Annotated in this window: 63 protein-coding genes and 1 tRNA gene (1 of these 64 running past the window's edge); 7 read left to right on the top strand and 57 right to left on the bottom strand. The window is 36.0% G+C overall.

The window, feature by feature from the left end; translation table 11 throughout:
• The 53 genes from ACEN33_RS00760 to comGA all read right to left on the bottom strand — a co-directional run.
• Positions 1 to 63, bottom strand: a tRNA-Arg gene (locus ACEN33_RS00760) (it extends 11 nt beyond the left edge of the window).
• A 334-nt stretch (positions 64 to 397) separates the two neighbouring features.
• A complete protein-coding gene (locus ACEN33_RS00755; RefSeq protein WP_407094368.1) occupies positions 398 to 556 on the bottom strand; it encodes a hypothetical protein in 159 nt (52 codons plus the stop codon).
• Positions 556 to 984 (bottom strand): holin family protein, encoded by a 429-nt coding sequence (locus ACEN33_RS00750; protein WP_407094367.1) that lies wholly within the window; start codon positions 982 to 984, stop codon positions 556 to 558. The genes ACEN33_RS00755 and ACEN33_RS00750 overlap by 1 nt, the downstream gene beginning before the upstream one ends.
• A 25-nt stretch (positions 985 to 1,009) precedes the next feature.
• The gene (locus ACEN33_RS00745) at positions 1,010 to 2,806 is read right to left on the bottom strand and encodes a hypothetical protein (protein WP_407094366.1); all 1,797 of its coding nucleotides are present in this window, start codon (positions 2,804 to 2,806) and stop codon (positions 1,010 to 1,012) included.
• A 61-nt stretch (positions 2,807 to 2,867) separates the two neighbouring features.
• Positions 2,868 to 7,394, bottom strand: coding sequence for a glucosaminidase domain-containing protein (locus ACEN33_RS00740; RefSeq protein ID WP_407094365.1), 4,527 nt, complete (start codon positions 7,392 to 7,394; stop codon positions 2,868 to 2,870).
• Between the two features lie 63 nt (positions 7,395 to 7,457).
• Positions 7,458 to 9,692: a phage tail spike protein gene (locus ACEN33_RS00735; protein ID WP_407094375.1), complete on the bottom strand. Its 2,235-nt coding sequence runs from the start codon at positions 9,690 to 9,692 to the stop codon at positions 7,458 to 7,460.
• A gap of 22 nt (positions 9,693 to 9,714) precedes the next feature.
• Entirely contained in the window at positions 9,715 to 11,439 is a 1,725-nt protein-coding gene (locus ACEN33_RS00730) for a distal tail protein Dit (protein WP_407094364.1), read from the bottom strand.
• A 1-nt stretch (position 11,440) separates the two neighbouring features.
• A complete protein-coding gene (locus ACEN33_RS00725) occupies positions 11,441 to 13,336 on the bottom strand; it encodes a hypothetical protein (RefSeq protein ID WP_407094363.1) in 1,896 nt (631 codons plus the stop codon).
• Positions 13,337 to 13,586: 250 nt separating this feature from the next.
• Positions 13,587 to 13,997 carry a hypothetical protein gene (locus tag ACEN33_RS00720; RefSeq protein ID WP_407094362.1) on the bottom strand — a complete coding sequence of 137 codons (411 nt, stop codon included), beginning with the start codon at positions 13,995 to 13,997 and terminating at the stop codon, positions 13,587 to 13,589.
• A 132-nt stretch (positions 13,998 to 14,129) separates the two neighbouring features.
• Positions 14,130 to 14,738: a hypothetical protein gene (locus tag ACEN33_RS00715; RefSeq protein ID WP_407094361.1), complete on the bottom strand. Its 609-nt coding sequence runs from the start codon at positions 14,736 to 14,738 to the stop codon at positions 14,130 to 14,132.
• Positions 14,738 to 15,124 (bottom strand): hypothetical protein, encoded by a 387-nt coding sequence (locus ACEN33_RS00710; protein ID WP_407094360.1) that lies wholly within the window; start codon positions 15,122 to 15,124, stop codon positions 14,738 to 14,740. Before ACEN33_RS00710 ends, ACEN33_RS00715 begins: the two co-directional genes overlap by 1 nt.
• Complete coding sequence (locus tag ACEN33_RS00705) at positions 15,125 to 15,541, bottom strand: HK97-gp10 family putative phage morphogenesis protein (protein WP_407094359.1); 417 nt, start codon at positions 15,539 to 15,541, stop codon at positions 15,125 to 15,127.
• Positions 15,542 to 15,549: 8 nt separating this feature from the next.
• The gene (locus tag ACEN33_RS00700; RefSeq protein ID WP_407094357.1) at positions 15,550 to 16,032 is read right to left on the bottom strand and encodes a hypothetical protein; all 483 of its coding nucleotides are present in this window, start codon (positions 16,030 to 16,032) and stop codon (positions 15,550 to 15,552) included.
• A 1-nt stretch (position 16,033) separates the two neighbouring features.
• The gene (locus tag ACEN33_RS00695) at positions 16,034 to 17,263 is read right to left on the bottom strand and encodes a hypothetical protein (protein WP_407094356.1); all 1,230 of its coding nucleotides are present in this window, start codon (positions 17,261 to 17,263) and stop codon (positions 16,034 to 16,036) included.
• 4 nt (positions 17,264 to 17,267) lie between these two features.
• Positions 17,268 to 17,789 (bottom strand): hypothetical protein, encoded by a 522-nt coding sequence (locus ACEN33_RS00690; RefSeq protein ID WP_407094355.1) that lies wholly within the window; start codon positions 17,787 to 17,789, stop codon positions 17,268 to 17,270.
• An 89-nt stretch (positions 17,790 to 17,878) separates the two neighbouring features.
• On the bottom strand, positions 17,879 to 18,718 hold the full coding sequence (locus ACEN33_RS00685) for a P22 coat protein - protein 5 domain protein (protein WP_407094354.1): 840 nt from the start codon (positions 18,716 to 18,718) through the stop codon (positions 17,879 to 17,881).
• A gap of 64 nt (positions 18,719 to 18,782) precedes the next feature.
• Positions 18,783 to 19,493, bottom strand: coding sequence for a GIY-YIG nuclease family protein (locus ACEN33_RS00680; protein WP_407094353.1), 711 nt, complete (start codon positions 19,491 to 19,493; stop codon positions 18,783 to 18,785).
• 13 nt (positions 19,494 to 19,506) lie between these two features.
• Positions 19,507 to 20,088 (bottom strand): hypothetical protein, encoded by a 582-nt coding sequence (locus ACEN33_RS00675; protein ID WP_407094352.1) that lies wholly within the window; start codon positions 20,086 to 20,088, stop codon positions 19,507 to 19,509.
• Positions 20,089 to 20,210: 122 nt separating this feature from the next.
• Positions 20,211 to 21,155 (bottom strand): phage minor head protein, encoded by a 945-nt coding sequence (locus tag ACEN33_RS00670; RefSeq protein WP_407094351.1) that lies wholly within the window; start codon positions 21,153 to 21,155, stop codon positions 20,211 to 20,213.
• Position 21,156: 1 nt separating this feature from the next.
• Entirely contained in the window at positions 21,157 to 22,584 is a 1,428-nt protein-coding gene (locus tag ACEN33_RS00665) for a phage portal protein (RefSeq protein ID WP_407094350.1), read from the bottom strand.
• A gap of 28 nt (positions 22,585 to 22,612) precedes the next feature.
• Positions 22,613 to 23,998, bottom strand: a complete 1,386-nt coding sequence (gene terL, locus ACEN33_RS00660; RefSeq protein ID WP_407094349.1) for a phage terminase large subunit — start codon at positions 23,996 to 23,998, stop codon at positions 22,613 to 22,615.
• Complete coding sequence (locus tag ACEN33_RS00655; protein ID WP_407094348.1) at positions 23,985 to 24,386, bottom strand: helix-turn-helix domain-containing protein; 402 nt, start codon at positions 24,384 to 24,386, stop codon at positions 23,985 to 23,987. Before ACEN33_RS00655 ends, terL begins: the two co-directional genes overlap by 14 nt.
• Before the next feature lie 73 nt (positions 24,387 to 24,459).
• Positions 24,460 to 24,645 (bottom strand): hypothetical protein, encoded by a 186-nt coding sequence (locus tag ACEN33_RS00650; protein ID WP_407094347.1) that lies wholly within the window; start codon positions 24,643 to 24,645, stop codon positions 24,460 to 24,462.
• Positions 24,646 to 24,670: 25 nt separating this feature from the next.
• Positions 24,671 to 24,841 carry a hypothetical protein gene (locus ACEN33_RS00645; RefSeq protein ID WP_407094346.1) on the bottom strand — a complete coding sequence of 57 codons (171 nt, stop codon included), beginning with the start codon at positions 24,839 to 24,841 and terminating at the stop codon, positions 24,671 to 24,673.
• 29 nt (positions 24,842 to 24,870) lie between these two features.
• The gene (locus ACEN33_RS00640; RefSeq protein ID WP_407094345.1) at positions 24,871 to 25,632 is read right to left on the bottom strand and encodes a hypothetical protein; all 762 of its coding nucleotides are present in this window, start codon (positions 25,630 to 25,632) and stop codon (positions 24,871 to 24,873) included.
• 377 nt (positions 25,633 to 26,009) lie between these two features.
• The gene (locus tag ACEN33_RS00635; protein ID WP_407094344.1) at positions 26,010 to 26,897 is read right to left on the bottom strand and encodes a hypothetical protein; all 888 of its coding nucleotides are present in this window, start codon (positions 26,895 to 26,897) and stop codon (positions 26,010 to 26,012) included.
• A gap of 50 nt (positions 26,898 to 26,947) precedes the next feature.
• Positions 26,948 to 28,237 carry a hypothetical protein gene (locus tag ACEN33_RS00630; RefSeq protein WP_407094343.1) on the bottom strand — a complete coding sequence of 430 codons (1,290 nt, stop codon included), beginning with the start codon at positions 28,235 to 28,237 and terminating at the stop codon, positions 26,948 to 26,950.
• A 281-nt stretch (positions 28,238 to 28,518) separates the two neighbouring features.
• Entirely contained in the window at positions 28,519 to 28,704 is a 186-nt protein-coding gene (locus ACEN33_RS00625; protein ID WP_407094342.1) for a hypothetical protein, read from the bottom strand.
• Between the two features lie 82 nt (positions 28,705 to 28,786).
• On the bottom strand, positions 28,787 to 28,978 hold the full coding sequence (locus ACEN33_RS00620) for a hypothetical protein (protein ID WP_407094341.1): 192 nt from the start codon (positions 28,976 to 28,978) through the stop codon (positions 28,787 to 28,789).
• 56 nt (positions 28,979 to 29,034) lie between these two features.
• Positions 29,035 to 29,220, bottom strand: coding sequence for a hypothetical protein (locus ACEN33_RS00615; protein WP_407094340.1), 186 nt, complete (start codon positions 29,218 to 29,220; stop codon positions 29,035 to 29,037).
• Between the two features lie 29 nt (positions 29,221 to 29,249).
• Positions 29,250 to 29,492: a hypothetical protein gene (locus tag ACEN33_RS00610; RefSeq protein WP_407094339.1), complete on the bottom strand. Its 243-nt coding sequence runs from the start codon at positions 29,490 to 29,492 to the stop codon at positions 29,250 to 29,252.
• A gap of 269 nt (positions 29,493 to 29,761) precedes the next feature.
• Positions 29,762 to 30,838: a hypothetical protein gene (locus ACEN33_RS00605; RefSeq protein WP_407094338.1), complete on the bottom strand. Its 1,077-nt coding sequence runs from the start codon at positions 30,836 to 30,838 to the stop codon at positions 29,762 to 29,764.
• 111 nt (positions 30,839 to 30,949) lie between these two features.
• Positions 30,950 to 31,885: a tyrosine-type recombinase/integrase gene (locus ACEN33_RS00600; protein ID WP_407094337.1), complete on the bottom strand. Its 936-nt coding sequence runs from the start codon at positions 31,883 to 31,885 to the stop codon at positions 30,950 to 30,952.
• A gap of 258 nt (positions 31,886 to 32,143) precedes the next feature.
• Positions 32,144 to 32,710 (bottom strand): peptide deformylase, encoded by a 567-nt coding sequence (gene def / locus ACEN33_RS00595; protein WP_407089199.1) that lies wholly within the window; start codon positions 32,708 to 32,710, stop codon positions 32,144 to 32,146.
• 1 nt (position 32,711) lies between these two features.
• A complete protein-coding gene (hflX, locus tag ACEN33_RS00590) occupies positions 32,712 to 33,956 on the bottom strand; it encodes a GTPase HflX (protein ID WP_407089200.1) in 1,245 nt (414 codons plus the stop codon).
• Between the two features lie 17 nt (positions 33,957 to 33,973).
• Positions 33,974 to 34,921 (bottom strand): tRNA (adenosine(37)-N6)-dimethylallyltransferase MiaA, encoded by a 948-nt coding sequence (gene miaA, locus ACEN33_RS00585; RefSeq protein ID WP_407089201.1) that lies wholly within the window; start codon positions 34,919 to 34,921, stop codon positions 33,974 to 33,976.
• 18 nt (positions 34,922 to 34,939) lie between these two features.
• A complete protein-coding gene (gene recN, locus ACEN33_RS00580; RefSeq protein ID WP_407089202.1) occupies positions 34,940 to 36,673 on the bottom strand; it encodes a DNA repair protein RecN in 1,734 nt (577 codons plus the stop codon).
• A 19-nt stretch (positions 36,674 to 36,692) separates the two neighbouring features.
• A complete protein-coding gene (locus ACEN33_RS00575) occupies positions 36,693 to 37,505 on the bottom strand; it encodes a TlyA family RNA methyltransferase (protein WP_407089203.1) in 813 nt (270 codons plus the stop codon).
• A gap of 8 nt (positions 37,506 to 37,513) precedes the next feature.
• Positions 37,514 to 38,398, bottom strand: a complete 885-nt coding sequence (locus ACEN33_RS00570; protein ID WP_407089204.1) for a polyprenyl synthetase family protein — start codon at positions 38,396 to 38,398, stop codon at positions 37,514 to 37,516.
• Positions 38,391 to 38,627, bottom strand: coding sequence for an exodeoxyribonuclease VII small subunit (locus ACEN33_RS00565; RefSeq protein ID WP_138404076.1), 237 nt, complete (start codon positions 38,625 to 38,627; stop codon positions 38,391 to 38,393). The genes ACEN33_RS00570 and ACEN33_RS00565 overlap by 8 nt, the downstream gene beginning before the upstream one ends.
• Before the next feature lie 3 nt (positions 38,628 to 38,630).
• Positions 38,631 to 40,013 carry an exodeoxyribonuclease VII large subunit gene (xseA, locus tag ACEN33_RS00560; protein WP_407089205.1) on the bottom strand — a complete coding sequence of 461 codons (1,383 nt, stop codon included), beginning with the start codon at positions 40,011 to 40,013 and terminating at the stop codon, positions 38,631 to 38,633.
• Positions 40,010 to 40,900, bottom strand: a complete 891-nt coding sequence (locus ACEN33_RS00555) for a bifunctional 5,10-methylenetetrahydrofolate dehydrogenase/5,10-methenyltetrahydrofolate cyclohydrolase (RefSeq protein WP_407089206.1) — start codon at positions 40,898 to 40,900, stop codon at positions 40,010 to 40,012. The genes xseA and ACEN33_RS00555 overlap by 4 nt, the downstream gene beginning before the upstream one ends.
• 283 nt (positions 40,901 to 41,183) lie before the next feature.
• Positions 41,184 to 42,932, bottom strand: coding sequence for a DUF1002 domain-containing protein (locus ACEN33_RS00550; RefSeq protein ID WP_407094336.1), 1,749 nt, complete (start codon positions 42,930 to 42,932; stop codon positions 41,184 to 41,186).
• Between the two features lie 172 nt (positions 42,933 to 43,104).
• Positions 43,105 to 43,566: a transcription antitermination factor NusB gene (nusB, locus tag ACEN33_RS00545; protein WP_235888761.1), complete on the bottom strand. Its 462-nt coding sequence runs from the start codon at positions 43,564 to 43,566 to the stop codon at positions 43,105 to 43,107.
• Positions 43,559 to 43,996 (bottom strand): Asp23/Gls24 family envelope stress response protein, encoded by a 438-nt coding sequence (locus tag ACEN33_RS00540; protein ID WP_407089208.1) that lies wholly within the window; start codon positions 43,994 to 43,996, stop codon positions 43,559 to 43,561. The genes nusB and ACEN33_RS00540 overlap by 8 nt, the downstream gene beginning before the upstream one ends.
• Positions 43,997 to 44,070: 74 nt before the next feature.
• A complete protein-coding gene (locus tag ACEN33_RS00535; protein WP_407089209.1) occupies positions 44,071 to 45,135 on the bottom strand; it encodes a M24 family metallopeptidase in 1,065 nt (354 codons plus the stop codon).
• A gap of 94 nt (positions 45,136 to 45,229) precedes the next feature.
• A complete protein-coding gene (locus ACEN33_RS00530; RefSeq protein ID WP_407094335.1) occupies positions 45,230 to 45,988 on the bottom strand; it encodes a hypothetical protein in 759 nt (252 codons plus the stop codon).
• 16 nt (positions 45,989 to 46,004) lie between these two features.
• Positions 46,005 to 46,442, bottom strand: coding sequence for a competence type IV pilus minor pilin ComGF (locus ACEN33_RS00525; protein WP_407093951.1), 438 nt, complete (start codon positions 46,440 to 46,442; stop codon positions 46,005 to 46,007).
• Positions 46,414 to 46,767 (bottom strand): hypothetical protein, encoded by a 354-nt coding sequence (locus tag ACEN33_RS00520; protein ID WP_407089211.1) that lies wholly within the window; start codon positions 46,765 to 46,767, stop codon positions 46,414 to 46,416. The genes ACEN33_RS00525 and ACEN33_RS00520 overlap by 29 nt, the downstream gene beginning before the upstream one ends.
• Entirely contained in the window at positions 46,751 to 47,182 is a 432-nt protein-coding gene (gene comGD, locus ACEN33_RS00515) for a competence type IV pilus minor pilin ComGD (RefSeq protein ID WP_138404086.1), read from the bottom strand. The genes ACEN33_RS00520 and comGD overlap by 17 nt, the downstream gene beginning before the upstream one ends.
• A 5-nt stretch (positions 47,183 to 47,187) precedes the next feature.
• On the bottom strand, positions 47,188 to 47,487 hold the full coding sequence (gene comGC, locus ACEN33_RS00510) for a competence type IV pilus major pilin ComGC (RefSeq protein ID WP_407089212.1): 300 nt from the start codon (positions 47,485 to 47,487) through the stop codon (positions 47,188 to 47,190).
• Positions 47,488 to 47,503: 16 nt separating this feature from the next.
• Entirely contained in the window at positions 47,504 to 48,559 is a 1,056-nt protein-coding gene (gene comGB, locus ACEN33_RS00505) for a competence type IV pilus assembly protein ComGB (RefSeq protein WP_407089213.1), read from the bottom strand.
• Positions 48,525 to 49,538 carry a competence type IV pilus ATPase ComGA gene (comGA, locus tag ACEN33_RS00500; RefSeq protein WP_407093952.1) on the bottom strand — a complete coding sequence of 338 codons (1,014 nt, stop codon included), beginning with the start codon at positions 49,536 to 49,538 and terminating at the stop codon, positions 48,525 to 48,527. Before comGA ends, comGB begins: the two co-directional genes overlap by 35 nt.
• Before the next feature lie 294 nt (positions 49,539 to 49,832).
• On the opposite strand from comGA, the gene ACEN33_RS00495 reads away from it, so the two are divergent.
• The 5 genes from ACEN33_RS00495 to ACEN33_RS00475 all read left to right on the top strand — a co-directional run bounded on the left by ACEN33_RS00495 (position 49,833) and on the right by ACEN33_RS00475 (position 52,519).
• Positions 49,833 to 50,048 carry an RNA polymerase epsilon subunit gene (locus ACEN33_RS00495; RefSeq protein ID WP_407089215.1) on the top strand — a complete coding sequence of 72 codons (216 nt, stop codon included), beginning with the start codon at positions 49,833 to 49,835 and terminating at the stop codon, positions 50,046 to 50,048.
• Positions 50,049 to 51,758 carry a ribonuclease J1 gene (gene rnjA / locus ACEN33_RS00490; RefSeq protein ID WP_407094334.1) on the top strand — a complete coding sequence of 570 codons (1,710 nt, stop codon included), beginning with the start codon at positions 50,049 to 50,051 and terminating at the stop codon, positions 51,756 to 51,758.
• A 110-nt stretch (positions 51,759 to 51,868) separates the two neighbouring features.
• A complete protein-coding gene (locus ACEN33_RS00485) occupies positions 51,869 to 52,063 on the top strand; it encodes a 2-keto-3-deoxygluconate permease (protein WP_407089217.1) in 195 nt (64 codons plus the stop codon).
• Positions 52,044 to 52,337, top strand: coding sequence for a 2-keto-3-deoxygluconate permease (locus ACEN33_RS00480; RefSeq protein ID WP_407089218.1), 294 nt, complete (start codon positions 52,044 to 52,046; stop codon positions 52,335 to 52,337). The genes ACEN33_RS00485 and ACEN33_RS00480 overlap by 20 nt, the downstream gene beginning before the upstream one ends.
• A gap of 26 nt (positions 52,338 to 52,363) precedes the next feature.
• Positions 52,364 to 52,519, top strand: a complete 156-nt coding sequence (locus ACEN33_RS00475) for a 2-keto-3-deoxygluconate permease (RefSeq protein ID WP_407094333.1) — start codon at positions 52,364 to 52,366, stop codon at positions 52,517 to 52,519.
• A gap of 68 nt (positions 52,520 to 52,587) precedes the next feature.
• Here the strand turns inward: ACEN33_RS00475 and smpB are convergent, their stop codons facing one another.
• The 4 genes from smpB to secG form a co-directional block, all read right to left on the bottom strand.
• A complete protein-coding gene (gene smpB, locus ACEN33_RS00470; RefSeq protein ID WP_407089220.1) occupies positions 52,588 to 53,046 on the bottom strand; it encodes an SsrA-binding protein SmpB in 459 nt (152 codons plus the stop codon).
• A 25-nt stretch (positions 53,047 to 53,071) separates the two neighbouring features.
• Complete coding sequence (gene rnr, locus ACEN33_RS00465) at positions 53,072 to 55,420, bottom strand: ribonuclease R (protein WP_407094331.1); 2,349 nt, start codon at positions 55,418 to 55,420, stop codon at positions 53,072 to 53,074.
• 34 nt (positions 55,421 to 55,454) lie between these two features.
• Complete coding sequence (locus tag ACEN33_RS00460) at positions 55,455 to 56,204, bottom strand: alpha/beta hydrolase (protein WP_407089222.1); 750 nt, start codon at positions 56,202 to 56,204, stop codon at positions 55,455 to 55,457.
• Positions 56,205 to 56,353: 149 nt separating this feature from the next.
• Positions 56,354 to 56,584 (bottom strand): preprotein translocase subunit SecG, encoded by a 231-nt coding sequence (gene secG, locus ACEN33_RS00455; RefSeq protein ID WP_407089223.1) that lies wholly within the window; start codon positions 56,582 to 56,584, stop codon positions 56,354 to 56,356.
• A gap of 214 nt (positions 56,585 to 56,798) precedes the next feature.
• Between secG and ACEN33_RS00450 the strand changes: the two genes are divergently transcribed.
• Together ACEN33_RS00450 and ACEN33_RS00445 are read left to right on the top strand one after the other, a co-directional pair.
• A complete protein-coding gene (locus ACEN33_RS00450; RefSeq protein WP_197104493.1) occupies positions 56,799 to 57,089 on the top strand; it encodes a helix-turn-helix transcriptional regulator in 291 nt (96 codons plus the stop codon).
• Between the two features lie 29 nt (positions 57,090 to 57,118).
• Positions 57,119 to 57,577 (top strand): NUDIX hydrolase, encoded by a 459-nt coding sequence (locus ACEN33_RS00445; RefSeq protein WP_407094330.1) that lies wholly within the window; start codon positions 57,119 to 57,121, stop codon positions 57,575 to 57,577.
• Positions 57,578 to 57,671 lie beyond the last annotated feature (94 nt).

Raw genomic sequence — 57,671 nt, 5'->3', positions numbered from 1 at the left:
GGATTCGAACCTGCGACCGTTCGCTTAGAAGGCGAATGCTCTATCCAGCTGAGCTACTAGACCAAATCAATACTGACAACTCTTATAGTATAGCCCATGATTGACTGAATTGTCAATAACAATATTAAAAGAGTTGTCGTACAAGGCTTTATAGCACTATTTTAAAATAGTACAATCATATCTTACTGCATAATATACGTAACTTTTATAGAAAATTACTAGTATGCTTTTTCTTCAGGCGAACTAACTTTTCACCGAACCAGACCGATTGTATCATTTTTAAGCTATTTTGTCTATATGTATTAGTATATTAACTTTAAACATCTTTCTATAGTTTTAACGCAAAAAAAATACCTAGCTACCATTTGGTAACTAGGCGAAGTTTGTTTTACCCTTTTTACTTATCCTCATCATCTTTTCCGTATTTCAGTATACTTTCAATCACGTACATTAATAACAATATTATAACTGAGAACTCCCATTCTCCACTGAATAATGTTATCAGTGCACCTACAAACCCAGTTAGCCAGTAAACTATGTGTTTAACATCATCCACTATCTCACCTCTTCATCTTCTAACTTATCTTCCTCTATCTCAACTCTTTCCTGAACCTGTGTTAAGCGCCTCTTTAATTCATCAGGTACTAATACATCCATCGCACCAGCATTCTCAACAATAGACAGTCCTTCATTTGCTATGTAAGCAATCAATACAATAAGCATGATAGAATTAGTACCTTCAAATAGAATCATATCTACTATATGAGCAACTACTACAATGAGCCATTGAACTCCTTTTCTAGATATTCCTCGCCTCATCTTTCTACTGGATAATTCCTTGAAGTAGAAGGCTTTAGAGATTCCCATTAATACATCAATGATTTGCATCATTGCTAACATTCCCATTAAAGGATGATACCCACCAGTGGTGAATACAATAAAGCTGTTCAAGTACCCAGTCGCTACCTCTACATTTGCTCCCACTTTTCCCCTCCTTAAAATAATTCTCTTATGCTCTTCTTCCTATAGCTATATAGTTAATCTCATGAGATGTACTAACCGCTTGTCCATTCGCACCATTTACAGAACTAGCTGTAAAACCAGTAGCTGTTACCGTAGTCACAGATGGAACAACAAACTCCCATCGACCACTTACAGCAGTTGCAATAACAATAGGAGTACCAGTAAAACTACCTCCATAACTGTTGAATGTAACAGTAAATTCAGACCCAGACACTGTCGCTCTACCATACTTAGTAAGTACATCAGCACCACCAGTATTCACATTATCTACAACTGCTCTTCCATAGTCTGCCCATGCTCCTGCTTCTAAAATTGGATTTGGAATATTAGAGACATCAGGCAACTCATCAACTCTAGCCAACCTTTTATATGACCCAGCACTATCTTCAGCATAAGCATTACCTGAAACAAATAGGTCATCATTCATAATAAAGCCATTTGAAGAAGTAGTATTTAGATGAGTCGAACCAGATGTAACATTTAAGTTAAAAGTTTTACCGCTACCCTTAACATTTAACCGACCATCTGAATCAATTCCTCCACTACCAACTTGTAGACTGGCTGAATTGGAATTATCAAACATAGCCCCTATTCCTGAACCATGCTTACCAAATGAGATTGGAACAGCCTCTGTACCAACTACAGAGTTACCTGTGGCGCTTGTTGATGTACCACTGACTACTAACCTTAAATCATATGCTGATGTTGCTGTAAAGCCACTTGTTTGAGTAACAGCGATAGAGTATCTACCACTTGAGACTGTTACGTTTCCAGTAGCAACTGAAGACCATGTATTCGCACCTCTGATACTTTTAGTGATAGTGAACTTAGGTGTACCATCTATCTGAGACATATACTGACCATTAGCTGTTATCTTGATACCAGTCGTTCCGTTCCTAATAGCTTTGAATGAATCAATACTTATCTTTTGAGCTTCCTTGAAAGTAACTGATGTTTCAAATATGGTTGACCTGTTTCTTGAATCTGTTACGGTAACTCTGACAGGTACTGAGCCTACTGAACCAATAACAGGTGAAGTATAACTATAAACTGTAGTAGTAGTTGAGTGAGAACCAATTTGAAACCTTCTACTTTTTATCGTTGCATTATCTTTTAAAGAAATAATACTTGTTGGTGCTGATACTTTTACACTAGATATGTCCTTATATGCTGACCCACCTATCGCACCGACAATTGTAACTGTTGGGTTCGTTGTAAATTTTGGACCATTACTTGCAGGAATCACCACAGTTATACTAGATGTACTTGTTCTAATAGTTTTCCCATTATGAGTGGATACAACGCTAATATTCATTACACCTGTGTTATTATTCCCTAAAGCTCTATAGATTAAGTTTTTTATAGTTGATGTTAAAGTAAATGTTTTGGCAGTATTAGGGTATGTTAAAGTTGTCTCTGTCTCGTGTATCACTGTTGTTCCAATTTTAGCTGTGTACTTATAAGCAATTCCTTTAGTACCCTGTAAGCCCACCTTGTAACTGGAATCATTCGTGCTAATTTGAGATGGTACATCATAGAGCCTAACTCCTTGAATGTTGTCATCATCTCGAATCCAACCAATCGCATAGCTGTTTGTGATGTCATTAATTGCATATAAATCTACATTATTAGTACCTACAACATGATTAATTATTTTATAGCTACCAGCTTCATTAACCCATCCACTTTGTAATGTATTTCTAGCATTAGCTCTGTCTGAATCATAATACAATCGCATTGGTACATTAACTATTTCATACATTGTTCCTACTGCTTGCGCCATGTTTTCCTCCTTAATAAAGTAAATAGAAAGGGCGACCACCGCCCCTCCTTCTACTCTTTATTTATCCTGTGAATCTAACAACTGTTATATCTCCCTCAGTTTCCATAGTGTGTTTAGGAAGATTAAACTTGTCTTGTATTTGAATATTTTGAGATACCATTGTGTTACCTGTGATGTATGTTCCTTTTGTGTCACCATCAAGGAATTGAATCTCATCATTAGTCATTCTTAACTTTGTCTGAGCATTTGACTTACCAATCGTAAACGCTTCATCGAACTGGAAGAATGTATCAATATTCTCCTTAGTTTCTTCAACACTAACAACTCTCTTATCTAATCCATCTACAGATGATTCAGTTGTTGTAATCTTATTAACATACTCATCAGTATGAGTGATTAAGAAATTATTCTTAGTGACATCTACATCTGTTCTAAGACCTGCTATCTTTTCAGATTCTTCTGTAACGGTCTGAATAGTGCTACTTAAATCTGAATCGTTCGCTTTATTATCTATCTTAGATTGAACATCTTCTGGAGCTGGTGTCCAGTCAGTAGCTGTGTTACCACGTTCAACTTTTAGTTTACTAATCTTAAAGAAGTCATCTGTGCCATACCCAGAATAAAACTCCAATGTGTTGTAACTATACCTAGGAGTGTCTCTCACTTCTGCATGAGTTGTAAACGAAATTCTTTTATTTATAGTGTCTCCTACATTTCCTTGTAGTTGATTACCTATTGACACAGAAGGTATTCCTACGGGACCAGGTACATTTGAGTTGTACACTTGTAGTGAAGGGTTTTTTGTTGCTATCTTCATCTCTATATCAAATGAGATAGTTATTACTTCACCGTCTTTTAAGTCCATGTAACTTTGTCCTGTTTTTATTGTTCGATACTCAGCACGTGACCCACTTGTAGCCCCTAGACCTGAAGCCTCAAGTGCGGAACTATTTAATACTAAATTCCTTCCACCTATCTCAATATTCTGTGGCATTAAGCTCCATTGGTAGGCACTATAACTATTACTTTCAGTCTGAGTAGTTTTATTGAAAGCTAACCCAATATATTTCTTACCATCTGGATATTGATTCATACCACTTGTTGGAGTGTCCGCATATCTTACCCAAGTATAGGTAGTCTTTCCATTGTCACCTGTATCGCCTTTGACACCTTGTGGACCTCTAGGACCAGTAGAACCATTTTCCCCAATATACTTACTCCAAGTAAATCCTGTGTAAGATGGGGCGCTCGATGAGTTAGTTACCGCAATACCAACATACTTAGTTGTACTTGATGGTTTAGTATCCATTCCTGAACCATTAGAATTGGCAGAGTATCTGATATGTACCCATTGAGATTGACCATTAGAGCCAGATGGTCCTTGTATACCTCTAGGACCTTGAGGACCTGGGTCTCCTTTTTCACCTTTAGCACCTTTAACTAAAGTCCAACTATATTTAGATGGGTCTTCTGAGTCATCTGACTCAAAATCAGTATAAGTACCGATATATAGTTTATTAGCACTATCATTGATACTAAATCCAGATGTCCCTGTTGAATTATTAGCCCAAGCTGTATGGAAGTATGGTGTACGACCATCTTTACCTTCTGGTCCTCTTAAACCTTGACTACCATCTTTACCTTTTATTAAGGTCCATTCATAGTCAGCTGGACTATCTGAGCTGTCACTTTCATTATTTACATACATACCGATATATGTTGCATCATCGAATGTATCATGAGAGAAATTAGCTCCAGTCTTAGAGGTTGAATATGCAATGTGTGTATATGTTGATACACCATCTTTACCTTCTGGACCTTGAATACCTTGCTTACCTTCAGGACCTTCTAATCCTTGCAATCCTCTAGGACCTTGTTCGCCAGGTTCTCCTTTTTCACCTTTAACTTTCATCCACTTGTAATCTAAGTAGTCCTCAGAGTCTTCTTCAACCTCATTTACATATGTACCCATATACTCTTTGTCTGTTGAGTCTGAGGTAGAGAATCCATCTCCCATAGGACTATCTGCCCATGCTACGTGAATATAGGTAGATTGACCATCTTCCCCAGGTTCTCCTGGAGTACCATTCGTTCCATCTGAACCTCTTAATGAGGCTACCCAATCATCTAATGTTCCTTCAAACCCTGCTTCAACAGCTAATTGATAAGCTGATTTACCTGCTATATTCACTTTAACTACTGCTGATGAGCTTACTAGTAACTCTTGGAACTCATCATCGAATAAACGAACGACAAAAGTTGACTCATTGTTAGATATGTCATTTGCGTAAACTGTTATATGATTTAACTGAATAAACTTATTCTTATCATTCCAACCTTCATCATCTCTGAAATCTTCTGAAACTCGTACCCAAGAGAAATTCTTAAAGCGCTCTGTAACTTCATGATTGCCTTGATAGACCCTAGCTATTAACTGAGTTGAATCAATTGTTGCTCTACTTGCTTCCTTTTCTGTAAATGAAATACGCTCAAACTCCATATCTTTTTCAGCGTAGATTCTAATTTTTCTGATATTCTTATCAAAATCAACAATAGGGAAGTTGAACTCTGCATCAGCATATAGCGGTATCATGTCAGTTAAAACAACTTGACCTAAAGCATCTAAAAATTCTACTTTGAACTCATGTATATCTAGCTCATGAACATCTTTAGGCTCTAATGGATAAGGAGTATCTTCACCTTGTGGATTTAATAAGTCATCCTCTGGAATGATAACTTCATCTGCTGTAATAGGTTCTCCAATAATTAACTCATCAATCGTATCAATGATATTATTAGCTACCTTACCAGAGAATCTGAATTCATTATCAGTCTTCTGTGCACCGTAAAGCTCAATGACATGCTCTCCTGCTTGAACAGGTAAATTTGTCGTTGGTCCAACTACTAATTCAGTCTCAAATTGATTGATATCACCAGATAACAGTAACCCATTTGACCCTTCCAATTGAATAGTTAAAGGTTCTCCTTTATGATACTCTTCCAGTATGTCTACTCGTGTATCCTGTAATTGCTTCTGTAAAGCCAAAATATCATCTTTAGATTGTGGATATAGCTCTTTAACATTACCAATAGTGATTGTGTCATTGCTTGGATTCGTTTCAGATGTGGTGATGTTTAGTACTCTAGCTTCAATAGCTAAAGGTGGGTTAAATTCATGGTCAACAAAAATACCAACATCACCTATAGATACGGTATCAGGTAGTTCTTTAAGTTTAACCGTATATTGAGTTGCTGGCTGAGCATGTTTTCTCATGAAATCTAAACCTTCTTTCAACATGTCCTGTTCATCATCTGTGTTAACTGTTAAGATTCGTTCAATCCATAACACCTGACCACCTTTAGGTCTGAAACCGAATTGGTCATTTAAAGTCTTGTTATAGATGACTGATTCACCATTCGGACTGACAAAGATGTCATCTGTATAGCTAATTGTTTTAATGTCTTTAGTATCAGTAGAAGTTCCAGTTGATGGTGTCACAGAAGGTTTAGACCAGTCTGAATTTGCTACTTCATAGATTGCCTGTGTTATAAACTCTGCATGAGCTTGATAACCTGCTGAAGTCATGTGGATGTTGTCTGAACCATAATAACTAGCTTGAGCATAATGAGACCAGTTCACGTAAAAAACATTCGAATATGTCTCTGAAGCTAACATATAGGCACTAGCAACTGAAGCCTTGTGATTCACTGCTGAGTCAGTATCAACTAAGAGTAACTTTCTACTTGAGCCAATCATGTTAACAGCTCTTTGAATCTCGGATGAATTAACACCTCTGTTTGTACCTAATATCATGACTACATAATCATTTAACTGATTCGAGCTAATGATATCTTGTAATTGCTCAAGCGCATCATAAACTTTTGTCGCATGTGTCCACTGTCTTGAACCATAGTTATTGTAGTTAGCTGACTGCCAAGTGAAGTCTTTTAGATGTGGCTCTGTACCTACACCTAGAGAGTCACCAATAACTGTAATAGAACGCTTAGATGTATCATTTCTAGCCTCTGTAGTGATTGAACCACCGACAACTCTAGGCTCAGACGTGCTATTAGATGATGATGGATTAGTCTCACCACCATTTCCACCTGCAAACGCTATTTGGTCCCATTCCTGTAAGTTGTATTGTTCAATGATTCTGATTAGCTTAGAAGGGTAAGCTGGGTCGGTTGCATACCCAGCGTTCTTTAATTCCTGTGATGCTTTCTTATAATCCTTCTCACCAACTACTTTCTTATAGTTGTTTCGTCTCCATTCAGTATTGGTGAAGAATGCACCATGCTCTTCTACTGATTCATTCCAACTATCGTATACTCTAAAGTCTGCATAAACATAGTAGTATCCTTTAGAAGCACTCCATTCTTGGGTTCTGTAGTTAACAGTAGGACCATTCCAGTCTTCCGAATCCTTAATTCCAAATAGATTAAAATTTGGACTTTTAGCAAGGTCTGACCCTCCCCAACCAGATTCTAAAGCTGATTGAGCTCCTGTTATAGATGGTAATATCTTATGTTTCTGCCATCCATTTATTGCACCTTCTTTTATCTGATTTAAAAAAGATTGACTCATTGTAGTTATCTCCTCCTTTTCAATTTATCGTGATATAAAAAGAGACTACTCAATGTAGCCCCTTTAAACGTCCATCACTCTGTAATAACCATTTACATTTGTGATAGATTTCTGTGTGATAATTCCTAATTCTGGTGTAGCACTATGTACAATTCCAGCTCCACTGTTTGGAGTTCCAAGTAATATTGCTACGTGCCCACCACCATGTTGAACTACTAAGTCACCCCTTCTTGCCTCAGATGCTGATATCTTCTTAAATGGTGATTTCTGTTGTGCAATGGTATATGTAGTACATCTATGATTAATTCTGAAGCCAGCGTATCTATAGGCTTCATAAATTAAACCTGAGCAATCGTTCGCTTTAAATGCAACTCCACCCCACACGTATCTACCACCGACTTGTGATAATGCTCTTTTAACAGCCCCTTCAACCTTTGAACTAGTAGGCATATTACTAATATGTCCACCAATCTTTACTTGTGGGTTCTTATTTACTAGTCTGAATACGTAAAGGGGACTACCAGCTCTTCCTTCAACTGGTGTACGTGTAATCCCATTATCCCTAAAGTTACAGTGGATAATCTGATTATTACTTAAGAATACTCCTGTGTGTCCACTTGCACCAGCAGATGCACTACCTTTTGCTCCTGAAAGGAATATATCTCCTCTTCTAGCCTCCGAACGTTTAATCTCGTACATTAACTTGTTCGTCCCAATATCGTTCCATAAACTCACTGTAGAGCCTAGGTAGTTGATATTAGGTTTAAATCCAGCATAGAATAAAGCTGAGTATAATGCTGATGAACAATCATAACTTGAAGGTCCACTTCTAGCGCTCATAGAATAAGTTACTTTACCTTCCCTATCAGCAAACCACTTAATCATCTTATCCATCATCTCATCATGTGCTGATTTACTTGGTGCCGTTGAAACATTAGATGAAGCAGATGTGTTTGATACTTTAAGTGTTAAAGGATTATCAGATGAACTTGAATAGTTTTTCTTAGTTGTATTGTCAGACGTGTTATAGCCAAATGACTTAATAACTGACCACATTAAGTTCTTAAATGTAGCATGATTATTCTCAAAAGTAGGACTATATTTATTCAGAAAAGCCTCATAATTAGCTTGTCCTGTTTCCACGTAATTATATCTTACTAGATGGAACCAATCCGCAATCCCTGCTTCTTTTGTTGAGTATTTTCTCCACTGTGAACCTGCATAGGTTACAGACTGATAACCACTTGTCCATCTGATACACCCATAGTTATAATCCACTTTACCTGGATGTGCTCGTCCAAATGTAGTCTCTTTCGCCCAAACACCTAATACTGCACCTACAGCAATCCCATAATAATCAGCATAGTCTTTAATCTTCTGACCTTGACCCACTAAAGGTGAATCTGGATAGAAGTTTCGTAGGAATGTATCAATGTAAGCACCTGTTACATGAGGTGGGTCTGCTTGATTCATATTAAACTTATTAACTTCTGCTAAGTTCCAGCCTGATGTACTAAGTCTAGTAGCGCCTGTCGCTTTAGAAGCATCGAACTGCTTAGCAACTGGTTGCTCATACTTCTTAGTAGTGACTGTTGTCTGTTTATTTGTCGTAGTTGAACCTGCTGATTGAGACGTTGTTTCTTTACCTTCTATAATTAGTTTAGTCACAACATTATCTATATTGACTTTTCGCTCAATACCTTCGATAAAATCATCAGAACTTAATCTGAATCCATTATCTCCCTCTAGACGTTGTTTAACTATATGAATGTAAAACTGCGGTGCACCTGGTGTGTCAATTAATGTCTCAAAATAGAACTCGACACTGAAGTCAGATGCAATCTTTCTTATTCTAGCTAATAATGTCTCACTATTAGTGTATTCGAGTTGTAAACTTGTATTTGACTCATTATCTCCAACTTCCCAACCAGTCTCTTTCAAAACATTATTTAGATAGAATGATATCGGTTGAGCTGTGGCTGGTAGTTCTTGTTTTGTAACTATCTTATTAATCAAGTTTAATGATGTGTCTTCCATATAGACTTTCTTATACCGTCCAACATCATGAATAGTCATAATTGTCCCTAAAACTCTGACACCCTGCCTATTCAGGAAGGTTATATAATGACCTTCCTTGAGATGTACTGCTTGAGGGCTATCTTTAGGTGAGCTAAACTCTAATGTATAGATACCACCATCAATGCTTGTCGATAGCTTATCTTGAGTAAAATGTAATCCATTTTCTGTATTATTGTCCATCCAACATAGTCTGTTGAATTCTCTATCAAGTATTTCCACATTTTTCAAAAACTAACACCTCCTATCTAAAACGTTCTTGAAATTCTGCCGTTACCGTTGGTAAGGCTGACCAGTCACTAGTGACTATTTGTAATTCATTAGGTCCGTAGTCTATATCAAAGAACTTCGAATCTACATCATGTAATCCTTGGAACGTGATACCGTTGTGAATAATCTCGCCAGTTGAGTTATCTATAACTAGTCTATCTCCTTTAGTGAATGTGTTCGCTACCTTAGCAAACCTATCACCTTCATTTAACCTATGAACGGTCATTGAATTGATTGAAGCACGGCTAAATGGATTCGTATTATCCCATGTACCACCGATGACTAACACTTTTGATGCTGTTAGGGTAGATAGATGATTACTACGTGTTGAATAGCTAACCGTTCTTTGTCCATTTGATGATTGCGTTTTCGTTTTCCCAACACCTGACTTGTTAGCTGTTACATCTTCTTCATTCATCCAATATATCTGTACACCTGAGTAAGTGATAAGATATTGCTTCTTACCTTTCCAATTTCTGGTTGCTTGCACTCTGTTTGCTCTACCTCTAGTAAAACCTTGTATCGAATGACCTACACCATCGTATCCATAACCATACCTGGCACTTGTTTTGATATATACAGTTGAACCAACACTAAACTTCTCTACAACTGAACTAGATGAATTTACGTTCTGATTCTTACCTGAGTCCCAAATCCATGTAAATCTATCTCCTTCTTTAGTCATCTGAACGTTTCCATTGAAACCATTAGGGAATTTAGCTGTCTTAACTATCTTAGACTTATAATTACCTTGTCCACTGAAATCGTTTACCTTAGCTGTCATAGTCACTTCGTTTGAGTTATTCAGAACATTGTATATTGAAGTAGTCATAATCGGTTTATTGTCCTTATCCATCAACACAATTAAGAACATACCTGTGTTAGATAAGTTGTTAGACTGGTCTTCAAATGTGATTCGAGATTGTAATCTAAAGTTAGTTAGTCTATGTATTTCATCTTGAATTGTATTGAAGTTTCTATAGTAGCCAAATGAGTTCCAATAATAACCTGATTTAGGTGCTGTTGATTTAGTAGGTTTAATACCCCAATCATCAAAACTAGGTTGTCCTGTTCCTAAACTCAACTTATTATAATCAGGAACCCATAAACCACCTGAATGATTATCTGAAGCTAATCGAGTCCAATCACTCATGTCTGACTCATGCATTTCTTCATTCATAGCAAGTTGTTGCATAGGTAATTCAATAGTTGTCTTTTGTTGCTTATCTCCTAGTGCAATAAATCCATTAGGTGCTACAATACTTAAAAAGCCTGAGTCAGATGGGAAAGTTATATCAAATTTAGGAACTGTTGGTGCTGTACCGTTGTTGTTAATTAAGATTACTCCTAGCCCATCTGAATCAACTACCTTAGCACCTTGTGATGAATACCAATAGCTATCTTGTGATTTGAATGAGATAGTTGCATCTCCTCCACTGAATCGAGATGTTAACTCAATTCCTCCATCAAGTTCAGCCATTAGATATCTGTCCTCTACACTACTTATGATTAAAGGTTTAGGTTCACGTGTGAATAGTATCTGGTTTAACTTATCAAGATTGTATTGAATATCATTCTTAATAGTAATATTTACATCTACCTTTAGTCCTTCACCTCTTGGTGCAACATAAGGTAATACGCTACGTACCATGCAATAGTCTGTTATCTTATAACTGTCATAATAAACGTCTAATATCATCCTATAATGCACCTCCTTGAATTCTAATATTTCTGTTATCGTACAATTCGTTTAACTCATTAATGTCATCCAATATCTCTTCTGACAATGAACGTCCATTTATTTTTACATCAGTATCTTTATCTAATAATCGTCTCATTAAATAAGTCATCTCTTCTAATAAACTTCTATTATTCGTTTGTGCTTGTGTTGGTTGTGGTGCTTGTGCAAATGTATATGTACTAGCTACAGCCACATCTGGTACTGAGAACGATGTATCTTTAACATCTTTAGCAATTGAGTTCAATGCTTTATCAACAAACTTAGCACCTTTATCAACACCGACTGCCACACCTTCTGGCAATGCTGAACCAATTGGAATCATAACCTTTGCTGGTGAATTAATCTGGAATACACCTTTTAATGTATCTGTAATACCAGAAGCTTTATTACTTACCCAGCTAACCATTTCATCCCATTTGCCTGCTATACCATCCCATAATCCTTCGACTATACTTGTACCTATACTGAATAGATTGATACCTTCTAAGAAACCTGTGACTTCATTCCACTTCTCTTTAATCTTTCCAGGTATCTTTCCAAACCAATCAACTACTGAGTTATACATATCAGTTACTTTTTGTGTAATGGAATTCTTCATATCAGTAAACCATTGAACCACTGAGTTATAAGCTTCCTGTGTTTTAGTTGATACACTAGATACTATTTGACTGAACCAGTTAGTAATAGAAGTCCACATGTTTGATACAATTCCAACAACTGCTGTACTTACGTTGTTCCAGATATTAGACAACATTGGTCCAATTGTTTCCCAGTTCTGCCACAACGTATAAACTATAGCGATAAGTGCTGTAATAGCTACTATAGTTAAGGTTATCGGACTGGTTAGGACTGCCATAACAGTAGCAAATGCTGTAGTAGCAAAGGTTGCTATTGTCGTTGCTAATGTGTAAGCTCCTATAGCTGTTGCAACAATACCTAAGCCTATTATCAATCCTTCTAGTAATGATGATAAGATTGGATGCTGTTCTGACCATAGTTTGTACCGTTCAATCACTGAATCAATCACTTCTGGTATTTCTACGATTGCTGATGTGACACCTTGTATTATTGGTATCACTGCTTCCAATATCGGAGCTCCAACAATAGCTAAGAAGTCTTGCCATGCTTGTTTAAGGTTACCCATGACATTCTCCAGACCATCTGCCTCTCTTGCTGACTGTCCCATAGCACCTGATTGCTCTTGCATATTTGTAACATATTCAGTTCTCGTTGCCATCTTAGTTGCTTCATCTAACTTCTGCCATTCTGCTGTAGAAGATACTACTCCTTGTTCAATTGCAAACTGTGCTAATTGAGCATCTGTTGCGAATACACCTACAGACTCTCCTGCCTCATAGTTACCTTTTACAAAGCTGGTTATTGATGCTTGTGCGCTCTCCATACTTACATCATAAAAAGCAGCCGCATCTGCTGAAGCTATGGTAGCCTTTTCAGCTACACCCATCGCATCCTCTGCTTCCATCCCAACTCCTTTGAACATTGATGTGAGTTGTGTAAAGCCAGGTTTAACACGGTTAGGAAGCATACCAAACTCATCAGCCATGTCACCAATCATGCCTGTTGCTTCATCTTGCATGTCTCCAAACACTTGCCCAAATTGAGCTTCTAATGCTTGTGCATTGGCTGAAGCTTCTACTGCTAACTTCCCAAAGTCAACCATTTTATCTACTGCAAACACTGTACCAATAGCCACTGAAGCCTTCTTAAAGAACCCTACCATCTTATTCGTTTCTTTCTCAGCTTTGCTTGTTACCTTTTCAATACTCTTTGTTGCATCATCTACCTTAACCTGTATTTCACCAGCGAATTCGAATAAATTATTCAGTTTTCTCACCTCTCTTCTTCGATAGTTATGCTGAGAATATCTTCAGCTTGTTTCATAATTTCATCTTCTTCTTCTTTTGATAATGACTTAACTTTAGCTTTAGACTTCTTCGTAGACTTTCTTTTAAAGTCATCAAATGAGTCTTCAACATCTTTATGTATCCAGACATCCCAAATCTTTTCTTCATACGTTTCTTCAATGAGATAGAGTACGAAGTCTCTGTAGTCATCATCTAACTCGAATGTAGATAGTAGTTCATTTACATTGCTGTATCGTTTGTAGAGGAGGTCTTTGAACTTGTGCTCCCCAAATCTGATAATGAGGATAGCTGTTTGGTAAAATTTACAAGCTCTTCCTTCTTGAAGAACGCAACAATTAATCCGATATAGTCTTCAAAGTCTAAATCCATAATTGTCGCAACATCTGTTTCAGTTAAATCTGCTAAGAAAGCATTTAATTCATCTTGAACTTCTGGTAACTTCTCTGTCAAAGCTTCAACCAATACTGCAATTAAGTTACTCCCTTTTTTCCTAACATCTTCCATTGCTTCTTCTGGTGTTGAGCTATTAGCAAATACCTCTGATACTAAATCTTTAACACCTAATTTTGATAATAGTCGCAATATCGTGAACGTATCTTGACCTTTTAGTTTTCTCATATCTAATGTCATATGTTATCTACTCCTTAAATTTAATATAAAAAACATCGATTCTAAGAACAGTTAGCATATGAATGGTCACATGCCAATCTGAATTGAGCTTAGAATCGATATTTTTAGGCATATTTTACTTGATTATGTTGATTATTCACTTCTAAGTGCTGGGAAAATCACACGTAATGGTAATGCTCTATCTGCCACTTGACCTGCATCAGCATGACCTCTTAATGTCATAGTTACAATCGCTTCATTGTTGTCTTCTACTGAAAACTCTAATCCGCCATCAGATAATACGTTGTCTAAAATAACAATGATAGGGTCATCTGAACCACTGTAGCGACCAACTAAACCAATATTAGTGATATAGTCAGAATTCTCTAATGTACCTTTACCTGTTACAATCGTTGCACCTTCTGGAGTTGTTTCACCATCTCCAGTTGAGACAGTACCATTGATTCCCATTTTGATTGTCTCAGCTGTTACTTCCTTAATATTTACTGACATTGATGCTGAAGCTGATTGTAACATCTTAGTCCCCACTGCATCTGTAAATACACCATCAATTTCTACTGTTCTATATTCTTGCTCTACTGATACAGATGACCCACCTGATGTTGCTCCGATAGGTTCACCTTTGAATTTACCTTCCATCGCATCAAATTCTAGGTTCTTATATAGAGCTCCTGCGTCCACAATGAAGTGTTTTGGCGTTTCAGCTGAATAACCTGTTGTTCTTACATTTTCTAATACCATTAAATATCATCTCCTTTAATTTTCCAATCTACCTTTACAATCAACTGCAATTCTCGTCTTTGTATTGAGTCGTTCTGTGTTGGTATATCTAAACTTCTACCAGTTCTTATATAGACAAACGCTTTGTCTAACTCTTGATAATTCTTATTTAATCCATTAATTAACCTGTTTTCTAACTCAAGTATATTCTTACTTGAAATACCGTAATCGAATATATTGATTGTCACACTAAACTCATCTCGAATATCATCTATGGGTGTGGATTCATAGTTATAAGTTAGGTATGGATACTCGACTGTCTTACTATGGTTCCACTTGTAATGTGATTCTTTATGTATTTCTTTTAATTGTTTATTTAGGAATGATGTAAACCAGACTAAATCCATTTAATCACCTACCTTTTTTAGTTCATCTTTGATTGCTTTTTCGATATTGTTTACATTGTCTTTGAATGCTGGTTCAAGAAAAGGCTGAGGTTTCTGTCCTGTTGTAGTCACCCATTCACCATTTGGCTTCTGATATGTCCAGGGAGTTTTACGTCCTAAACCATTCGTTGCGAACTCACCAGTACCTTTTTCAACAAAGATAGCGTATTCAGTGTTTGTTCCAATATATCCAGTGATAGTATTCGTTCTAGCCCCTTCAACATAGTTATTAATAGACTGACCTAATTTCCCTGTATCCACTGGAGCATTAAGTTTAGCTTGAGTCTCAACTGTCTCTGAAGCCTTAGTAACTCCTTTATAAACCGCATCCTGTAATTCTCTGATAATTTTGTCTGAATTGTCTTTAAAATTTGTCATAACATCACTTACTTAAAGATTATCTCTAAAGTAACTGGTGAGGCTTCTGTAATAGTTATGGTATAGATAAATCCAGCTACCTCTTTTGTCTGGTATGAGGAGTTGTCAAAATATCTTTTTGCTCTGATGTATTCTCTATCAATAGCAGTATTGTTTCCAAAAAATTTCGACCCTCCCCTTAAGTAATCTGTACCATTAAAGAAATATCCAATTGACCCTACTTCAAACCCATCAATAAACATGTTTTGAATCTCTTCAGGTCCACCTCTGTCTTTAATCATCTGAATTAGCTCAGGAGATTTAATCTCAGGTAAGTATGTAGTTACATTGCCCACCTCACTACCCATATAACCAATATTACCTACATATTCATAAATAATATCTTTGGTAGGTTCAACATACTCAAATAGCTTTTGCTGTCCTAAGTAGACCGCATTAATAAAATTGTCTCCAAAATAAATTATATTGTGTTTATTAAAATTAATATTCATATCAATCCACCACCAGATAGAGAGTATTTAGGTCCTTAACTTCCAAACTGTCATAATCGGCTTGGGATATTGCTTGATACCTTAATGAGTCTCCTTTCGGACCAGTTTCACCCTGTAAGCCTTGTTCTCCTTGTGGACCTTGTAGACCACGTTCACCTTGCTCACCTTGTTCTCCTTGTGGACCTTGTAGACCAGTCTCTCCTCTTATTCCTTGCTCACCTTGAATACCTTGAGGTCCTTTGGGACCTTGCACTCCTTGAGCACCAGATAAGTCAGAGATATACTTAAATTCCTCACCGCTCCATAAATACAACCTTGCATTATCAGGGTCATTAACATTATCTGTACTAATCATGACAAAATCATTCTCTGATAATTCCTCACCATTCAACTTATCAACAGAACTAAATGTTTTAGCAATAGTGAATCCCTTACCATCGACACCTTGTTCACCTTGAATCCCCTGGTCTCCCTGTGGTCCTTGAGGTCCTTGAGGTCCTTGAGGACCAGTATCACCTTTAGCACCACGCTCTCCTGTATCGCCTTTTGGTCCTTTTAAAGCATTGAAAAAATCATGTATTGTACCAGCATTGCCACTGTCTAACCAAATCTCATAAGCTGATTTACCATCATTTCCATTTAATCCTTGTAAGCCTCGTTCACCTTTTGGACCTATATCACCTTTCTCACCCTTTGGACCCATTGGACCCATTGGACCTCTAGTGGGTTCTAAAGCCCTTAACTCTACTCTAGTCACATAATCAGATAAGTCTATGTTTTTAATATCTATTACTAAGTCTGCTAAATCATCATGGGTTACAAAATATGTGGAGTCCACATCGTTAAATACATATTCAGTAATCATATCCTTAAAATAATCTTCGAGATAATCATCAATGACTTCTCGTTCACTTATCTGTCGTTCAAATTTCAGATAAATCTCCAGATGGTCATCATATCCTGTTGGATTATCAACAAACGTAATCCTGTATCTCATGTCATCAAAATCTACTACCATTTGTTCTCTAATTACATCTTTATAATCTGCAAACCACTCTGTAATAAGAATGTGAGTTGACTGTTCAACTGATGCATTTTGTACGTTGTTCTCATTCGTACCTGTCATCAAATCCAAGAATCCACTTGAGATTAATACCGTCTGATAATCTTCTTCATATCCACCAATTCCATCTTCCACTTGTATGAGCTGTTTAACTACAAACTTGTCCATCCTATCACCACCTAATCTTTCTATATTTTCTAATAAACGACCAATATGATGATGGGATTCCTTCAACATTATCAGATGAGTTCACATCATGATAGGTTACTGATGTTCTACTAACACGTTCTGTCTTCACACCAGTCTTATTAGCCATCTTAGCCTGATATCTGATGATTTCCTTCAAACTATTTGCTATGTCAACTGGATAGTCTATTTTAACTACGAACGCACCTCTATCAGTAGAGTCAATGAATTCAGAATCAACTGTTAAGATGTTTTTACTTACAGATATGATGTTATATAACCCATCATTAAATTTGGTCCCAACAATCTCAACTCTGTCTCCAACTTTAAATCCAATGATTTCATCAGCTGTAATTATTCCATTATCGAAGAAAGACAAATTACGATTCTTGATATGTTTATGGTGGAATTTATTATTAGTTAGTGTTCTTACTTTTTGCTCCAAAGCATCGATATCATCTTGCGTGATTGATTTATCTATCTTCTTTGCATCTAAAAGTTTTAGCATTTTACCACCTCTTTATATTTATTCTAAAAAAAATGGGACGACTACCAACTGCTTGATAATCGTCCCTAGTGTTATTTAATTGTTAACTATTATCCTGCTGGAGCTTCAGCTGGTTTTAGCTTGATGTAAACAACTGCTAATTCATCAGCTGATACTACTTTTCGTCCGTAAACGTTTAATCCTCGAACAATATCACCGAATGAGTCAGTAGCTCTATTTGATTCTGATTTAACTACTTGATTAGCGAACGATGTAGCTTTAGAGTTACCTCCAACTGCGGCTGTATAGTTAGTTGTAGCTTTTAAGTTGTTAGACTCAATAATATCAAATCCTCCAACACGACCTACAACTCCTGAAGCTAATACAGTTTCATTTTTAGTAAAACGTGAATCCTTAGCTAATAATCCGATTGCAAATGGTGGTAATACTAAACGGCGGTTAGCTTTTGAAACATTCTTCTCGTTTAGTGTAACACCTAAGTCAACAATTGTGTCATAGATATTATCTTTATCCACTTCAATTGGTGTACTTGCTGAACCAACCTTGATTCCTGCTCCAGTTGCCATTACTTCATACAAGTCTTTATCAAGTTGCTCAGCCATTGCTACACCAGCACGTTCAGTGGCATTATCAACAATAGAGATATTAGATTGTGCTTCTTCAATATCATCAACAATGAAGTTATAAGATTTAGCTGTGTCGATAACTAATGTTTGTTGAGTAGAAGTTAGCGTTTCTGGTGTACCTAATGTACCGTTGTAATCTGAAACTGTTACATTTCCAAATTGGTTGATTTTTACGGTATCACCCATGTTAGCAATTTCACCTTGGTAGTCTGTGTTTACCATTGCTAAAGCTGATAAGTTTGCGTCCAAGTGATTAGCTAAACGTGCGCTCCAAATAGTTGGAATAAAATTCTTCATAGTCATAATTTAATCATTCTCCTGTTTTAAGTCTTATTGACTGTATTTTTTTGTAAATAAATAAGCCTTCTTATGAGGCTTTTGTTTCTTCTTGTTCTTTTAAATAATCTTCATAGTACTGCCAATGGTAACCGCCAGAGGTTTTGCTTTTACCTTTACAACAATTTGATATTGCTGGAGGGACGACTCCACAGAACTGTGAAGCTTCTAAAAGAGTGTCAAATACCTCTTCAGTATCTAAATTAATTACTTTCGTTGCTGTAGGAGATAGCTTTCCAGATTTCCCATACATAGAATTATTCTTACCTGAAGCTTTCATGCTCATTAGTTTTTTAGTTTCCTCTGTATGTTTCATCCCTGTTCTACCAGTTAAAACACCATTCTCCCAATTTCTTTTACTAGCTTTTCCAATCTTAACCTTAGTCTCTTTTGTATGCTTCTTACCTCTTCTAGAATTTCCCATTTTTATTCTAGTCTCTTCTGAAGCTATACAACCTAATCCTCCACCGTCTAAATTCAACCCATTAGGCGATAAAGTTTCTAGTTTAGATATCCAATATATTTCTTTTTCATTTAACTCGTCTTCATTACTCGCAAAATCAATCTCTTCAACAGTAAAATTATCTTTACCATATTTATTAATTGAGTGAGTTAATAAAGAGAAATATTGTCTATTGTTACAATGCTGTCTAAACCTTGTCTCTATTGGTTGTATTGTTTGCCCTACATACTGCTTACCATTAATCTGATTGGTGATTAAATAAATAACTCCATAAGTCATCTAACCACCTTTCCTATTGGTTAGATAAGCTTTCACTAATCAGAGACCAATTGCTATTTATCTCTTCTGTAGATAGATTGCTCAGTTCATCAAATGAGTAAGTCTTATTACTATCACCTTTCTCAAGTGGTTTACTGATAATCTCTACATCTTCTTTCTTGTCTTCTTTCACTTCTGTTTGAGTACCAAAATGACTTGGCAACTCTTCTTTGAGCTTATCTACCAACTCATCAACCTTCTCAACATCTTCAACTTCACCAAGTTTAAACATTAAATATTCAGTATCTTGCCCACCTTTAGCTGTCAGCGCTTCTTTTACTTTTTGAGTTTTTCGCTCGCTATCAAGTGTTGCTTGTGCCTCTTCATATTTAGTCTTGTAATCCTCTAGTTCAGATTGAATTTGTTCTAAACCTTCTTTAGACTCACTAGCTTTAGAAATAGTCTCATTAGCTTCATCTAGCTTAGTCTGCAATGCCTCTACAGCTTCTTCATGTTTTTGTTTTTCTGCGTTCAATGCTTGACCATGCTCAGCAAAAATCTTATCAACCACTTCTTTACTTAGTTCCAATTCGTTTAATAGATAATCTCTTTTCATTTTTTTATTCTCCTTCATAATGTTTTACTTGGTATGACCAAGAGTTGGATTAGTCATTTATCGCATGACTGCGAACAGTTAGTTTAATGACATAACTAGGTCAATACAAATTAAGCCTCAAGCTAGTGTTTAGCTTCAGACCACTCTTCATATGTCTTATAATTTACCAATTCTGTACCTGTCTTATTGCCTTCTTCATCATATACACTTACACGTCTCGTTATAGGCTTATTGTCTTCAATTAAAGTTACAACCTTGCAACGACAATGGATGTCTTCTTCAGCCACTCCAAAACCACCTGGGGCTTTAGCTGTTGAACCATTCACTTCGAACTCTTCATCTATCCCAACAACCTGACCATCTAGGTGTTGATGTGAGCCACGTGTGCGATTATCTAAAGATGATACCCACATCTTCTTAGCCTCTATACCAAGTGATTCAGCATGTTCCATACTGTTTTGTTTAGCTGTACCACTAACACGTGTACTCTCAGTCCTAACTATTCGAATAGCTTTGTTGTATTCAGTGTTAAGTTCCTTCTGTAACACGTCTTTGATATCAGGCATAAGCTCCTTAGCAATCTTCTGAGATGATACACCAGTTAGCAAAGTATTGTCTAACCTATTCACGACACGTCCAGCTAATTGTTCTGTGTTAGAGTACAAGTTCTCACTCAATCTCTCAGCTAGTTCATCTTCACTAAAGTTAGCTAATGAATAAGCTTGATTCAAATCAACTCGATTGAAGTCTATATTTAGATGTTGTGTCGCATCATAAAACACTTCATCCCAGCCTAATTGTTGCTTCAATTGTAAATATGATAAGCTCTCATTCATTATCTCTTCATAGTTCTCATACAAAACACTATTCACTTGACTCTGCATGTCTTGTAATGTTGATGCTCTAAACAACTGCCAAAACTTAATCTTATCTTGACTGAGCAAATCTTCCATCTCAAACTCTAGTGTCTTCAATGTCTTCTCAAATATACTTTTCAACCGCTTCTCAGTCGCTTTATCAGCCTTACCAGTGATTCTAGCTAACTCTTTCTGCCACTTATTCAGCATCTTACTCACCTACGTTTAAAGGTTCAATGTAATCCTCACTCTTAATCAGCTTAATGACTTCATCTGATTCTAGTCCTAACTCTTTAGCCAATAATTCAGCTAATAATTGTGAATCTAATATCAATGATGTATTCATAACTGCATTGATTCGAGTTAGCAATGCTTGTGCTTGTAAGTTCTCTTGCTCTGCAAGCTCCTTTTCATTTGTCAAAGCTGAACGATTGAATACAACTTCTATCTCTGACACATCAAATGATTGGTTAGTTAGCTCTTTGATGTTCTCTAGAATCAACTCTAACATCTGATTTAGCACCTTTCTCAATCTCGTTTCTGTCTTATTAGCTTTGATGTCTAACAATGAATATCTACTCTTAATTCCAATGTTAGTTAAAGCTCTATCACCATTTGAATTACCTGAACTATCAAAGCTCATTGAGAATCTATAGATAGCTTCCTTATCAATATCTAGCTTAGCTTTTCGTGCTTCATATTTAACATCTAACTGATGTACGTCTAATCCACCATCCTGTGATACTCCAATGGTCTTTCTAGTTTGTAAGTTGTTAACTAGATTATCTAAGCTATCACCTTCAAAGCCTCTTACAGCGTAGATAGGATAGTCAAACTCTTGTAGATTGTTAGATAAACTTGAAGCATTTAAGTCGTAGTTATCGATTAAGTCTTTGATACCATTTAAATCTGTCGTTTGCTGTTTGTTGTTCTCCATTAATAGAATAGGGAGATTCTGAGCCACATTTGGCTTATACAGTGTGTCACCTTTCTTCAGCATTCGATAAGGCTGTGGGTTCATAGTCTTTGTCTTATCAATAGCATATGAGTTATTATTCTTCACAAAGTAATATACACCTTCTGCTGTAAACACTTCAGCCTTTTGAATCGTTTTCTGCTTACCATTTTTATCAGCTTTCACTGTATAATGTCGAATCACTTGAGATAGTTCACCGTATTCATCATTCAAGAATATTAGATTGTATGAATCAGCAATCTCGAATCTTATCATCCCTTTGCTGTCATAATAATAGTGAACTCCTTCTCTCCCTTTTAATGATGCTCCTTCGACTAAATCATTTAAAAGTTGATGGAAATTGGGGTCTATATAATTCTTTAACAGTGACTCCAGTTGCTCATTATTAGTCTTGAACTCTATCTGTTGACCTAATAGATAATTAACTTTTTGGTCTATGATTTCAGTATAAAATGGATACGGAATCTTAATATTGCTACGATTTTTCTCTTCTTTGGTTACACCATCTGAGTCAACGTAGAATAAACGATAATCTAAAATATCATGCTCCTTTTCATAGTAGCGTTTAGAGACTTTCATATCTTTCTTTTCAGTTGAAATCAAGTCTTGATTGATTATTTTAGTTAGCTCTGCACTTGCACTATATTTTGTTAAATCTATCAATTGAACACCTCCTTTGTTGTTGTAATGACTATACTAGCCAATTACTTGCTTGTCCTTCCATCTTGTCATATATACCTGTCAATGCATCAGGTGCATCATCATGTTTATTCTTGCCTTCTCGCTGATAACTCATTAAGTCCTCATACAGGTCTCTCCAGCTCGTCTCCCATCCATCTGGGAAATAAACGTTCTGTTGTACCCATGATGAAGCTGTGAGTATCCTTGCAACTTTGTTCTTACTTTGATGGAACCATCTGATTACTGTTCTATTAGAGTCATACTTTTCTTTCATAATCCTCTCAACATTTCTAGCAAATCCTCTACCACCATTGTTACTTTCTATGTGTGCTAAGTTGACTCCATTTTCTATTAGTTTCTTAGCCACTAGAGGTTCTGTTATCTCCATAGAGTCTTTAGTATTTATATAGTCAATCACATAAGCTTGTTTATCTTTGATACCGTAGATTAACCCTGTGAGCTTATCACTACCAGTGTCCGCTGTATCAATGTAAGCCTCAATCCTCTCAAACTCAGGTAATGTCTCATAAGTCTTAAATTCCTTGTAAAGTCTCCCCTTAACATCAATAGGTTCTTGCTGATAGTTGGATGAAGCAATTTCAGGACTCATTGTTCTGCTCTTTCTCTCATACTCTTCCAGTGATAAGATATCATCACATAGCATTGTTCCATCATCTTGTTTAGCCTTTAAGTTGATATGCTTAACCTTATAGCCAATCTCAGGTAAGTCACTCAATGCTTTACCAGCTAAGTCCTTACTGTTCCAACGTGTCATGATGAGAATAATTTTACCACCTGACTCTAGTCGAGACAGCATAGTATCTGTAAACCAAGTCCAATGGTCTTCTAATACTCTAGCATTGTTAGCTTCCTCAGCGTTCTTTATCAAGTCATCAATTAATATTAGATTAGCTCCCATCCCAGTAGCTGTACCAGTTGGTGAGGTAGCAAGGTAGTTTGTCTGCTCTGAACCCTCTAATGCCCACTGACTAGCCGATGCTTCACCATACTTAACCTTTGTATCAGCAAATATATCATTGTAGACTAGATTTTTATCTAACTTCTCAGTCGCAATAGTGTTCCTAACACCCTTAGCAAAAGTAGTAGATAGTCGCTCATTATATGAAGCTGTCATAATCTTTGTCTTATAATCTTTACCTAATACCCACGTTGCTAACATCTGTGCACTCAATGACTTACCATGTCGAGGTGGAACGTTTATAATTAATATATCATCCTCAGACTCTAAAAACTCTTGCATTGAGTTTGTGAGTAGAGCTAAATAGCTTCTATTCTTCTTGTAAAAATTAGGCATCATCAATTGACAATACATATAAAAGTCTCTTCTCGCTAACTCTTTCTTAGCTTCTAAAACTAGCTCTTTACTTATCTTCATCTTCATCATCTGCTTTAGCGATAAACGCAACTAATTCCTCTGCTGACAACTCAGTCATTGGATTATTTACTACATTCACTTCAGATTTAGCGGTTACTTCAGATATATCAACAGCTTTATGACCACTTCTATCTAAAATATCTCTCACGGCATAAAAACGTACTGTGTCTGAATCTGAGTCAAGCAACTCATTTAATGTTCTAAATGCTTTACTTGTCATGTTCTTCAACACTTCTCTTTCCATCTTAAACTTCAGCTCTTGAAAGCGTTCATCTTTTTTCCAGTTGATTATCGTTTGTTCTGATACCTTTAACTTGCCAGCGATTTGCTTTTGATTTAACTCACCGCTTAACATCAACTCAATACATTTTCTCCATTTCGTATTCATAGCCCACAAATCACCTCCAAGTTAAAATTTGTACAATAAAAAAAAGACATCAAGCTAATGATGTCTCAGCTTCTCACAGCTTGTTTTCCTCTACTATCTTGTTTACTCTCTCTATTTCCTCTTCCAGTTTATTAACTGAAATATCATATGCTTTTTGGTAAATTCTGTATTTTTTGTATAAACTAATGAAATAATCAATTGTTGTAAAAGTTGCAAAAAACATTGCAAAAAACATTAAAATCATTAAGATATTCATCATTAATAATCATCTCCATTTTAATAATTTATTCTGGTTTTGTATCATCATTAAAATTGCTAAACTTAGTTCTAACCTTTTTAACTCTAGCTCTTCTTTTAGCTTTTCGTTTAGCTTTGATTTTCTCAGCATTCACTACACCATTTATAGCTCCTGCTACACCTGCTATAATAAACACCCATAAAACTATCTGTCCCATATTAATCACTCCTTTTATCATTATTTTAATTAAATTATCTTGTTACGCTTTAAAAATCTATAATACTCTTCTATCTCACTCTCACCCAGAACATCATACTCATTGCCACTGAACAGTTTGTCAAAGTATTCTCTTAAATACTCATCCCTAAATAATACTAATCCATTCACTGTCTCAGTCTGATTAGCGCTCCTGGCATTGTATAATAATGAATGGTGTCCAGTATGTCTTTTATTCCATTTTCTAGTCCAGTAAAATTTCTTTCCATTTATCGGTATGTATGATTTCCTATCACCCTTCTTTGCTAAATGCTCCCTACTATATTTACTATCTCTCGCTACATGTATATAGTAAAATCTATCCTCTAACAGAATGGTAATATCTGAACCAAAGTTGTAATCCAAGTAGAACTCTTTATCACTTCTTGGCATCTTAACATCATAATTATCTATAACATACTCTTCTACCTGAGCCTCAATCACGTAACTATTATAAGTTCTATCTAATCTACTTTTAACAGCTCTGATTAAATCCTCATCCCATGTAAAAGTATGATTACCTAATGAGTATCCACACCATTGATTTGGGTTATCGGCAAAGAATTCTTCGGCTCGCATCAGCCCTCTCTCTATGTATTCTTTTTGACTTGGAATTCGTCCAAATTCTTTTTTTAAGGCATCGAATAAATCGACAACCCCATACCCATGAACCTTTTCAAAATATTCATTCGTGAAACGCTCAATATTCACTCTCTCAAATTCTTTAGTTGTTAATAATTCTTTTATTTTCATTAATAATTCTCCTTGATTAGAAGAACTATCAATTTACTCTCACACCCTCTCTCACAAAATTGATGTTCGTATTTTATTTTATTTCTATTCTTTATTTTTAGTGTATATCTCTGAATATCTAGTCAAAATATCAGATAAGTTATCATCCATTTCGTACAGCCAGAATCTATTTTGAGTTCTCTCATTTATATCTGAGCTTAATACCTCTACTCCGTGACTTTGAATGAACTTCATTTGCCTGTATGAATAGCACTTGTAGTATAATTGCTCCCCTCTATCAATCATTTAAATCAACTCCTCTATAATCTCTTTCATCTCTATAATGTCAGTGCACATTACCATAACAAAATATGATTATATTGATTTCAATTTATTGATTATACAGTATACATCTGAACTTCTTCTGCTTTAAAAATATTTTCATCTTCATAAACAATTGGATGACCTAAGGTATTTATGATTTCTGCATACTTTACACCCTCATCTAACTCAATTAATTTACTACGTAATCTCGGCTTATTATTAAACCTCAAATTCAGCTCAGGATAATCTTCTTTAAACGCTTTGATAAGTCTGTCAGCAATCCGTTGCAACTTACTATCTATATTACTCCTGTATGTCTGAGTTATGCGCTCAACCTCTTCATTCGTATCATCCTCTAACAGCAGATGATTAGCCTCCTCTAAGGCATCCAAGAACTCTATCTGAGACTCTGTTAAGATGTCTTCTTTCCTTTCTCTGAACCAAGCTTGTATAAAGCTCTCTTTGTAAGCGCTTTCATTTCCCTGCTCAATCATCAAATCAATGGGTACCGCTTCCCCATCATCATTAACTAAGTCAGAGAAGTTTGAAGGATTAAGGAATACCTTTGCATGTTTATCCCCATTCCTTACACGTCTGGAAAACTTAGCATCATGCTCCTTTAACACATCCCACTTAGCTCTGCTGTATATGTACTTAGAAAGCTCCTCAGCCTTGCCCTGTGGCTGTCCAGGGCTCTGACTAACCTCTTCTATAATCTGCTTCCACTCCCTCTCAGAAGCCTCAAAAGTGAGCATAACCTCATAGCAGTGATAGATGTAGTTGCTCTGAAAAGCATGGTAATTGTAGTTGAATCTTCTCTCTTTGTATGCCTGTCCACACTGGACATTTAAGAACTCATTGTTGATTTCGTAACGTAAGTCTAAATTCTTATTTTGGATAGCCTTTAACTCAAACCACATTCCAAACACTTCATCAATATATTCCTTAATATTTTCATTCATTTATCATCCTCTCCATAATTTATTTTGTTTTAATTAGATACTTCTGCGCCTTATACTATTTTTAACCATGGGTTTTCATCTTCATTAAAGCTATACTCATCATCATTATCTGCTACAGCATCCGTATATGCATCAGGTTGAGAGAACAAATCTGAACAGTGTAAATCATCATCTTCACTCTCAGAACTCTCTGTAGTGTCTATACAGCTCTCAGACTCAGCTTGAATCTCATTTGCTCGCCTCACAACCTCATCCTCAATTGAGCCCCAAATCTCTGGTTTAGCTTCTTTAAATTGTTGGATTTTATCTCTGTTGTTCAGATAGATATCGACAAACTTAACAATAATTGGTTCATCAGTGATTTTCATTACTTTTTTAGGTTTGAAATCAATCTCTTTGTAGGCATGTTTTATATCAACTAATCGTTCATTATCAATTTCAGATGATGTTTCCGCCATAGCGGTAAAGAAGCTCTTCATTAAGAATCTTTGTTCATACTTAGCATAGAAATGCTTCCATTGATTTTCAACATGTTGAGGCTGTTGGGCTTTTACAACAAACAATAAATTCATCTCTGACAGCTTCTTGATTCGTTTCCCAAGTGTGTTTTCTGAAAATCCAATTCTTTGAGCCATCACTTTCTGACTCACAAATGGGAATGCCTCCCTTAAAGTTCTGATAGTTTTAATATTGTTATTACTAAAATAATCATCTAAATCATCAACTCTATTCACACCTGTAATGACAGTAGTATATGATGCGATAAGTTTTATTTTCTCAGTATCAGTCTCATCTAATTTAGTTAGCTTAATAAGAGCATCAACAGAGCAAGTAAAATATGAACGTCCTTTAGTTTTATCCTCGCTTAAAACAGTAATCTCTTGCTTGAAAATGTATTTGATATTATGTTCGTTCAAATCAACCTTATCTGTATATACTGGTTCCACTGAGATAATGCCTTTGCTTATCAGTAGTTCAATTGAAGCCTGAATCCTCTTTCTATTCTTAAATGTATTCTTTGCCTTAAAGTTAAAAACATCATGTATATCTGATACACTAATCGGTCTAGTAGCCCAAGCACTTTGCATGTTTGCCTTCTTGTATCCACTATCCCATAATGTATAGCTTGCTATTGATAAATGTGTCGCTACTAGCCAAGTCGAATCCACGGCATCATCTGCACTTACTCTATAATTACTTCCATCTTTAGCAAATCCAATCTGTGATATTGGAAATTCATACGTAACTGAATCAACAAACTCATTATATGATTGACTATCCTCTTCAAATATTGCATACACCTTTTCAACCAGTTGGTCCTTTTTATTATTTTTACTCATAAGTTTTTACACTCCTTTATTTTTTAAAAGTTTTATAAATTGTGATAAACTGTAAGCGCCCCGCGCGCACAGTAATATTAGTTCTTTAATACAATCGGTTCTTTAATATATAGGTTCTTTAATAAGCGCAGTTTGGAAGTGTCTAAAAACAAGGGCTATCTCTCGTACTAGTCTAGGTTCTTACCCTGTTTTTACAGAATTCCAATCGTTCCAAACACGACTTTAGCGTGGAACAAAAGTGTTCCAAATGGAAAAATGTGATGGAACAAAAGTGTTCCAACTCAACTTACCCTCAATTCATTATATTCTTCAACTGACTCTATTAATTCACGGCTACTTTCAAACATCCAAAATTGTTTGCCTGTACTCACGGCATAGGCTGTTGTGATAAATTTAAAGTTCTTATCCATTAAGTAATTTCTCATTGGCTTGCTGTAGCAATAAAAGTATTTATTGTAATTTGTCATGGTTAAACATCTCCTTGTTAATTTTATAGATTTCATACTTTCTAAAAATGTCCGTATATGACATTTTTGGCAGAAGGCTTTTTTAAGCCACTACATCTTTCCAGCCATCAACAAAATTCTTCACTATCTTATCTGCTACCTCATTCTTCTCGAACAGCCAGAACTTATCAAAGCTTGTTAAAGCATGTGCGACACATATATACTCCTCATTAGCATCCATCAGCTGATTTCTTAAAGCTTTGTTATACACAAAATGGTAGTTATTTCTCTTCATATCATTCCTCTCCTTGTTATATGTCTAATTGACATTGTCTAACTTTGACCATCATCTTAGTTAAAGTCGCTTTCATTTATTTCGTAGTAATCATCATTATAAATCCAAGTAACTGGTTCTGAATAAACAAACTCACCACGTTCCTCATCAAACCAATCATAAGTTATACTGTAAACTTCCTCTAATTTTTCCACCACCTCAAAATCATCTAATCTGTAATCATCTCTTGTTATTTTTTTCATTATCATTCCTCTCCTTGTTAATTTTATATTTATTTTTTACCGTAATATTTCTTCATTCTATCTTCTCTTAGTTTACTTGCATTGGCTTTATAATACTGTTTATTATATTCTAATACCTCATCCTTATTTTCTTCGTATCGTTTCTTTCTTCTTTCTTTTACACACTCTTTACATTCATTCTTATAACCATTTTTCATCCTCTTATCTTTATAATATTCTGTTAATGATTTTTCAATCTCACACGTTATACATACCTGAGTTTCTTCCAACATATCTCTTTTCCCCCTTCTATTCTAGAAACTTTAACATTTACTTTAAAAAAAATATTTCTCTCTCACTTCTAATTACAGTATACCATACTTCCAACCGAAAGTCAAGCTTTTTATTGAAATATTTTTATATCAATTTAATTATATTCACTATATTTTCTGTTCTATATTATGAATAAGATGATTATTACATTTGTGTTACAAAGTTGATTTTAAATTGACTCCATAAAAAAAAGAGGGCCTATAGCCCCCTGGTGAATAGGTGTATATTTTTAGTAATCAATACCTTTGATAAGTATCTCATCAATAAAAATAACTGGTGTTGTGTTTTCGCTACCTCTTACTGTCTCATACCCCTGTAACCCAGTCAATATTCCATAAACATCTACATCATCGCCTTCTACTAGTCTATTTTCTGGTAATGAAGTAAAGTACGCTTGATATATCATATCAGAATCGCCATTTCTCATTAGCATAGCCATGGCATTATCACCATCTTCAAAGTACTGAAGGACTTCAGCATAGAATGTGTGTTTAGTTCCAAGTTTACCACTTCGGTCTCGCATAATATCTTCATAAGCGATGATTTCATATGAATCTGGATTGAATGCTTCTTCTTCAGGTTCAGGTTCAACGGGAGTAACTTCTTGTTGCTCTTCTAAAAATTTTTCCCTAATTGAATCAGGTAATCTATCACTGTCTATACTACTTAAATCTTTAATTTCAGAATTATCCAGTTTAGAAGTTAGATTCATACGAACTCCTGTTCCAGGACCCATCAAGTCCTTAAAGTCTTCTCCATAAAAAACTTCAACTTCCGAAGTATCAGAAGTATTAAATGAACCACTTTCACTTTTGTCTTCTGGTATTCGTTTAAAATCATCTTCATTTGCATCTTTATCTAATATTAGTGCTAGGTTATATAAAAGGTCATGATTACCATTAAGTTTCTCATATAATAATATCTCGATAAATTCCTCTCCTGTATCTTCTTTTTCAGAAAATCTTACATAGAAATCATAGCCAGGACCAAAATCCTCCGCATATTTAATGTTAGGGTCATCAAATTTAATTCCTACACCTTCCTCTTTTGAGTCTTTACTTATATATCTAGTTTCAATCTCTTTAGTTTGATATTTATTTTTTATCTCATTAACAATACGATTTATCCAGCCATTCCTAACATATACATCATAGTCTTCAGGATAATCCTCAGAAAAAATGTCGTTATAAGAATATTCTTCCTCCGCATATACACTGTTAACAGAACCTTCATTGACACTTGGAATAAGACTAGTACCGACTAATAAACATGAAGAAGCAAGCAACATTTTAGCTATTTTTTTCATTGTACACCTCATTAATATTTTATAAATAAATATTATCAAATACAGCCATCTTATGCTAGTACTATTTTGATATATAAAAAAGAGCCCCTTATTATGTGGGACTCATCTAGACTATCTATTCAATTTTCTTAACTCATCAATGACTTCATCGTTGCTATAATGTAAGTATTTTGTCGTTGTTGCGATTGAACTATGACTCAATGCTTTACTCACAACAGCTATATTTATTCCAGTTTCAAGCATCCTCTTTGCAAAGCCACGTCTTAAGTCATGTGCTCGGATATTCTTTACACCAAATCTTTTTTGATATTGTTGAGTTCGTTTACTGTATAATTTCGCAAAGTCTGTTTTCTCAAATAGATGTGGCTTTGAGGATATAAACAGCTTTTCACCTGTGTAGCCAATTTCTTTGTTCCAGGCATCAAGTCTCTTTATCAGCATTGCTAAGTCGTCTGAAAATGGTAATTTAAGCCCTTTGTGATTTTTCATGATACTTGGTGGGAAGTTAACAAGATTGTTTTCGAAATCAAATATATTCATTTCAATATTCTGTAATGTATTCATTCTGATGCCTGTTTCCCAGATAAACAGTATTGCGGTAAAATCTCTGAATTCGATATAATCATCAAAATCTAACATATTGAACAACACCATGATTTCTTCTTCAGTTGTTCCCTCTTTGACTTCTTCATCTACTCTGATGTTGATATCTTTCCAGAATGCGTATTCTATCATTCCTCTATCTAGGAACTTTGTCAGTACAGCTCTTACAGCTTTTAGTCTTGTACGTCTTGTTGAAGGCTTAGCATTCTCGTTTAATTGAATGTAGTTCATTAAGCATTGTCTATCTAACTCATCTAAGTAGTGTACTTCATTGATTTCACACATCTTCATCATATGTATATTATAATCTGTCAATGTTCGTTCTCGATATCCCAGTAATTTATGCTCTTTAATCAAATCATCTACTGCATCTTCTACTAAAATTCTACCTCTATTGCTTGAAAAATTCTTACTAAAGCTCATCTGTTTCTTAAATTTTTGCATAAAAAAGAACCTTCTCTCCATCGAATTTTTTAGTCCGATTTATGAAAAGGTTCGTTCGCTTTGATTATATAAAGTCAATGAAAACATGCTTACATTGACACTTTCAGTCTATATTTCACCTGCGACCGTTCGCTTAGAAGGCGAATGCTCTATCCAGCTGAGCTACTAGACCAAATCAATACTGACAACTCTTATAGTATAGCCCATGATTGACTGAATTGTCAATAACAATATTAAAAGAGTTGTCGATATTTTTCACTAAATCAATGTTGTATCTTCATCTGGTTCCCAAGGTGTTTTTTCGTCAATATGATCGTAGAATAAGATTCCTTTTATGTGATCAATTTCGTGCTGTACAACCACCGCTTCATAATCTCTTAAACGAATTTTCTTTTCGTTACCTTCTAAATCATTATATTTAACCGTTACACGTTTAGGTCTTGGAACGATTCCTGGTACTTCGCGAGGAACTGAGAGACAGCCTTCGCCCTCTTTCAACGCTACTTTTTGAACCGCATGGCTTATGATTTTTGGATTAACAAAGATTTCATCAATCAGAGGTTCAGTTTCATTTCCCTCTTCATCATAATCCATTAGATATACAGCAAATATTTGTTGGTCGATACCAATTTGTGGTGCTGCTACTCCTACGCCTGGACGCAAGTTATATTTTTCAGCCGTTTCTGAATCTTGGCTGTTTATTAAGAATTGTCTCATAGCCACAGCTGTCTCTTTCAATTCTTCATTGATTGGAAACTCTACTGGCTTAGCTTTTTCTCTTAAGATTGGTTCTTTTTCAGGAACAAAATCTTTCATTGTTATCATATTATTCCTCATTTCTTATATCAGTTAGACGTCGTCGATATCCCGATAGTATATAATACTGATATTCTTCATTAAATTCAATGTCTTTTATTAAAGTTTTTTGTCGGTATAGCGCTAATAATTCTGCTTCTTCAGGTTGAATTTCTACTTGGAATTCTTCTGCATTCGATATACAGATATCCCAAATCGCTTGTTTTAAAGTTTCAATACCTTTTTTGTCCAGTGCAGAGATAGTTACGTTTGGTTGCAATGTCGGTTCGAAACCTGAATCTGCTTTATCTATCTTGTTGTAGACAGTTAAGACTGGGATATGATACATATCTAACTCTTTTAACAACTCTACGACGGTATCTTCATGCATATTGCTTGCTGGATGAGAGGCATCTACGACGTGGATTAATAAATCCACAAAGCGAATCTCTTCCAATGTTGAATTAAATGCATGAATTAATTCTGTAGGTAGTTCATCAATAAAACCTACCGTATCTGTAATAGTGAAGGCATCATGACCGTTAATTTCTAACTTACGCGTTAAAGGGTCTAAGGTTGCGAATAATTGGTCTTGAACATACGTCTCACTTTCAGTTAATTCGCGTAACAAGGTTGATTTCCCTGCGTTTGTATAACCTGCTAGACCAATATTAAATTCTCGCCCTGACTGTCTTCTAATACGCGTTCTTTCACGGTGTTCTTCCAATTGTTTCAAGTCTTTCTCAATCGTATGAATGCGACCTCGAATGACACGACGATCTTGTTCTAGTTTAGTCTCACCGGGTCCTCTAGTTCCAATCCCACCGGCTAGTCGAGATAATGATGTCCCTTGTCCGATGACTCTTGGAAGTAAATATTGGTATTGAGCTAGTTCAACTTGAAGTTTCCCTGCTTGGCTTCGCGCTCTTTGAGCAAATATATCAAGAATCAATTGTACACGGTCAATGACTTTTACGTCAAGTTGTTCTTCTAAATACATATTTGTGTTTGGTGATAATCTATTTAAAAAGATAACTAAATCAATATCAGAGTTAATGACAAAATCACGAACATCCATTAGTTTTCCACTACCTACGACGGATTTCTGATCGATGCGTCTTAATTTTTGAGTGATTTCTCCAACCGGTAGACCATTAGCTGTCTCAGTTAGTGCCTTCATTTCTTTCATGATCGTTTCAAATTTTAAATCTGAAATGTTTTCTGTTTGTACTCCGACTATAAGTACCCTCTCGGGGTGATTTTCAGTCTCTATCATATTTTTTTATCAACCTTTCAATTATTCTCTATATGTTCTTTCACTATACGTGAAGCTTCGTTTATTGCGCGTTCTTCATTCGTCATATCGATCCATTGTGGGTGCTTCATACGGTTTCTAAACCACGTTAATTGTCGTTTGGCATAACGTCTGGAGTTTTGTTGAATTGTTTCAATGACTTCTTCTTTATCCATTTGATTATTGAAGTAAGGCCACCATTCTTTATAGCCGATACCTTTCACACTTTGCCAATCGGCACCTTCTGCCTGATCATATAACCATTTTGCCTCGTTTTCTAAGCCGGCTTTGACCATTTCATGCACTCTTAAATTTATTCTATCATATAATGCTTCTCGTTCGCGATTTAATACTAATAAGCATTCATTAAATACCGATTCTTTTGTGTCGTGTCCTGTTTGACTGGAAAAAGACCTTCCCGTTACTTGAATAACCTCAAGCGCGCGAATGGTTCTACGAACGTTTTGGTATGGGATTTTCCTGGCTGCTTCTGGATCGAGTTCGTTCAATCGGTTCCACATGGCTAAATCACCTAATTCTGACGCTTGTTCTTCTAACTCTTTTCGAACTACCTCATCTTGGCTATCGTCTCTCCCAAATTCTAAGTCGTATAACAAGCCTTCTAAATAGAGTCCTGTTCCACCGACAATTATTGGTAGTTTCCCTCTTTGATGAATTTCTTTGATTAATTTTGTAGCTTCATGTTTAAATTCACTTGCGTTATAAGGTTCTGAAACTTCAAGAATATCAAGCATATGATGGGGAACGCTGTCCATTTCAGAAGGCGTAATTTTTCCTGTTCCGATATCTAAGTGCTTATACACTTGCAGACTATCGCCATTGATAATCTCACCATTAAATTCTTTCGCTAAATTAATACTCAGTTGCGTCTTTCCTACACCTGTAGGTCCTGCTATGACGAGTATCGATATTGATTTTAAATCCATGTACATTATCCTTTATACTTACTTTTTCATTGGGTGATATTCTTTTAATAATTCTTTAGCCATACGAAGTGATGTTTGAGTCATATCTCTTCCTGAGAGCATGAGTGCTATGGCTTCAATGCGTTCATTCGGTGATAATTGCTTCACATTTGTGACTGTCTTTTGATCTTCGACTTGCTTAAAGATATACAATTGTTTATTCGAAATCGCTGCTACTTGTGGGAGATGTGTAATACAAAATACTTGATGGTATTGGGATACTTCGCGAATCTTTTCAGCGATGGCTTGTCCAACTCGGCCAGAGACTCCAGTATCTATCTCATCGAATACCATCACTTTGGGTGATGTTTCGCGACTAAATACGGTCTTCAATGCCAACATAAAACGCGATAACTCTCCCCCACTAGCGACTTGAACTAATGGTTTTTGATCTTCTCCCAGGTTAGTTGCGACATAAAACTCCACACTATTAAATCCAGCTGGTGTTAATCTCACATTTTCATCGATGTTAACCATGCTTAAAGCAGTATCAATACTAGGTTCACTAAATCGAACTGTAAAGCGGCTATTCTCCATATACAAGTCTTTTAATTCTGCTTCAATAGCTGAAATTAAATCTTGGGCAATGGATTGTCTTTTGTCATTAAGTTGTTTAGCTTTATCTAACGCACTTTGATAAGCTTCACTCAATTGAGCTTCAAGTTCAGCAAGATAACTTTCCCGATGAATAATTTGATAAACTTCTTCAGATATTTGGTTGAAATAATCTAATATCTCACTTAATTCCATCCCATACTTTCGCTTTAAGCGACTTAATTCGCCTAATCGGTCTTCAACTTGATCAATGGTTTGATTTTCTTCATCGAAGTCATTATCAAGTGCGGCCAATTGATGACTGTATTCTTCTAAATCATATTTAGATGACGAGAGTCTGTCATGGATGTTTGAGAGTTGGGGTTGATAATCTTTAATCTCTTCTAATAGTAACAAGATTTGATCTAATTGCGTGATGACACTTTGATCTGATTCGCTAAGTAAACTATTAATAGTGCTCATATTTTGATTAATTTGTTGAGCGTGTTGCAATTGTTTACTCATCTCTTCGAGTTCCTCATCTTCACCAATAACTATTTGCGCTTCTTCGATCTCATTAATTTGAAATTCAAGGAAGTTTACTCGTTGGCGGTCATTCGTATCAGATTGCTGAGCATCTAGCCACTCTTTACGAAGTTGGCTATAAGTCATATAAGCTTTCTGATAGTTCTCCAACTCTTTTTTAATTCTTTTATTGCCATAATTATCCAATAAAGATAAATGCTTTGTACGGTCTAACAATTCTTGATGTTCATTTTGTCCATGAATATCTACGAGATAGTTCCCTATTTCTTTGAGTAAGGTGACGTTAGCTAATTGACCATTAATTCGAATGGTATTTTTCCCTGATTTATTAATTTCTCGTCGAATAATCAAACCATCCATGGCTATATTAACCTCTAATCCAAATTCGACTAGGACATCTTCTAAGTCTTCAGGTATTTGCTCAAAAGTAAATAAGCCTTCAATTAATAATTTATCGTCTCCGTGTCGAATATAACCACTTGACCCACGACCACCACAAAGAATACCTAGGGCATCAATAATAATTGATTTCCCGGCTCCTGTCTCACCTGAAAGAACCGTCATCCCTTCGGTAAAATCAATATTCACTGCTTCAATAATCGCAAAATTCTCAATTGTTAAACTTTGTAGCATAACTTCACCCCATTGGTTTTTATAAATTATCGTGTGCTGTTTGCACTATCTCTTCAATATTTATGTTTGCTTTACTATCATTGTTCAATTCTTTTGAGTTTTTAATATGGGCGAGAAATTCAATGTTTCCTTCGCCACCAGTAATTGGTGAATAAGTTAAATTCTCGATGGTATAGCCGATACGGCACATCATATCGATGACTTCATGTAAGACATCTTTATGAACAGTCATATCCTTAATAATCCCTTTTTTACCGACACGCTCTGGTCCTGCTTCAAATTGTGGTTTAATAAGCACTAATACCGATCCGTCTTGTTCTAAGATTGGAATAAGTGGTGGTAAAATTAATCCGAGTGAAATAAACGAGACATCAATACTCGCGATTGTTGGCGTTCCTTCCGTGAAATCCTCAGGCACTGAATGACGGAAGTTTTGACGCTCCATCACTACCACTCGTTCATCTTGACGTAATTTATAAGCTAATTGATTATAGCCTACATCCAAGGCATAACTTAACTTTGCACCGTTTTGTAAGGCTGCATCCGTAAAACCACCGGTAGAAGAACCTATATCAAGTAAGATATGATCAGTCATATCGATACCAAAATGTTTAATCGCTTTTTCTAATTTTAAGCCTCCGCGACTCACATATGGGATGGTCTTTCCTTTAATATGCAACTCTTTTGTAATATCAATCTTCTCACCTGGTTTATCATAGCGCTGGTTATTCGCATCATAAATTTGCCCTGCCATAATCAAGCGTTTCGCTTGCTCACGTGTGTCTGTTAGTCCAGATTGAACCACTAATTTATCTAATCGTTCTTTTTTCATATGACTCCTTAGTCTATATCTGTAAATGAGAGAAATTTATTTAAAATACTGTAATCCGTTCCACTCAACTTAGTAATTTTTTCAATAATTTTTTCAGCTTTTTCGCGTTCTTGACCTAAAACTTCTTTTGATTCTTCTAAACCAAGTAAGTTTGGATAGGTTGATTTCTTGTTAAATTCATCACTTGAATGTCCTTTTCCAGATAACGTACTGTCATCAATCACGTCAAGTAAATCATTGTGAATTTGGTATAAAACGCCAAAAGTTTCACCAAAGTTTACTAATAACTCTTCAACTTCAGGACTGAATTCTCCAATAATGGCTGCGGCTTGTGTCGCAAAGGTAAATAATTTCCCCGTTTTAAATTCATGAATTTGATTTAATTCTTCTAACGTAATTTCTTTATTCTCCGCTTGCATGTCCCCTAGTTGACCTGCGACCATCCCGTGTGAACCTGCGGAAGAACTCAGTAAAGAAATAATTTTTACTTTTTGCTTGCTCTTTAATTTTGAATCGTCGCTAATTAAACTGAATGCATCCGTTAATAATGCATCCCCTGCTAGGATAGCTGTCGCTTCATCAAATTTAATATGAGCGGTTGGTTGACCCCGTCTCAAGTCATCATTGTCCATCGCTGGTAAATCATCATGAATTAAAGAATACGTATGAATAAATTCTAAAGCAACCGCTGTAGTTGCTCCTTTTTTCATATGTTTCTCTGATTCTGCGTTTAAGATAGCCAGTAATAGTAACGGACGTAGTCGTTTGCCGCCACCTTTTAATGAATAAATCATTGGTTTTAACATTTCAATCGGAGTTTGAAGAAGGCGAATATGTTTGTCTAATTCAGTTTCAAATACATTTCTTAAATCGTTTAAATCTTGCTTAATCATTCATAACCTCTCTATCTAATTCAACATCGCCTTTGTCTGTCATCATCTTAGCGACTGTGCTTTCTGCATCAGTTAAAGATTTTTGGCAATATTGGCTTAATTCTACACCGCGTTGGAAAGATTCTAACGCTTTTTCTAAAGGTAAATCGCCTTTTTCAAGTTGAGATACAATTTGTTCTAATTCTTGTAATGCTTCTTCGAAATTTTCTGGTTGTTTTGTTTTTGCCATTGTTTACTCCTTCTCTGTATCAGAAAGCTGTTGAAATATATTGTCTGTGGATGTTTTTGTTACTTGCGCTTCGATTTGTCCATCACTTAAATTCACCTTAATCATATCATCTTTTTCAACTTCAGTGATATGTTTTACAATGTTATCTTTTGATGTCACGACAGCATAACCCCTTTGAACGCTCTTTAATGGGCTATATGCATCAAGCAATTGCATGAGATTGCCAAAGACAACTTTCTTATTGTATTGAAATTGTTCCATATTACGATTTAATTGTTTCGTAAAAGCCGTTAAATCTTTTTGATATTGATTAATAAGCCCTTGCGGTTGTTGTAAGGACAGTCGTTGTTTCAACACATTTACTTGATTTTTTTGCTCTGTAAAGTAAATATCTTTGTTATTATTCAATCTTTCGACCGCTAAGTCTAGCTGTTGCATGTATGGTTGATATAATCTCTCAGGTTGAGTCATAACATAAGATTGGGCAAAGCGCTCATAATACTTTCGCAAATATTGAATGCGTTGATTCATTGAATAAAATACGCGCTCATCTATCTGAGTTAAGTAAGTTAATACTTCTTGTAAGACTGGTACAGCAATTTCAGCCGCAGCAGTTGGGGTTGCAACTCGAATGTCAGCCACAAGATCAGACAAGGTTGTATCTGTTTCGTGACCAATTGAAGATATTACTGGAATCGGGCAATTTAGAATAGCCATCGCGACTTGCTCGTCATTAAAGCACCAAAGGTCCTCAATAGAACCTCCACCACGTGCAACAATGACTGTGTCAAATTCGTCTTGTCTATCTTTCACTTTATTGAAGGCTGTCACGATTTCTCCAGCGGCTTCTTTCCCTTGTACTCTGGTTGGAATGACAGTGATTTCAACGATGGGATAGCGACGATTGATGGTCGTAATAATGTCTCTAATTACTGCTCCACTTGGACTCGTTATAACTGCAATTTTCTTAGGAAAGCGTGGAATTGGTAATTTAGATCGATCAAATAGACCGGCTTTGTTGAATTTTTCTTTTAATTGTTCAAGTTGTTGATATAAAGCACCAATACCATCTGGTTGAATACTATCAATCACGATTTGATATGCGCCAGAGGGTTCATATAAAGTAATCTTTCCGGTAACGAATACTTTCATTCCTTCTTCAATATTAAACTTGACGCGTTGAAAAGCCGAACGATACATCACTGCACTAATTCTTGCTCCTTCATCTTTCAAGCTAAAATATTGATGAGAATTGGGTCTCAAGCGAAAATTTGAAACCTCTCCTACAACAAACACTCGTTGTAAATGTGGATCGACATCAAATTTTCTTTTAATATATTTGGTTAACGCCTGTACTGTTAAGTACTCTTGGTTTTTTTCACTCATAAACTAACTCCGTCTATATAGTCCTCGCTATTTAATCCATGTTGAATGCAGGCACATAGAATCGTTTGTTCCATTAACATCGCTACCGTCATTGGACCAACGCCACCAGGTACTGGAGTAATGGCACTCACTTTATCAAATACCCCTTCATATTCAACATCCCCGACGAGTTTCCCATCATCTAAACGATTAATCCCAACGTCAATGACAATCGCGCCCTCTTTTAAATCCTCTTCTTTCACCAGATGCGGTGAACCGGCAGCGACCATGACAACATCGGCATGAATTAAATGTTGATGCAATTCTCGCGTTAAGAGATGTGTAATTGTGACAGTACTGCCTTTATTAGCTAATAAAATCGACAATGGTTTTCCAACAATTTGGCTGTAACCTACAACAGTAACGTCTTTCCCTTTAATATCGATATTGTAACGGTCAAGTAAACGTAAAATTCCTCTTGGTGTACAAGGATATAAATCGCCAGTGCCTTCGACAATTTTCCCCATATTATAAGGATGAAAGCCATCAACGTCTTTATCTGGTCGAATAACTTCTGTGACTGCCACTTGACTTAAATGTTTTGGTAGTGGGAATTGAACAATCATCCCAGTGACTGTTGGGTCATCATTTAACCCTTCAATCGTTTCATGTAATTCAGCTTGAGTAATCGAATCTTCTAAAGTGAGCCACTCAAAATCAAAGCCAATATATTGAGCCGTTTTTTCTTTTTGCCCAACATAAATTTTACTTGCTGGATCTTCACCAACAGTAATTACGACTAATTTCGGGATGATATGCTTTCCCTTCAGCTTTTCTACCGCATGTTTATATTCTTCACGTAGTTGTAACGATAATTGCTTTCCATCTAAGACTAGAGTTTTAGACATTGTATCGCCTTCTTTCTGCAATTTAAATTCTAGATTAACCGATATCTATAAAACCCATCGGTCACTTTAATTCGTAGACTCAGTATAACTGAATTCGTAAAATCTAACAATCTTAGTCGACATTTAAAGTAAGTAACTGCCCATATCGTTCGAATTGTTTAGGACATACGTTTTAATCACAAAAATGAACTTTAAATATTATATTCAGCAAATTAGCTGAGTTAATAATATTTAAAGTTCGATGCTTATTTATTGAATTGTGATTGAGAATCTAACTGGTTGATTATTCAACAGTATCAGTTAATTCCTCTACAGATTGTTCTTCCGTTTCAGTTGCTTCACTTTCTGATAAGTCTTCACCTGGCTCTTCTTCAACTGGAACTTCCTCAGAAGGAACGTCTTCTGGAAGTGACTCTTCAGATGAAACTTCATCTTCACTTGTCTCTTCTTCTGAACTTGTTTCTTCTACTTCTGATTCTTCTGGAACATAACCAGGAAGAGTGTAGTCTGTTGGAATTTCAACTTGTGATTGGTATAAGTTCTCTACAGAAACTCCGTAGATAGCGTTAAAGTCGTAAGCAGCTTGTAATGGAACCATCTCATTCGTTACAACATCTAATTCACTCATCTCGTCGGTCGCAACGTCAAATGAATATATTGTGAAATCAGCTTGGTTGCCCGCTGGATTATCCCACATGTTTTCTAATGAAATAACAGTTCCTTCTTGAGTTGGATTCACATAGTTATACACTTGCGGTGCGCGACCAGTAGCAATCGCTAAGCGTGAAATAATTTCTGCTTGAACTGGATCTGATGCTTTTAAGCCTTCAAAAGCGTTTAATTTGTTTGTCCAGTTTTCTTTAATGCTTGTAAAACCAGGTTGATACTCACCAGATGCAATAAATTCATCTTGGTTCGCAGCGTATTGATACATTACTGTTCTTAAGTGGTTTAAAGCAGATTTTTCTTCAGATGTTAAATCTGGAGGCATTGCTTCAAAGATAAATGTATCGCTATAAACACGGTCAACAACTTCACCAGCTTCAATCACTCGATATAGTTCATCCGAGAATGCTTGTAAGATTGGGTGATAAGTTTCAGTGTCCGAGAAGTCCACACGTTCAGCAGCTAATAATTCCTCAGCTGGAACTGAACCTTCTAAGCCAGCTAACACATCTGTCCAATCTTCTTGGATACTTTGTTCAAGTTGGCCAATTGTATCTTCAGATTGTGCCGCTTCAGTTTTAGCAAACTCTTGTGCGAATTGTTCTAAAGCAAGTTGTAATTCTTCATCAGATACGCCGTAATTGTTTGTAATGTTGTTGACGATATTATTGATATTTGTGTTAGTTTCTTCACTGTTATCAACATTGACGTCTGAGTTTTCAGCATTAATATTAGTATTTACAATTTCTTGTTTGATTTCTGAAATCATTTGGTTGACTTGTGAATCAGAAATCGTTGCTCCTTCGCTATCAATAATTTCATTTACTAACGAAATTTCATTTTGAGCTACTTGAACATCTTCAGGATTTAATGCAACACCTTGTTGCTCTAGTAACGCATAAACACCCGCTAAAGCTCCTTCACCTGTTACAGGAGATACTGTTGCGATACGGATTTGAGCGTTACGTGCACCGGCAGTAATTGCAGCATTTTGGTAAGTTGTTGCTGATACGCCAGTAATGTTTTGCGGTGTGACGATTTGAACTTGAACACCGTAGCCTTCGTTCATACCTTGGATGTATGCACTTGAGTATACTACTGTTCCTGGACCTGAACCGTCTTGTAAGTATTGGTTAATCATCGTTCCATCAACATAGATAATGTTGCTTGAATCAACAGCGTTTGCACCTAACAATTGTAATGTTTTTTGTGCTTGGTTTTGATCTAATGATCCACCTAAGGCAACTAATTGTAATTCTTGTGCTTGAACGTGTTGAATACCATCTGTATTAAAGTTTAATACTGGTTGAGCTAATGGTGCACCGACTAAGGCAATCATTGCTGATAATAGTAATCTCTTTTTCATTTATATACCCCATTTATAATTTTTATGTACCCTTATTATATCACAGAACATTTCTTTATTTTACTTTGAGACATTTCTGCAAATATTATTCATACATTTTTCGTAAATGTGAATAATATTTAGTATTAGATAGCAAAAAACGCCATCCAACTGAATGGATCGCGTTTTGTGCTTATTCGTTATCTGCTTCGGCTTTTGTATCATCTAAAACTTTTGCAACAACACCACTCACGAATTGACGTGATTTGTCGTCACTAAAGAATTTACTTAATTCAATCGCTTCGTCAGCTGCTACATTATTTGGAACTTCTTCTTTTGAGACGAAAAAGATTTCATAGAATGCAACGCGTAAAATAATTAAATCAATGCGTGCGATTCGATCTAAACTCCAACCTGTTAAATAAGGTTCAATGAGTTTATCAATTTCGGTTTCTTTTGAACGAACCCCTTCGATGAGCTCATAAAAGTATTCATTATCGATACCTTCATAGCCTTCTTCAGGAAATACGCCTGCTTCCAATGCATAAGCCACAGCTTCATTGATATCTAAATCTTTGTGAGCTGAAATCATCTGATAAAGTGTTTGGACAACAACTTGACGCACTTCACGTCGTTTCACTACTTTCTTACTCAAAAGCTTCACCAATTGTTTCAACAGCTTCTTCAACAATACTTGCGTCTGATTCTGAAGCTTCAGTTTCAACTGCTATAACGTGAACATTCACTTCTGTCACTGCTAAGTCAGTCATGAATAGAATTTGTTCTTTCACTTTATCTTGGATTGCGATAGCAATTTCAGGTACTGAGTAACCATAAAGAACACGGATTTCAACGTCGACAACGATTGAATTGTTTTCAGTTTTGATTTTTGTATTAATACGGTCACGGTCCATCCCTAAGAAGTTTCCTACTTCTTTTTGGAAGCCTGTTACTTTAGAGGCAACACCTTCGATTTCGCTTGCTGCTTGAGCGGCAATTGATTCTAGGACACCTGTGGTAATTTTAATTTCACCTAAATTTTCTTTCGCTTGAGTTTCAAATGGTACTTCGGTTATTTTAGCCATAATAGCCCTCCTTTATATACTTTACTCATCTATGTTCGCATTTTCCTTATTGTAGCGGAATTTCTAAGAAAGTGCTATACAATTATTAATTTTTTAGGACTACGGTTTAAACTTTCTACCCCGTCTGTTTTAACAATTAAGTCATCTTCAATACGAACGCCACCTAAACCAGAGACATAAATACCAGGTTCATTGGTAATGATATTGTTTTCAACTAATGGTTTTTCATTTCGGCTAGCAACCGCTGGTCCTTCATGAACATCTAAACCAATCCCATGACCTGTTGTATGACCAAAGTTTGGTCCATAACCTTTCTCGGTAATGTAATCACGTGCAAGGGCATCGACTTCTTTACCAGTCATCCCTGCTTTAGTTCCAGCAATTACACGGTTATGTGCTTCTAGGACGATATTGTAAATCTCTTCTAATTTCGGATCTACTTCACCTACAGCAATTGTACGAGTCATATCTGAAGTATAACCTTTGTAGTAGCAACCAAAGTCAAGTGTTACTAAATCACCGTGTTCAATTACTTTATCACTGGCAACACCGTGAGGCATTGATGATCTTACGCCACTGGCAACAATTGTATCAAACGACATGCCTGATGCCCCTTTACCTTTTAAGAAGCGGTCTAATTCATTCGCCACTTCAATTTCGGTAACACCTGGTTTGATAAACGTTAAGATATGTTCAAAGGCTTGGTCAGTAATGTCACAAGCTTCGCGAATCGTTTCAATTTCGTCTTCGCTTTTAACTTCACGAATCGTTTCAATGACGCCAGATGTTTGAACTAACATTGGTTCGAATAAGTCACTTAAACGAGAATAAGTTGATACATTCATATCATCAGCTTCAATTCCCATAGCTCTAACGTCTTCTGCGTTAAGAAGTTCGCTAATTTCTTCATATATTTTTCCTTGATGGATAATGACATCAAACCCTTTCGCTTGCTCTTTGGCTTGGTCAGTATATCGGAAGTCTGTAATAAAGTATTCATGTTCAGGTGTAATGACTATTAATCCCGCTGATCCTGTGAAGCTTGATAAGTAGCGTACATTTTTAGGCGCTGTTACTAAAAATGCGTCTAAGTTTTGTTTTTTCATTTCTAATCTTAATTCAGTTATTCTATTATTCATACTTTGCCCTCTTTCTAAATCAATAGTTGTATTATATCAAATAAAACATAGATGTTAAACTTGTTGCTGTTATTAATTTAAATGAAGGGATGGCTTAAATATCTTCAGTGAACTCTCTCTCAAAAAGGTAGCCCCTCCAACGAACAGAGTAGTTATATCGCATTTGTTCACTTTGTTCTCGTCGACTAAATTTCCGTGGCATTAATTCCGTTGACCGCATTTCAACCCCATTTGTTCGGGAGTAGCTTGTGATACCATGATTAGTTTGTATTTGTAACTGTCTAATATCATCTGGAGTCCAATCATATGTTCGTAGGAAGTCATCAACTTTACTCAAACGGAAACCTTGGTCTAATATAGATGCCTCTGTCGCCTTCCATAAAGCTTCAAGTTCTGGATTGGTTCCTTCAACTTGACCTGGTCGTGTAATCACGCCACTACAAACGATGGCATTGAATGCATCACAATAGTCTAGTGCTGCATCTTGCAGAAATACCTCTTGAGTATAGACATATAGTTGCTCGTATTGTTGGTTAGCTGTTAATTGTAAGACACCAAATTGCTTGTGTGAATCAATGTGATCTAAGACTTGTTTCGGCATATAAGCTATAGCCTGCTCATTAAAGCGCATCTTAATGGCTTCTTCTAAGTTTTGTGCGTCCATCTGTTCAATCAGTGGCAATAAATTCATCACAAGTTCTTCTTGAATATTTGCTGTGTAATAATCATTAAAATTCAAATACCGACTTAAGTTGATTTGATTCAGTCTCAGTAAGCCCCAATAGATGAGTTGGCTAACGAGTAAAAAGACAATAACGTAAACCATTACCATTCCTTGTTTGTTATTTCGCATCATTATACTCCTCTAACTAGCTATTAAGTTTCACTGAAATGAAGCCTGAAAAGACTTGTCCATTATTAAAGGTTACCGTCACAGTTACTTTGTTAGCAACTTGAAATACTTGCCAGGAATATACGTCGTACAATAAAGGTTGATGACCGGGTGCGATATAAATTTTATTGTTCTGGTTGATGATGCGACTACTTCTCTTTGTTTCAGTACTTTCAATGCGAATAATGTTAGAATCGACCCCAGTCACCGTATATTTTTCCAATTCTAATTCAAGCAGCGTCATAAAGTGTAAGAAATCCGCACTGCGATCTGTGCGAATTTCTGTTTCAATTGTGTTGTAACTATTGTAGATTGTCATAAGAGAATGCATGAATAAACTCAATACGAATAGACTGATTATTACTTCTAACAAAGTAAATCCTTTTTTAAAAGTTGAGGTCTTGAATTTCGACATACAATTCACTCCCGCCTTCTAACGATATGTAACAATAATTTAAATCACATGCGAATTCACTCACGTTATCTTCATTTAACGCTTCCCAATTTAGAATTAATTGTTCGCTTACAAGTGCTTTCGCCTCATCTTCTATCTGCTCATCCAATTCGACATCCACTAATTCAGAGAATAAGCGCCAGACTTGACTCGTCTGTGCCGCATCCTCTATCCGCCTCAATTCATTATAATAAGCCGGCAAGTAGAGGAGCATCATCGAACTAAATAAGAAAAAACCAATCACCGTTTCTATCATTGAAAATCCGGCTTTATGTTTGTAATTCAAATTGACCATTCCCTAACTGAAAGACTAAATAAATTCGTTGATTACGATCATAGTCATAAAAACTAATCGTTCTAAATTGATCCACACCCCCACCTTGCAAATACATAAACATATAAGGTGTTTGAAACTGTATATGTTCAGGAGCGTCCAACGTCGCAATCCTTTCTTGACTATAAGCATCTCTAATTCTTAACTGATTTAAACTGGCGTGAAACTCAACTGAAATTAGTCGCTTTTGTAAGATTGCTATTTGTTGAGCTTGCTTTAAGTGACTCATGACTTCATCAAAGAAGATTCGACTTTCAATTTGCTTACTTAAGTTGATATTGGGACGAAACATTAGTAGCAAACTCATGGCTGAAAGTAGGACGAGTACTACCAGGGACTCCATGAGCGTATAGCCTTTTTTACTCATACATATTAGTTACCAGTATCATTCGTTAATAAATTTTGAGCTTCTTGGAGTTGTCGTTCAGTAATGTATCCTTCATCAAATAATGTTTGTAAATCTGGTGCCTCAGACCCATTCACCATTTGATACGTACTTGACTGTGTTTCAATTACTTCTTCGATATTTGTACGTGCCTGTTCATTAATACGCTCTCTTTGTCCTGCGACGTTTGGAATAATAATTGCCATAAGCAGACTTACTACGACCAACACAATAAGCATTTCGATTAAAGTAAACGCCTTTTTATTTAATTTTTTGAATTTTTTCATAATGTTTCATATCCTTTCATATACCTTGCATCGTTAACATCGGTAACATCATCAATAAATACATCGACATGACTAAAATTCCGATTAGGACGAACAATATTGGCTGGACTAAAGTAAGTTTCGCTTGAATATCGTTCATCAAATCTGAATAGACTTTCCTTGAATACAAATAACATTTTTGTGCTGTTTGACTCGTTAACTCACCTTGGTAAATTACTAATGGTAATTCCTTTGTAAAGATATCTAACTCATCTAGAATGACAGCTAAGTCTTCACCCTTTAACATTCTTTCTTGTATTTCAATGGCTAGTTCACTTAAGAATGAATCAATCGGATAATCGACGATTACTGTCAGCGTTTGTTGAATGGAATACCCTCCAGAAAAGAAATGCCCAATTTCTTTTGATACTTTATAGGAACTGTAACTTCTTACCCATTTTTCGACTAATGGAATTCGAGTTAATATTTGGTAGCGTCTCATTTCACTTTGTTTCAGCAAATACATGTCAACGCCGCCATAGATAATTATCACGAAGGCTAGTAATATTCCAAAAATCTGTGGCAAATAAGTAAAGAAATAAACTAAAACTCGTACCAAATACTGCTCATCATACACTTCTTGCGAAATAAAGCTAGCGACTTGCGGTAGAAGAAATTGTCTCATAGCAAATAACATCCCAACTAATCCCACCGCTAAAAATAATGGGTAGACTAAGGTTTTTACAAGTTTCTGCTTATAATGATGGGCCTCTTTTAATTGCTTACTCGCATCAGCTAATGACTCAGTAAATCTTCCTTGACGTTGGGCGTAGAATAATTGAGCAATGAGTGAATTTGAATAACCTAAAGCACGTAAAGACATTTCAAAGGAAATACCCGACTCCAACTGCCTAATGATATAGTCAATCGCCGTTGTTTGTTTCCTCATCAGAACACGCATAAAAACTAAACTTTGATGAATAGAGAAGCCTTCTAACAATAACTCACTTAAAGTTTGCAATAAGTAGGCTTGCAAGTTCTTAGGTATTTTTATATCCTTAGATAATTTCGAATTTTGTATACGTTGCTTCATCAATGTAACCATACGCCCAAGCCTTTCGTAATTTATTATTCAACGTATCGTGCTGACTTAATGTGTGATTATTATGTAATACGCCGTTTAATGCTTCTTTAGCCAATATCTCAAAGATTGCTGCTCGTGAATAGTGCGTATCCTTTTGTATTGCGGACGGCACAAGTCTTTGAGAAATAACACCAATTAAGGTTTGTCTGAGTTGTTCATCGCTAATACTTAACTCCTGTAGTCTTGCGATAACTCCTCGGGCATTCTTAGCATGGATGGTCGCAATCATTAAATGCCCCGTTAACGCTCCTCGGATCGACATGCGCGCAGTCTCTTGATCACGAATTTCTCCTATCATCAAGACATCAGGATGGTGTCTTAGAGAAGATTTGATTAGCAAATCGTAAGTTATTCCGGCTTTTTCATTCACTTCCGTTTGCAAGAATCGCTCTTCAAATATCTCCACTGGGTCTTCCATCGTTATAATTTGTAAAGCCTCATGTTGAATCAGCTCACGCAGTAATTGATAAATAGTCGTCGTCTTACCCGAACCCACCGGTCCTGAGAATAAAATCATCCCACTCTTTCTTTTTGTGAGTTTCCGAAGCTCATCAATGTCTTGTGGAAAGTAAGTCACAACTTGATCATGATCAAACTTCTGAGTTTGTAAAACTCGAATAACCATTGACTCAAGTAATAAGACATTTGTAATGGTTGAAAACCTTAATTCTACCGATTCAGCATCAAGTTCAATGGCGGTGGAGCCAGATTGCGGTCTTCGCTTCTCACCTACATCCATATTCGCTAAATACTTAAAGTGACTAATCAATCGCTTTCCCCACTCTAATGACTTCTCCTGAAATAACATTAACCGTCCATTCGCTCTGAAATGAATCACATACTTTTCCTTCGTTGGTAATATGTGAATATCAGAAACCGATTCATCGATTGCCGCTTGTATTAGTTTTTTAGCATCACCTTCAATCATCATCTCACTCCTTTAAACTAGCCTATATATATATACGTAAAAAATGGCCATTTCCATTATTTTATTTTTACTTTTTTTAAAAAAAGCAATTTCGGGTTAAAACATTTGACTATTCTGGATTTGAAAGGATAATATGAAGTATTGGAGTAAGTTCATCCGTTTTTTTCCTTTTTAGATGAGTTAACTAAATTGGGATATACTTGAAATAATGAATGTGATAAAATGGTTATAGCTGTGAATTCAATTAATTCACTACTCGTTTGAAAACAAATTAATGAAAAGGAGCAAATATTAATGATATTTAAAGTATTTTATCAAGAAACAACAAATGAAGCACCACGTCGTGAACATACTAAAACTATGTACGTGGAAGCGAATGCAGTAAGTGAAGTGCGTGAATATTTATCTGAAACTACACCATACATGATCGAACACATCACTGAAATATCAGGCGATTTCTTAGAATATGAAAAAGAAAACGATCCTGACTTTGAGGTTGTGAAACCCTAGATGGCAGTAAATCTTAGAAACAATGAAGTCGGAGTATTCGCCATTGGTGGACTAGGCGAAATTGGGAAAAACATGTATGGTGTCCAATTCCAAGACGAAATTGTTATTTTAGACTGCGGAATTCTCTTCCCGGAAGATGAATTATTAGGAATTGACTACGTAATTAATGATTTTCAATATATCTTAGAAAATCGTCATAAAGTTAAAGGGCTTTTTATCAGTCATGGGCATTTAGACCATATTGGTGGAATTCCATATCTATTAAAACAACTCAATGTGCCAATCTATGCTGACCCTCTTGCAGCCGCGTTAATTCGCGACAAACTGCAAGAAAATGGCTTATTACGTGATGCGGAAATTACAGAATATAATGAAGATACAGTCGTTAACTTCCGTAAATTGTCAATTAGCTTTTACAGAACCGTTCACTCGATTCCTGAAGCATATGGTATAGTTGTAAAAACACCTGAAGGAAATATTGTCTTTACAGGGGATTATAAATTTGACTTTACACCTGTAGGAGAGCCTGCTGATATTCACCGTATGGCTGAAATTGGTAGCGAAGGCGTTCTACTCCTATTAGGTGATAGTACAAATGCAGAAATTCCGACTTTCACCCTTTCAGAACGGGTTGTGGGTCAATCGATTCATAATATTATCCAAGGTGTTGAGGGGCGTGTTATCTTTGCGACTTTCGCATCGAATGTGTCACGTCTTCAACAAATTGTAGAAACAGCGATTAAAACAAATCGTAAAATTGCAGTCTTCGGACGTAGTATGGAAAACTCAATTAAAACTGGGATTGAACTTGGTTATATTGATGATTATGGCTTGGATATCTTTGTTGATAATCGTCAATTAGATCAATATCCTGCAGAAGAAATGATTATCGTATGTACAGGTTCTCAAGGTGAACCTATGGCTGCTTTAAGCCGAATTGCGAACGGGACACACCGTCAAATTTCAATTCAACATAATGATACAGTCATCTTCTCAAGTTCACCGATTCCTGGAAACACTTTAAGTGTGAATCGTGTCATTAACCAATTAGTTGAGACTGGTGCCAACGTCATCCATGGTGAAGTGAATAACATTCATACATCGGGACATGGTAGCCAACAAGAGCAATTGTTAATGTTACGTCTAATGAAGCCTAAATTCTTCATGCCAGTCCATGGTGAATACCGTATGTTAAGTATCCAAGCAAAACTGGCTGAATTAACTGGGATTGACCGTGAGAACACATTCATTATGAAAAACGGTGACATGCTTGCTTTAACTAAGAATAGCGCAAGACGAGCTGGCTTCTTTAATGCCCAAGACGTCTATGTGGACGGAAGTGGTATTGGAGATGTCGGAAATATTGTCTTACGAGATCGTAAAACACTTTCGGAAGATGGTTTAGTTATTGTTACAGCAACGATTGATTACGAAAACAAACAACTCATTAGTGGTCCAGATATTATGTCACGTGGCTTTATCTATATGAGAGAATCAGTTGATTTAATTCAAGAGATTCAACAAGCTATGAAATCTGCAATTAACCGTGGTTTAAATGAAAACGGAAATAACGTTAACGAAAAATTAATTCGTGATATTATCTTTGATCAAATCAAACCGATCTTATTTGAACGTACTCAACGTTCTCCTATGATTTTACCGGTTTTATTAGATGTTAATAAAGGTGTTCGTAAACGCAGTAGCAAATAATGTTTGAAGTGCCTATGTTAAATCATTGGCACTTTTTTTGTCTCTTTAATTGTCTAATGATTCAATTGAGTATAATTTTAAGTTAATAAAATAGAAAAAAGGTTAAAATAATGTCTGATTTTATGCGAAAAATTCCCGGAGGCCTATTATTAGTACCGATACTTCTAGCAGCTTTAATGAATACTTTTCTACCAAACTTATTCACTAACTTCAGCCGAGTGAGTGAAGCCTTGTTTACACCAAGTGGATTAAATTACGTCATTTGGGCAGCTTGTTTCTGTTCGGGTGCAGGCTACCACAGTTGACTGGACACCTATTCTATCAACGCTTGTACCGATTATCTTTGGTATGATTGTGGAAAACCTTGATAAAAATATGGCAGATTACTTAGCTGCTGGTGTAGTGGTGTTAACTCCCTTTATAGGTTGGGTGTTCGGTGCTGGAATTAATTTATTCGATGCACTTCAATCTGGACTACAAGGAATCTTGTTAACAGTAATCTTTTACGTCCTATTAGCCCCAATTTTAGTTGTTTTTGAACAAAGAATCTTACATGAAGATGGTGTGTATCGTCTCTAGCAATATCTTCAATTGCGAGTATGTCCGTGTCAGTTCCAGCTTTGATTGCCTTTTCAGCTTCTGAATATGCTATTTATGTGGAAAGTGCCACTGCACAAATTGCATTAGGTGTCGTTATTTCAAGTATTGTGACACCAATCTTAGCCCGTTGGGAATTCAAACATACACATCCGAATGCATAAAGTTTAATCCGATCAAACAAAAAAAGTGCTTAAGAATTTTCATTTCGAAAATCTTAAGCACTTTTTTATTATCTTACCTTTAAAGCACGGTCGATATCACGCTTCATTTGTTGTTCTTTTAATGAATGACGCTTGTCATATCGATTTTTTCCTTCAGCTAATCCGATAAGAACTTTCGCTCTCCCTCTAACAATGTAAACTTTTAAAGGTATAATTGTTAGGCGATTTTGTTTAACTTCGCGTTCTAATTTTTCTATTTCTTTTTTGTGAAGTAATAACTTCCGATTTCGTAACGGATCATGGTTAAATATATTCCCTTGTTCATAAGGACTTATATGAACATTTTTAAGGAAAGCTTCGCCTTGACGAATTGAAACAAATCCATCTTTTAAGTTTATCTTCCCTTGTCGGATCGATTTAATTTCAGTTCCTTGTAATACGAGTCCCGCTTCGATGGTCTCTAGTATAGTATAGTCATGCCGTGCTTTTCTATTCTGTGCTAATGGTTTGTCTTGCTGTTTCGCCATAGTCATCCCTCATTTACATCAAAGGCTACTTTTTCCGTTTTCTAATTTGGAATTTCTTGCCTTTTTTATTATTCCCTTTAGACGATTGTTTCGCAACTTGTTTAAAGGATTGTCTGTTCTTACTTTGTCTTTTAGGTTTACGACTTTTCTTCTCACTACGATTCTTATTCTCACTGATGACATGTTCTAAATCTTTGTTATCCGTTGGATACGATTCAATGAGTTTGAAATCGATCTCTCGGTCTTCAACACTTACGCGTTCAACCTCAATTAAGACTCTTTGACCAATTCGGTACACGTTGTTTGTGTTTTCACCAATAAGAATTAAATGTTGTTGATCATAACGGTAGTAATCATCTTTCAATTCTTGCAATGAAATTAAACCTTCAACTGTATTATCTAATTGAATAAACATTCCAAATGACGTCACTGAACTTACAGTTCCCTCAAATTGTTCTCCAACTTTATCTAACATGTACTCTGCTTTCTTCAGTGCATCCGTTTCACGTTCGGCCTCTACTGCGCGACGCTCCATCTTAGAAGAATGTTCTGCAATGTCTGGTAATTTTTCAGAAATCTTTCTCTTTTGCTCTGAAGTTGGTGTTGCTTCTAAATATTTATGAATTAAACGGTGAACCATTAAGTCTGGATAACGTCGAATCGGTGAAGTAAAGTGCGTATAATCTTTGGCAGCTAAACCGTAATGACCGAATGGTTCATCCGTATAACGTGCTTGTTGCATACTTCTTAACATCATCATCGATACCACTTCTTCATAAGGTGTATCAGATAATTCATCCAAAGCTTCTTGTAATTGTTTTGGTTTAATTGATTCAGCGCGACCTCTTAAGACCACACCAAACGCAGTTATAAATTCCGCAAAGCGTTGCATACGTTCTTCATCTGGTTGCTCATGGACACGGTAAATCATCGGCCAGTCTTTCTCCGTATATGTTCTTGCGATTGTCTCATTCGCTGCTAACATAAAGGACTCAATTAGTCTTTCTCCGACCCCTCTTTGGCGGTGAACGATATCTATAGGTTTCCCATCTTCATCAACGATAATTTGCGCTTCAGATGTTTCAAAGCTTAACGCTCCACGCTTTTGACGCATACCTTCCAGAATAAAGTGTAATTCGCTCATCTGATCCAGCATCTCAGATATCTCATGGCATTCTCTTCTTAAATCTTCATCACCAGCTAGAATACCATTCACATCCGTATAAGTCATTCGATATGAAGAATTAATCACACTCAGGAAGATATCTTGATCAACGACGCGACCATTTGAGTCTATGGTCATCTCACAAGATACAGTTAAGCGATCTTCATTCGGTAATAGCGAACAAATCCCATTCGATAATCTTTGTGGAAGCATCGGAACCACTCTATCTGTTAAGTAGACAGATGTCCCTCTGGCTAGTGCTTCCGAATCAATCGGTGAATTCTCAGTCACATAGTGAGAAACATCCGCAATATGCACCGCTAAACGGTAGTTCCCATTATCTAGTCTTTTTAATGATATTGCATCATCTAAGTCTTTTGCGTCTGCCCCATCGATCGTAAGAATTAATTCATCTCTTAAGTCACGACGCCCTTCAATATCCTTTGGATTGATATCTTGTTCAATCGCTTGTGCTTCCTCTAAGACTTGTTCTGGGAATTCTGATGGAATATTGAATTGATATAAGATAGCGAGAATATCGACACCTGGCGCATCTTTATGACCAATTTCTTTCGCAACTAAACCAGTTAAATTGTTTGGCTCCTCCATCGTTGGGTAATCTTTAATCTTAACAATTACAATCGAATGATTCACTGGTTTCAAGCCATCTGGTAATACTTCTACTTTCAATTCATCGCTGAATTTTCCTTGTGGAATGACAAAGCCTAAAAAGCCAGTTGAGTCGCGCATTTCTTTATCATAGGCAACAAATTCACCAACGATTTGAGTTGATGCTCTTTCAACAATGTTATCTACACGAGCTTCTGACCCTTTACCTGTTGATGGATTGACATGTTTAATAATTGTTGCTTCAACTGTATCGCCGTCCATGGCATTTCCAACTTTTCCAGGTGGTACAAATAAATCCGGTTGCTCTGGATCATAATCAATAAAGCCAAATCCACGATCATTTCCACGGAAAGTTCCGACAGCCGTTTCTTTTTTAGTGCTTTTCGCTTTAAAGCGACCCGTTTCTGTTACTTCTAATTCATTAATTCGCTCTAAAAATGCTAGAGCTTTGACTAATTTTTTGAAATTTTTACTTCCCTGATAATTAAAATGTTGGGCGATTTCATTTGTTTGATAATTCCTATCGGGATTCTGTTGTAAGAATTCTAAAATTCGTTGTTCTAATTTTGATAAACTCATAGTGCCCTCCTTCTGTACAATATTTATTGTACGACTATTTAAATCTTGTTATAAAGTCGAAAAGTGCTGCTTCAAAATCTTTACGATTTCGATTCACCGTAATCACGTGCGTGTTTTCTGGGAACCAATTGAAGTCCACTTTCGCGTTTACTAACACACTTTGTAATTTTTCTGCATCGTCTTCATTGATCATCTCATCCTTACCTGATTGTGCGATAAAAAATGGTTGTTCGATATTTTCAAGTTGACCTTGGAATTCGCTCTTGAAAGCTTCAAGTTGCTTCATTTGGTCTCTATGCTTAGTGAGGATGCCGTCGATCTCTTGATTGTAATTATCTTCAGATGAAAAGCGTTTAAATATCGCTTTAACATAAGAAATAAAATGCACTTCAACATCAATTGGTTTCTCAGTGTATACTGGTGAGTTAAATACTCCCCCACCTTGAATTTCAAGATTTGACTGAGACATTAACCATGTCGCAAATATACCGCCCAATGACAAGCCAAAGACAAGTATTCTGTCATACTCACCTTGCATGGCTTCAACCGCATCCAAGGCTTGTTGCTTCCATGTATTAATATCTGCATTCAAAATATCATTCATATCTTTTGTGGCATGCCCTTCAAATTTTGGACATAATACGCCGTAACCGCTGCGATTTAGCTCTCTCGCTAATAGATTCACATCATTTGGTGAGCCGGTATAGGCGTGGAATAAAATGATTCCAATCTCTTTATTCTCACCTTCATAATACTTTGCATCTTTTATTTCGTTTAATTTCAAGTATGAACCCTCCCAAAAACTTTATAAACAAAGTTTACATGATATTGATCAATAGTTAAACTAATAAGATTAAAAAAAGAACAAGCCCATATAGCAATCCATCAAGCACGAATTACTTTGAACATTGTTCTGATTAATTAATATATAACTTATTTATTTGATAAATAAGCCAATGTAATTGTTAAGACAAAGAATAAAATTCCTAAAATAGTTGTTGCACGAATTAAGAAAACTTCAAATCCTCTTGCACGTGTCTTCGGTTGTCCGTCATCGCCCCCACCGAGCATACTTGCTGCATTACTCTTAGATGGTTGCATAACAACAAAAATAATCATTAAAATTGCTACAATAATCAAAGCTGTAAGTAAAACTTGATACAAAGGTCTTACCTCCTCTATAAAATATCCATTACTCATAATATCATTTATTATATATATTATCAATTAATGTTCCTGCTAATAATCATTATACTGTAAATCCTAATTAACAATCAACCGCAATCTGACGAAATTATCATCACCCATGCGACTTTCTTTGACACAGCAAATTCAAACATGATAAATTATGAGTATTGATAAAGAATGGAGTAATCAAATGCAAAATGAAGAGAACATACTAGCGGTCAGTCGCTACTTTAAAATACTAAGTGATTATAATCGCTTATCAATTCTTTACTTACTCAAAGAACAGAAACGTTCAGTCTCTCAGATTGTTGAAGCCTTGCATTTAGAGCAATCAGCGGTATCACACCAATTAAAGATATTAAGAGACTCACGCTTAGTCAAAGCGGAACGACAAGGTAAATCAATGATTTATGAATTAGATGATGATCATGTCTTCACTATCCTTCATCAAATTGTTGATCACGTCCAAGAAAACGAATAAGTCTAGCTAATTGAAAGGAAATGATTCATGTGTCAAAGCAATGGTTAGAATGGGCAAAAGAATTGCAAGCCCTTGCCCAAACCGGTCTTCACTACACAAAAGATGTCTATGATAAAGAACGATTCCAGAGAATCCGCGAGATGAGTTGGCAAATGCTCGCAACCTTAAACGATAGCGACATGAATGAGATCAAAGCATTATTCCACATTGAAGACGGCTACCAAACACCCAAAGTCGATACACGAGCGGTTGTTTGGAAAGAGGATAAGATCCTTTTAGTCCAAGAGAATGACGGTCGTTGGGCCCTTCCTGGTGGTTGGATGGACATTACAGAAACCGTCTCATCTAATGCCGAAAAAGAATTGTTCGAAGAAGCTGGTGTGGTTGGAAAAGCAGACCGAATTATTGCCATCCATGACCATCACCGCCATAACGCTGTGAATCAAATTTTTACTATCGCCGATTGTAAAATTAAGCTAGACAACTAAAACAGCCATTTGTGGTACACTCAACTTGTAATTCCGACCAAAGAATACAAAGGAGTGACCACAAATGACCTACACCCATCTTACCACGGATGAA

Origin of the sequence: Ruoffia sp. FAM 24228 (assembly GCF_045528575.1) — a bacterium.
In the GTDB taxonomy this organism is placed as follows: domain Bacteria; phylum Bacillota; class Bacilli; order Lactobacillales; family Aerococcaceae; genus Ruoffia; species Ruoffia halotolerans.
The sequence above is the reverse complement of the archived record's forward strand: the minus strand, read 5'-3'. Positions and strand labels throughout refer to the sequence as shown.

What these genes read in the sequence shown, in the direction of transcription:
- ACEN33_RS00745 (WP_407094366.1), bottom strand. Translation starts at nt 2,806, where the DNA reads ATGGCGCAAGCAGTAGGAACAATGTATGAAATAGTTAATGTACCAATG.
- ACEN33_RS00740 (WP_407094365.1), bottom strand. Translation starts at nt 7,394, where the DNA reads ATGAGTCAATCTTTTTTAAATCAGATAAAAGAAGGTGCAATAAATGGA.
- ACEN33_RS00730 (WP_407094364.1), bottom strand. Translation starts at nt 11,439, where the DNA reads ATGATATTAGACGTTTATTATGACAGTTATAAGATAACAGACTATTGC.
- ACEN33_RS00720 (WP_407094362.1), bottom strand. Translation starts at nt 13,997, where the DNA reads ATGACATTAGATATGAGAAAACTAAAAGGTCAAGATACGTTCACGATA.
- ACEN33_RS00715 (WP_407094361.1), bottom strand. Translation starts at nt 14,738, where the DNA reads ATGGTATTAGAAAATGTAAGAACAACAGGTTATTCAGCTGAAACGCCA.
- ACEN33_RS00710 (WP_407094360.1), bottom strand. Translation starts at nt 15,124, where the DNA reads ATGGATTTAGTCTGGTTTACATCATTCCTAAATAAACAATTAAAAGAA.
- ACEN33_RS00705 (WP_407094359.1), bottom strand. Translation starts at nt 15,541, where the DNA reads ATGACAAATTTTAAAGACAATTCAGACAAAATTATCAGAGAATTACAG.
- ACEN33_RS00700 (WP_407094357.1), bottom strand. Translation starts at nt 16,032, where the DNA reads ATGAATATTAATTTTAATAAACACAATATAATTTATTTTGGAGACAAT.
- ACEN33_RS00695 (WP_407094356.1), bottom strand. Translation starts at nt 17,263, where the DNA reads ATGGACAAGTTTGTAGTTAAACAGCTCATACAAGTGGAAGATGGAATT.
- ACEN33_RS00690 (WP_407094355.1), bottom strand. Translation starts at nt 17,789, where the DNA reads ATGCTAAAACTTTTAGATGCAAAGAAGATAGATAAATCAATCACGCAA.
- ACEN33_RS00685 (WP_407094354.1), bottom strand. Translation starts at nt 18,718, where the DNA reads ATGACTATGAAGAATTTTATTCCAACTATTTGGAGCGCACGTTTAGCT.
- ACEN33_RS00680 (WP_407094353.1), bottom strand. Translation starts at nt 19,493, where the DNA reads ATGACTTATGGAGTTATTTATTTAATCACCAATCAGATTAATGGTAAG.
- ACEN33_RS00675 (WP_407094352.1), bottom strand. Translation starts at nt 20,088, where the DNA reads ATGAAAAGAGATTATCTATTAAACGAATTGGAACTAAGTAAAGAAGTG.
- ACEN33_RS00670 (WP_407094351.1), bottom strand. Translation starts at nt 21,155, where the DNA reads ATGCTGAATAAGTGGCAGAAAGAGTTAGCTAGAATCACTGGTAAGGCT.
- terL (WP_407094349.1), bottom strand. Translation starts at nt 23,998, where the DNA reads ATGAAGATAAGTAAAGAGCTAGTTTTAGAAGCTAAGAAAGAGTTAGCG.
- ACEN33_RS00655 (WP_407094348.1), bottom strand. Translation starts at nt 24,386, where the DNA reads ATGAATACGAAATGGAGAAAATGTATTGAGTTGATGTTAAGCGGTGAG.
- ACEN33_RS00650 (WP_407094347.1), bottom strand. Translation starts at nt 24,645, where the DNA reads ATGATGAATATCTTAATGATTTTAATGTTTTTTGCAATGTTTTTTGCA.
- ACEN33_RS00645 (WP_407094346.1), bottom strand. Translation starts at nt 24,841, where the DNA reads ATGGGACAGATAGTTTTATGGGTGTTTATTATAGCAGGTGTAGCAGGA.
- ACEN33_RS00640 (WP_407094345.1), bottom strand. Translation starts at nt 25,632, where the DNA reads ATGAAAATAAAAGAATTATTAACAACTAAAGAATTTGAGAGAGTGAAT.
- ACEN33_RS00635 (WP_407094344.1), bottom strand. Translation starts at nt 26,897, where the DNA reads ATGAATGAAAATATTAAGGAATATATTGATGAAGTGTTTGGAATGTGG.
- ACEN33_RS00630 (WP_407094343.1), bottom strand. Translation starts at nt 28,237, where the DNA reads ATGAGTAAAAATAATAAAAAGGACCAACTGGTTGAAAAGGTGTATGCA.
- ACEN33_RS00625 (WP_407094342.1), bottom strand. Translation starts at nt 28,704, where the DNA reads ATGACAAATTACAATAAATACTTTTATTGCTACAGCAAGCCAATGAGA.
- ACEN33_RS00620 (WP_407094341.1), bottom strand. Translation starts at nt 28,978, where the DNA reads ATGAAGAGAAATAACTACCATTTTGTGTATAACAAAGCTTTAAGAAAT.
- ACEN33_RS00615 (WP_407094340.1), bottom strand. Translation starts at nt 29,220, where the DNA reads ATGAAAAAAATAACAAGAGATGATTACAGATTAGATGATTTTGAGGTG.
- ACEN33_RS00610 (WP_407094339.1), bottom strand. Translation starts at nt 29,492, where the DNA reads ATGTTGGAAGAAACTCAGGTATGTATAACGTGTGAGATTGAAAAATCA.
- ACEN33_RS00605 (WP_407094338.1), bottom strand. Translation starts at nt 30,838, where the DNA reads ATGAAAAAAATAGCTAAAATGTTGCTTGCTTCTTCATGTTTATTAGTC.
- ACEN33_RS00600 (WP_407094337.1), bottom strand. Translation starts at nt 31,885, where the DNA reads ATGCAAAAATTTAAGAAACAGATGAGCTTTAGTAAGAATTTTTCAAGC.
- def (WP_407089199.1), bottom strand. Translation starts at nt 32,710, where the DNA reads ATGATAACAATGAAAGATTTTGTTCCTGAAAAAGAACCAATCTTAAGA.
- hflX (WP_407089200.1), bottom strand. Translation starts at nt 33,956, where the DNA reads ATGATAGAGACTGAAAATCACCCCGAGAGGGTACTTATAGTCGGAGTA.
- miaA (WP_407089201.1), bottom strand. Translation starts at nt 34,921, where the DNA reads ATGGATTTAAAATCAATATCGATACTCGTCATAGCAGGACCTACAGGT.
- recN (WP_407089202.1), bottom strand. Translation starts at nt 36,673, where the DNA reads ATGCTACAAAGTTTAACAATTGAGAATTTTGCGATTATTGAAGCAGTG.
- ACEN33_RS00575 (WP_407089203.1), bottom strand. Translation starts at nt 37,505, where the DNA reads ATGAAAAAAGAACGATTAGATAAATTAGTGGTTCAATCTGGACTAACA.
- ACEN33_RS00570 (WP_407089204.1), bottom strand. Translation starts at nt 38,398, where the DNA reads ATGATTAAGCAAGATTTAAACGATTTAAGAAATGTATTTGAAACTGAA.
- ACEN33_RS00565 (WP_138404076.1), bottom strand. Translation starts at nt 38,627, where the DNA reads ATGGCAAAAACAAAACAACCAGAAAATTTCGAAGAAGCATTACAAGAA.
- xseA (WP_407089205.1), bottom strand. Translation starts at nt 40,013, where the DNA reads ATGAGTGAAAAAAACCAAGAGTACTTAACAGTACAGGCGTTAACCAAA.
- ACEN33_RS00555 (WP_407089206.1), bottom strand. Translation starts at nt 40,900, where the DNA reads ATGTCTAAAACTCTAGTCTTAGATGGAAAGCAATTATCGTTACAACTA.
- ACEN33_RS00550 (WP_407094336.1), bottom strand. Translation starts at nt 42,932, where the DNA reads ATGAAAAAGAGATTACTATTATCAGCAATGATTGCCTTAGTCGGTGCA.
- ACEN33_RS00540 (WP_407089208.1), bottom strand. Translation starts at nt 43,996, where the DNA reads ATGGCTAAAATAACCGAAGTACCATTTGAAACTCAAGCGAAAGAAAAT.
- ACEN33_RS00535 (WP_407089209.1), bottom strand. Translation starts at nt 45,135, where the DNA reads ATGAATAATAGAATAACTGAATTAAGATTAGAAATGAAAAAACAAAAC.
- ACEN33_RS00530 (WP_407094335.1), bottom strand. Translation starts at nt 45,988, where the DNA reads ATGCGAAATAACAAACAAGGAATGGTAATGGTTTACGTTATTGTCTTT.
- ACEN33_RS00525 (WP_407093951.1), bottom strand. Translation starts at nt 46,442, where the DNA reads ATGTCGAAATTCAAGACCTCAACTTTTAAAAAAGGATTTACTTTGTTA.
- comGD (WP_138404086.1), bottom strand. Translation starts at nt 47,182, where the DNA reads ATGAGTAAAAAAGGCTATACGCTCATGGAGTCCCTGGTAGTACTCGTC.
- comGC (WP_407089212.1), bottom strand. Translation starts at nt 47,487, where the DNA reads ATGAAAAAATTCAAAAAATTAAATAAAAAGGCGTTTACTTTAATCGAA.
- comGB (WP_407089213.1), bottom strand. Translation starts at nt 48,559, where the DNA reads ATGAAGCAACGTATACAAAATTCGAAATTATCTAAGGATATAAAAATA.
- comGA (WP_407093952.1), bottom strand. Translation starts at nt 49,538, where the DNA reads ATGATTGAAGGTGATGCTAAAAAACTAATACAAGCGGCAATCGATGAA.
- ACEN33_RS00495 (WP_407089215.1), top strand. Translation starts at nt 49,833, where the DNA reads ATGATATTTAAAGTATTTTATCAAGAAACAACAAATGAAGCACCACGT.
- rnjA (WP_407094334.1), top strand. Translation starts at nt 50,049, where the DNA reads ATGGCAGTAAATCTTAGAAACAATGAAGTCGGAGTATTCGCCATTGGT.
- ACEN33_RS00485 (WP_407089217.1), top strand. Translation starts at nt 51,869, where the DNA reads ATGTCTGATTTTATGCGAAAAATTCCCGGAGGCCTATTATTAGTACCG.
- smpB (WP_407089220.1), bottom strand. Translation starts at nt 53,046, where the DNA reads ATGGCGAAACAGCAAGACAAACCATTAGCACAGAATAGAAAAGCACGG.
- rnr (WP_407094331.1), bottom strand. Translation starts at nt 55,420, where the DNA reads ATGAGTTTATCAAAATTAGAACAACGAATTTTAGAATTCTTACAACAG.
- ACEN33_RS00450 (WP_197104493.1), top strand. Translation starts at nt 56,799, where the DNA reads ATGCAAAATGAAGAGAACATACTAGCGGTCAGTCGCTACTTTAAAATA.